This window comes from Yersinia proxima, assembly GCF_902170785.1.
GTDB lineage: Bacteria > Pseudomonadota > Gammaproteobacteria > Enterobacterales > Enterobacteriaceae > Yersinia > Yersinia proxima.
In genome coordinates this window covers 57,672-115,342 of the sequence record NZ_CABHYG010000013.1, presented here as the reverse complement: position 1 = coordinate 115,342, position 57,671 = coordinate 57,672, and the positions used below count along the sequence as shown (strand labels likewise).

Genomic DNA, 57,671 nt, shown 5'->3' with positions numbered 1-57,671 from the left:
TCAAGCAGATGCAAGCTGATGGTCTGACATTGATGGTGGTGGAACACGACATGACATTCGTGCGGCAGATTGCCTCGCAGGTCACCGTCCTCCACGGCGGGCAAGTTTTTGCCGACGGCAATGCCGCCGAGGTGCTGGCGCGTGAGGATGTAGCAGATATCTATTTGGGGAAAGCAGTATGAATAACGTGGTTTTACAAATAGAGGGGCTAACCGGTGGGTATGGCGGTGGACAGGTGCTTAATGGCGTCACTCTGCAACTGCACGCGGCGGAAGTATTGGGGTTAATTGGCCGCAATGGGGTGGGGAAAACCACCTTAATGCGAACCTTGATTGGCGCAGTTCCGGCGAAACAAGGCCACATTTTATTGGGCGAAATTGATATCACCCAAGCCTCCCCGCAGCGCCGCGCACGACTGGGGATTGGTTACGTCCCGCAAGGACGAGAGGTATTCGCGGGCCTAACGGTGGCGGAGAACCTGCAAGTTGGGATGCAATTTGTTCGTGAACACCGCGAGTTTGCTAAAGACTTACTTGAACGGGTACTGGATTACTTCCCGATCTTGCGCCAAAGGCTCAAACAAAAAGCCGGCACCATGAGTGGTGGCGAACAACAACAGTTGGCTATCGCCAGAGCCTTGGTTGGCTCGCCAAAAGTATTACTACTGGATGAACCTTCTGAAGGTGTTCAGCCCTCCATCGTCAATATTATTGCCGATACCCTGGTGCGCATTGCCCGCGAGCTTCATGTCGCGGTGATTCTGGTTGAACAGGATATCGCCATGATCCAGCGAGCTGCACAACGTTGTGCGGTGATGGATAAAGGCCAGGTAGTAGAAATCCTTTCACAACAACAACTTTCTGATGATCTTTTAATGCGCCGTCATCTGGCTTTGTAACCGGATGCCCTTATAACGTGGAGAATTGCTAATGAAATGGCTGGAAGAATCAATCATGGTCAAACGCGGTGTCGGTGCAGGACGTAAACCGGTGACCCATCACTTGACGGAAGAGATGCAAAAAGAGTTTCACTACACCATTGGCCCCTACTCGACACCAGTATTGACCATTGAACCGGGCGACCGGGTGATTGTGGATACACGAGATGCTTTTGAAGGCGCGATTAGCTCGGAGCAAGATATTCCGAGCCAACTGCTCAAAATGCCTTTTCTCAACCCACAGAATGGCCCGATCATGGTCAATGGTGCCGAGAAAGGTGATGTGATTGCGGTCTATATCGAATCCATGTTGCCGCGTGGTGTGAATCCGCACGGTATTTGCGCCATGATCCCGCATTTTGGTGGGCTGACCGGCACAGACTTGACCGCCATGCTCAATGATCCGCTGCCAGAAAAAGTGCGCATGATTAAGCTCGACAGCGAAAAAGTCTACTGGAGCGAGCGCCATACCCTGCCCTATAAGCCACATATCGGCACCCTAAGTGTGTCGCCTGAAATTGACTCAATCAATTCTCTGACGCCGGATAATCACGGCGGAAATATGGATGTACCGGATATCGGGCCAGGCAGCATTACCTATCTGCCAGTTCGTGCCCCCGGCGGCCGGCTGTTTATTGGTGATGCTCATGCCTGCCAGGGGGATGGCGAGATTTGCGGTACAGCAGTGGAGTTTGCCTCAATCACCACCATCAAAGTGGATCTGATTAAAAACTGGCAGCTCTCCTGGCCGCGCATGGAAAATGCAGAAACTATCATGAGTATCGGCAGCGCCCGCCCATTAGAAGATGCCACCCGTATTGCTTATCGTGACTTAATTTACTGGTTGGTGGCCGATTTTGGCTTTGAACAATGGGATGCCTACATGCTGCTGAGTCAATGCGGCAAAGTGCGGCTGGGTAATATGGTTGACCCGAAATACACCGTCGGCGCGATGCTGAACAAAGAGTTGTTAGCGCAATAATCCCTTCCCCCGGTATACGCCGGGGTGTTATGCGCATTCGCACAATCATCCTTTTAATAGTGTAAGCAGGTGCATATGGGTTCAGATACCCCGGTCAATATTGGCTTACTGTACTCCTTCACGGGTGTAACAGCGGCTCAAGAGCTGTCGCAATGGCGCGGGGCAACTCAAGCAATTGCTGAAATTAACCAAAATGGCGGCATCAACGGCCGGCCACTCAATGCGATTCATTTTGACCCGCAATCTGACGATACACAGTTCCGAGCGCTAGCCGAGCAATTGATCGTCGAGCATGAGGTTAATGTGATTTTTGGCGGCTACACCTCGAGTAGCCGTAAAGCCATGTCGCCAGTAGTAGAAAAATATCGGCGGTTGCTGTTCTATTCGCAACTGTATGAAGGTTTTGAGTTTTCTGACAATATTTTCTATGGTGGTGCCGCACCTAATCAAAACTGCGTGCAATTGGCAGACTATCTGACCGGCCAGTTTGGCGCGCGCGTCTATTTGATTGGTTCACGTTATATCTATCCCTACGAATGTAACCGCAATATGCAGGAGTTGATTCTGCAACGCCATGATGGTGCGGTGATTGGCGAGCGCTACCTTGATCTGAATGCACCTTATGAGGCTTTCCTGCCTATCATTGAAGAGATAACCAAAAAACAGCCGGATTTCATCTTCAGTACCGTCGTCGGGCAGACGGTCCCTTTCTTGTATCAAGCCTATCAGGCCGCCGGGCTGGATCCGGGCCGTATGCCTATTGGCAGCCTGAATACATCAGAAACTGAGATTGCCATTATGGGGGCTGAAGTGGCACAGGGGCATTTCAGCTCAGCCCCCTACTTCCAAAGCATCGACACCAAAGCCAATCAAGCGGCGCTCAAACAATTTCATCAACAATTCGGGCCGGAACTCACCACCGACATGAATTGGGAAGCCACTTACAGCCAGGTGCATCTGTTTGCCAAAGCAATGGCCGAATGTGGCAGTGACCATATTTACCCGCTTTCTGCGGCACTGCGCGGCAGCCAATTCGATGCACCGCAAGGCCGCATTCGTATTGACCCACTGAATCAACATACCGGGTTGTATCCGCGTATTGGTATGGCCAATGAAAGTGGGCAATTTACTATCGTGCAGGAATCTCGCCGCATCGTCGAACCCGACCCCTATATGACTAACCAGATTCAGGGCGATTGGGTCACGAAGCTCACGACAGTGGGGTATCCACATGCGACCTAGCGACAGCAGAATCAGTGCAACAGCCCTATTACTTAGCCGCGGGGTCCGCTGTGTGGTGCTACATCCCGATGACGAAGATGGCGAAACACTCACCAATCACCTGCGCCGAATGGGGTTTAAGGTGCAGGCCTTCTGGCCGATCCCCGAGCAATTTCCTGCCGATACCGATCTTATTTTCTATGCATTACAGTCAGATAACCCAGAGCCAGATGTGTCATGGCTCGATCATAACAAACACGCCCTGATTGCGGTTATCGCCTATGAAAACCCGACGTTTATTGACCAGGCACTCAACATGGGCGCTGGCAGCACGATAACTACTCCGATTCGTGCCTCTGGTTTGCTATCGGCCATGGTGTTTGCACTACACCATGCCCAGCAGCAGCGGCAGATGAGTGATCGCATCGAGCGGTTGGAAAAAAAAGTGCTGGGCATTCGCCAGGTCAGTGAAGCCAAAGCCATCCTAATGCGGATGCACAGTATTGGTGAAGAACAGGCCTACGAGATCCTGCGCCATCAAGCCATGGACAAGCGCATTACGGTTGAAGAGATCTCATGTGCGCTGATTCAGGCCAATGATATTTTCTCCTGGACCACCCCAGGAGCCACCAATAGCCGCAAGAACTGAGTATTAATTACCCGGAGTTCCCCGAACATAGTATTCATTATTTATGAGGATAATCATGTCGATAGCCCCTTATCTTGCCGCTGCTATTCAGTTTGAGCCTTTAATGTTTGCCAAAGAAGCGAATCTACGTCAGTTACTGGTGTTAGTAGAACAGGCGGCACAGAAAGGTGCGCGTCTGATTACCACGCCAGAAATGGCCACCACTGGCTACTGCTGGTTTGACCGGCAAGAAATTGCGCCGATGGTCGAAACGGTTCCCGGCGAAAGCACCGCTCGTTTCACTGAATTAGCTCAGCGTTATCAATGTTATATTGTATTAGGCATGCCCGAAGTAGACCCGCAAACAGCGCTGTATTACAACAGTGCGGTATTAATCGGGCCGCAGGGGGTGATTGGCTGTCATCGCAAAAGTCACCCTTATATTTCAGAACCCAAATGGGCGGCGGCAGGGGATGTCGGGCATCAAGTGTTTGATACTCCGCTGGGGCGTATTGGCATGCTGGTATGTATGGATATTCATTTCCCCGAAACCGCCCGTTTGCTGGCGCTGGATGGCGTTGACATGATTTGTCATATTAGCAACTGGCTGGCGGAGCGCACTCCGGCCCCATACTGGATCAGCCGGGCGATGGAAAATGGCTGTTATTTACTGGAGAGCAACCGCTGGGGATTAGAGCGCGGTGTCCAATTTAGCGGTGGCAGTTGCATCATTGAGCCCGATGGCAACATCGCTGCGGTGGTAGATAACGGCGACGGGATTGCTTATGCCGAAATTGATATCAACCGCAGCCGCCAGCGCCGGGTGTTGGGCGAATTAGTGTTTGATCAACGCCGACCTGACTATTATCACTCGCTATTAAGTGACAGTTTTTTATGGAACCCACAGGATTTCTTTGGTCTTTATGGGCGACAGCCTTTGCCGCCAGGCAAACAGAGCCGTATCACGGTGGCGCAATTCTGCTCAACTGCACAGATAGAGGACAATCTGGCGACGATAATCGCCATGACAGAGGAAGCTGTTTTACAACAAGGCAGTGAGCTTATTGTGTTCCCGGAGTTAGCCCTGACCGGTTATCTCGCCGGTACGGTGAATGCTCAAACCCAAGATGACCTCGCCGTGCAGGCTCTGGCCCGCCTTGCTATGACATTACGGGTCTATCTGGTGGTGGGAATGGCGGAAAAACGGCAGGATAAATATTACAACACGCAGATGCTATTCGGCCCGGAGGGGATCATCGGCACTTACCGGCAAATACATCTTTCTCAGGCACAGCAACAATGGGCCAGCGCGGGAGAGCACTGGCGTGTATTTGATACGGCGCTCGGTAGAATCGGATTGTTGCTGGGCCATGATGCATTATTGCCTGAATCAGCACGCATTTTAGCCCTAATGGGATGCGATATTATCGCCTGTTCCGCCGCCCTTCCCGCCGGTTTTACTGCCGCGCATCAGGGCAGCACTGTGGTGCAAAACTACCCTATCCCAACCGGAGCTGATCCGTTGCACTGGCACTTATTCAGAACTCGCGCCGGGGAAAATAACCTTTATTTGGCCTTTGCCAATGCGATAGATGATAGCAACGAACGTGGGGGATATAGCGGCATATTCGGGCCGGAAACCTTTACTTTCCCACGCCATGAACGGCTACTTTGGCAAGAAACACAAACCATCACCCAAACCATTGATACCCGCTCTCTCGCGGGCAGCCCTTATCCAACCAATGTGGTACGCCGTAAAGATTTGGTCGCCATGCGCCAGCCCCATCACTACAAACCTTTGCTGAATTAACTCCCTTCGCTGACAACTCTCGACTCAATACAGTCGGGAGTTGTTCGGTTACACAGCCCATTTGCACATATGTGCAAAAGCCACCACATCACGCAAAATAAAAATGTGATCAGAATCCAAAATTTGTCCGGAATAAAGTAAACGAACACAAAAACCACTTTTCTATTTAATTAATATAAATCAAAACATTAAAGATATTTGCACACTTGTGCGATATCAGAAATTAATTTCATCGATACTATTAGGGAATTATTGTGCAATTTCAGGGAGGGTCGTTATTTTGTGCTTTTGACTTAAAAAATAGAAAGTGATTATATCAGGTCATAGATAAATTAATGACATTTGCACAAATGTGCAAGAGGCTGAAATGGAAAAGAGCGATGACCTACGCCTGATGGTGAAAATTGCACAAATGTATTACGAGCAAAATTTCACGCAAGCTGAGATAGCGCGGGCGCTGGGGATTTATCGCACCAGTATCAGCCGCATGTTGAAGAAAGTACGCGAACAAGGCATTGTCACTATTTCAATCAACTACAACTATAACGAAAACCTGTTATTGGAACAGCAGTTGAAGTCGCGCTTTAAATTACGCGAAGCAATCGTCGTTTCTTGCGAGCAAGACCAGTCACCAGAACAACAACTTATTCTGATGGCAAAACAGTGCAGCGCACTGCTAAACCGAATTATTGAAAATGGCGATATTCTGGGCTTCTCCTGGGGCAGTGCTATTGCCACGCTGGTTGAGCAAATGGATACCTCGTCGGTATCGCGCCAATTAACCTGCATCCCAATGGTCGGCGGCCCTTCAGGTAAATTGGAAAGCCGCTTTCATGTGAATACGCTGGTCTACAGCGCCGCGATGAAATTAAAAGGTGAGTCATTGCTGATCGATTTCCCGGCAATTTTGGAAGAGAGTGTTATTCGCGATGGAATCGTGCAATCTCAGCACTATCAGGCTATTGCAGATTATTGGCAGCGGCTGGATATCGCCATATTTGGTATTGGTTCACCTAATATTTCTGGCAATTCTACCTGGCGTGCCTTTTATGGCAGCGATGTGATTGACCACTTTAATGACCGGCAGGTTGCCGGTGATATCTGCTCACGCTTTTATGATTTACAAGGTAATCCGGTAGAAACTTATATCTCGGATAAAACCATTACTATCCAGTTAGACAAAATTAAAAAAGCGCGTTATTCCATTGGGATTGCGCACTCCCATGAAAAAATCAGCGGGATCATTGGTGCGATTAAAGGCAAATATATTAACAGTCTGGTGACCACCAAAGAAACTGCCGAGGAGATCCTGGCACTCACAGTATAAATTATAAATATGGGGAAGCATTTCCCCAAATAGCTCACCACAACATTATAAATGACGCGATTGCGTGTGTGGCTGAGTATTGTCCAAATTCAGGCTAACAGGAGGCATAATGGTTAACGTCATTTTTTGTGCTCACGGTGACTTAGCGGTTTCAATGCTCAATTCCGTCAATATGGTGTATGGCGAAACACAGAATATTACCCCGCTGCTGTTTAACCGGGGTGAGAATGCCGAAAATTTAGTGAAAAAAATGCAGGATGTCATAGCAAAGAATCAACATGACTCCTGGCTAATTGCCGTCGATTTACAAGGTGGCAGCCCTTATAACGCCGCCGCGCGTCTGGCATTCAGTGATAGTCGTATTCAGGTTATCAGTGGATTATCTCTACCATTAGCACTGGAAATTGCCGATAACCAGCAAGTGATGGCGGCAGAAGAGCTGACAGACTATTTGCTCGACATTGGCACACAGTGCGTGCAGTCATTCCGTCACCAACAAAATAACGAAGAAGAAGAAGAGGCCGACTTTATATGAAAATCAATCTGGCAAGAATTGACGACCGGCTGATTCATGGTCAGGTCACCACGGTTTGGGCCAAAGAAGCTAAAGCCGGGCGTATTATTATTTGTAGCGACGACGTTTATAACGATGAAATTCGGAAAACATTATTAAAACAGGCAGCACCGCCGGGGATAAAAGTGAATGTCGTTAATATTGAAAAGGCAGTAGCCGTTTATCACAACCCGAATTATATCAATGATACTGTTTTCTATTTATTTACCAATCCAACAGATGTTTTACGATTGGTGGATCAGGGCGTAAAAATTGGTGTTATTAATATTGGCGGCATGGCCTTTAAACATGGGAAAACACAATTAACCAAAGCGGTATCAGTTGATCAAAATGACATTAACGCTTTTTATGCATTAGCAGAGCGTGGCGTTCATTTAGATTTACGGGTAGTCACCTCCGATCCCGATGTGGATGTGATTAAAAAATTACGCGAGCTGGAGTCTAAATAACGAAACTTCACTTGAAATATAAGTAATAACCCAGGTTTTATTAAATATTTAAATCCGATTACTTAATCTGGGCAATACAACTATTTAGTTACAACCCACGACTATCGCTGTCATGGGAAGGCGTTGTATTGTCTAAAGGGGCCCACCATGGAAATAAGTTTACTACAAATAATCTTAATATTTATTTTCTCATGCATTGCCGGTATCGGCAGCGTGCTGGATGAATTCCAAACTCACCGGCCATTAATTGCCTGCACTATTACCGGGCTGATTCTGGGTGATATGACCACCGGCGTTATCCTCGGCGGTACGCTGGAGTTAATTGCCCTTGGTTGGATGAATGTCGGTGCAGCCCAGTCTCCTGACTCCGCGCTCGCCAGTATTATCTCGACCATTCTGGTCATTGTCGGCCATCAAAATATTGCCACCGGGATTGCTATTGCTCTGCCAGTAGCCGCAGCAGGTCAGGTACTGACGGTCTTTGCCCGTACCATCACCGTGGCGTTCCAACACGCCGCCGATCGGGCTGCTGAAAAAGCCAATTTCGCTATGATTGATTTTATGCATGTGTCGGCATTGCTGGTTCAGGCCATGCGGGTCGCCATTCCGGTATTAATCGTCTCCATCTTTGTGAGTGCCGATACCGTTAGCCATATGCTTAACGCGATTCCAACTGTGGTGACTCATGGGTTGCAAATTGCCGGCGGGTTTATCGTCGTCGTCGGTTACGCCATGGTGCTCAACATGATGGGCGTGAAATATCTTATGCCCTTCTTCTTCCTCGGTTTTATTGTCGGCGGTTACCTCGGGTTCAGCCTGCTCGCCTTCGGCGGTATCGGTCTAATCATTGCCTTGCTGTATATCCAGTTAAACCCGCTTTATCAGAAACCGGCAGCGCCTGTAGCGCAAGCCAACCAAGCCAAACTTGATGAATTAGAAGATTAGGAGACGCCGACATGACCACATTAAACAAACGATTAACCCGGTCTGATCTGTTTAAAATGTTTTTACGCAGCAACTTGCAACAGGCCTCTTTTAACTATGAACGTATTCACGGCCTGGGTTTCTGCTATGACATGGTGCCCGCAATCAAGCGCTTATATCCGCTGAAAGAAGACCAAATTGCCGCATTGAAACGCCATTTAGTGTTCTTCAACACCACACCGGCGGTCTGCGGGCCAGTTATCGGTGTCACCGCCGCCATGGAAGAAGCACGAGCCAACGGCGCGGACATTGATGAGGGGGCGATCAATAGCTTGAAAGTTGGGCTGATGGGGCCGCTGGCCGGGGTTGGTGACCCACTGATTTGGGGCACTTTGCGCCCCATCACAGCCGCCTTGGGAGCCTCGCTGGCACTGAACGGTAATGTGCTAGGGCCAATTCTCTTCTTCTTGTCCTTCAACTCAGTGCGCCTGGCCCTGAAATGGTTCGGCCTGCAATACGGTTTCACCAAGGGTATCAATATCGTCAAAGATCTTGGCGGAAATGTACTGCAAAAACTGACCGAGGGTGCCTCGATTCTGGGCTTGTTTATCATGGGGGTATTGGTCACCAAATGGACCAGTATCAATGTGCCGCTGGTGATATCAAAAACACCGGGTCATGACGGCACGACGGTAACCATGACCGTACAAAACATTCTCGATCAGTTGTGCCCTGGTTTATTAGCTTTGGGTCTTACTCTATTAATGATGCGTTTGCTTAAACGCAAAATTAACCCTATCTGGCTCATCTTCTCCCTGTTTGGCCTCGGAATTGTAGGCTCATGGCTTGGCATTCTTTCCTAATTAATGCCGGGGAGTTTTTTTATTCGATCTGTTGTTTTTATATTTAAAAGATAATTGAGGTGGTTCCACATGAAAACTAAAGCACTGCGTTTATATGGTAAAAATGACCTGCGTCTGGAAAGTTTTGATTTACCAGAAATAGGCGACGATGAAATTCTGGCAACAGTGGTAACCGACAGTATTTGCCTCTCTTCGTGGAAAGAAGCCAATTTGGGCGCTGACCATAAAAAAGTACCGGATAACGTGGCAGAAAATCCCATTATTATTGGTCATGAATTTTGCGGCGATATTCTACAAGTTGGTAAGAAATGGCAGCACAAATTCAAACCCGGTAGCCGTTATGTAATTCAGGCTAATTTACAATTACCCGACCGCCCAGATTGCCCCGGATATTCTTTCCCCTATGTTGGCGGTGAAGCCACCCATGTGGTTATTCCCAACGAAGTGATGGAACAAGATTGCTTGCTGCCGTATGAAGGTGAAAGTTATTTTGAAGGTTCATTGGTAGAGCCACTTTCTTGCGTTATCGGTGCATTTAATGCCAATTACCATCTGGTTCCCGGCACTTATCAGCATAAAATGGGAATCAAATCTGGCGGTAATGTGTTGATTCTTGGCGGTACCGGCCCAATGGGATTATTAGCCATTGATTACGCACTGCACGGGCCAATTAATCCGCAATTATTGGTTGTTACAGACCGCCACCAGCAAAAGCTGGATTATGCAGCCCGCTTGTATCCGAGTGAACCACAGACACAAGTGCATTATCTCAATACCAAACAAACTGATGATCAGTTTGAACGTTTAATGGCCCTGACCGAGGGGAAAGGTTATGACGATATCTTTGTGTTCGTCCCTTCCGCTGAATTGGTCACACTAGCTTCAAGCCTATTAGCACCCGATGGCTGCTTTAATTTCTTTGCCGGCCCACAGGATAAGAATTTTATGGCATCGGTTAATTTCTACGATATCCATTACTCCTTTACCCATTATGTTGGTACCTCGGGTGGCAATACTGACGACATGAGAGAAGCCGTGAAGTTAATTGAAGCGAAGAAAGTGAATGCCGGAAAAGTGGTATCTCATATTCTTGGTCTAAATGACGCCGCAGATACTACATTGAATTTACCGCAAATTATCGGTGGCAAGAAGTTGGTTTACACCGGCAAAAATATGCCGCTGACGTCATTAAGTGAACTAATGAGTCACGAGCAAGATTCACCGTTATTACAAGAGCTACAGGCTATTTTGCGTAAAACTGACGGGTTGTGGTCAAAAGCAGCTGAAGATTTTGTTTTAGCTCACGCCCAAGAGATTTAATTATTATCTCTAAGAGCACCAAGGATGGTGCAATTAATTTATATCTTTAAATCATGATATAAAAGGGTATTTAATTCACATTAATACTTTCAAGCCATGTTTTTGTACCACATTCAGCAATTTCAGTGATAAACCGCTAGGGCGTTTTACCCCCGACTCCCACTTCTGAACCGTTGAAACACTGGTATTGAGGTAGCGCGCGAAAACCGGTTGGCTAATATTAAGCCTTTCACGTAGTTTTTTAATTTCAAGCGGTTGTAGGTTATTTACACTTTCAATACAGGCTTTATCAAAATTACGCATGGTTTCCTGTGGGATTGCATCAACATTGAACAATCCAGAAGCTGCACTATGAATAGCTTCAAATGCAGGACTCTTGAATTTATTTTTTGCAGTCATGACAAATCTCCACAAGTTCTTTATGTTGAATTAGCGCCATAATTTTTACATCTGCAAGGCCAGCATAATGCTTGGCTAATTCGCGGAATCCAGCCAGCTCACGCTCATCAATGTTCGCCATGTCCTGTTTGGCATAAAGGAAGGTATAGAACCAATGATTCCCACCTTTTGCCAAAATAATTGCGCGATCACGATTCAGATTAAGGCGTTTCTTATAAACCCCACCACCAAGATCATCTACTTTTCCTTGTAAAACACCCTCAATAACCCGGCATAACTCGCTATCTTTTATTGCATGAGATTTAGCTGTCTTGGCAAACCACTTAGTTTTAAATACACGCATCAGGCCACATCCTGTTACCTTAGCTATAGCACCTAGTGCTACATTACTCTCTTTTTTTACCGATTCAAAGCTCTTGCTGGCAACTCCGCACTCACTCCCCCGGCAGATGTTTTGCCGTTGACTCATCAGTGGTCGCATCATTCTCGACGGCACTTAGTAGCACATCCAACAAGCCGGGGAAGCGGGCATCAATATCATCACGTCGCAGTGATAACAAACTCTCACGCCCGCATGGTCGTTGCCAGATAACACCACTTTCGCGCAGTACTCGCCAATGATGGGTTAAGGTCGATTTAGATAGCCCGTGCACCAAAGTGCCACATGCATGTTCGCCCCCTGCTGCCAGTCGGCGTACCACAGCCAACCGCAGCGGATTACCTAAAGCCGTCAGCACATTTTCCAAACGGATCTGCTCACGCTCAGGGTGATTTGCAATCATAGTGTTCCTATTAATAAGTGACAGTCAGCAGGGAAATCCCCCGCTAAACCATCAGGTTCGGCCAAATCAAACGGCCCTTAGCGGGCGGCAATATAGCCTATACTCCATTTTGACCCTACTAATAATTCTAACGCAGTGATGGAAGCCCCATCAGTCATCGCTCCTCGCTATTATTGCATAGTTTCAGAACAAATAATTAAATTGTACGTGTATATTCGAACAATGGGACTATACTAGTGGCGATCATGTGATCATTAGCAGCAATGCTGAACTTAAACCAACAACTTCCCGGTAGGGCATCAAACCGCCCACCCCGAAATTGCCATTATCATTTAAGGACTTAATATGGCACGTAAAACTCCTATCGAGCGCTATCGCAACATCGGTATATCCGCCCACATCGACGCTGGTAAAACGACCACTACCGAGCGCATTTTGTTCTACACCGGCGTCAGTCATAAGCTGGGTGAAGTGCATGATGGTGGCGCGACAACTGACTGGATGGCACAGGAGCAGGAACGTGGCATTACCATTACATCAGCTGCCGTGACCTGCTTTTGGAAAGGTATGGACAGAACCTTACCCGAGCACCGTATCAATATTATCGACACCCCCGGGCACGTGGATTTCACCATTGAGGTGGAACGTTCTATGCGGGTGCTTGATGGTGCGGTCATGGTGTATGACGCGGTCGGTGGTGTGCAGCCACAATCCGAAACCGTCTGGCGGCAGGCCAATAAATACCGGGTTCCACGTCTGGCATTCGTTAATAAAATGGATCGCCCCGGCGCTGATTTTTTCCGCGTACGTCAGATGATGATTGATCGTCTGAAAGCTAATCCAGTGCCCATTGTGATTCCGATCGGCAGTGAAGAACACTTTACTGGTGTGGTGGATTTACGACTTATGCGTGCCATTATCTGGGATGAAGAGTCTCAAGGCATGACATTTAGCTATGAGCCAATTCCAGAAAACTTGCTGGCGACAGCCAATGAGTGGCGCGAGAAAATGGTCTCCGAGGCGGCTGAAGCCTCTGAAGCGCTGATGACAGAATATCTGGAAACCGGTGACCTGACGGTGGATGAAATCACCCAAGGCCTGCGTATTCGGACCATTGCTGGTGAAATCCAGCCCATGCTGTGCGGCAGCGCCTTTAAGAACAAAGGTGTGCAGCGCATGTTGGATGCGGTGGTTGAATTGATGCCATCACCCGTGGATATACCGCCGGTCAGTGGCACCGATGAAGACGGAAATGAAGTCAGCCGTAAAGCCGATGATAATGAAAAATTCTCGGCGCTGGCGTTCAAATTAATGACCGACCCGTATGTTGGCCAGCTGACTTTCGTGCGCGTCTATTCCGGCGTACTGAGCAAAGGTGACAGTGTTTACAACCCAATTCGCGGTAAGAAAGAGCGCATTGGCCGTATTGTTCAGATGCATGCCAATAATCGGATTGAAGTGGATGAGATCCGTGCTGGTGATATCGCGGCTTGTGTGGGGTTGAAGGATGTGACCACCGGGGAAACCCTGTGCGACCCGGATGCAGTGATTACGTTGGTGCGCATGGAGTTCCCTGAGCCGGTTATTTCGCAAGCCATTGAACCGAAGACCAAGGCGGATCAGGAGAAAATGGGTATCGCACTGCAACGGCTGGCATCAGAGGATCCGTCATTCCGTATCCGTACTGATGAAGAGTCTGGCCAGACTATTATCTCCGGTATGGGTGAGCTGCATCTGGAAATCATTGTTGACCGCATGAAACGTGAGTTCGGTGTGGAAGCCAATATCGGCAAACCGCAGGTGACTTACCGCGAAACAGTACGTAAGACAGTGACCGATGTAGACGGTAAATTTGTCCGTCAGTCTGGTGGTAAAGGGCAATATGGCCACGTGGTCTTTACCCTCGAACCCCAGGAGCCGGGTAGCGGTGTTGCTTTTGTCGATGCCACTAAAGGCGGTGTGGTGCCGCGTGAGTTTATCGGAGCGGTCGAAAAAGGTGTGCTCGAAGCCACCAATACCGGGGTTTTGGCCGGTTATCCGGTGGTGGATGTGAAGGTCACTCTGACGTTCGGTTCCTATCACGAAGTCGATTCATCAGAATTGGCGTTTAAAATGGCCGCCATCTTTGGTTTCAAAGAAGCCGCCAAACGCGCCTCACCGGTGATTCTGGAGCCAGTGATGAGTGTCGAGGTCGAAACACCGGAAGAGTATGCCGGTAATGTGATGGGCGACCTTTCCTCTCGTCGTGGCCTGGTGCAAGGGATGGAAGAGATGATCGGTGGCGGGAAGATTATCCGCGCCGAAGTGCCGTTATCCGAAATGTTCGGCTACTCCACAGTATTGCGTTCCATGTCACAAGGCCGCGCGACTTATACCATGGAATTCAAGCATTACGCTGAAGCACCACGTAATGTTGCCGATGCCATTATTGCGGCGCGGGGTAATAGAAGCTAGCCACCGCTATGAAGTTCAGACCAAGCCGCCATTGGAGTTTTCCCAGTGGCGGTTTTTTAATGACCAGAAAACAGCCAACACACCTGCAACATGAAAGATGACATCCATATACCATTCTCCTATAGCTTTCGTGGTGCAGGCAGGCGGCAAATAAGAGCATCCCGATGAGCTGACTCAAGTCAGTGATTCGGGGGTTCGAATGCAGCCAACACACCTGCAACATGAAAGATGACGGAGAATTAAAAGGTCACCGGGGTATTCACCCACAGCACCTTAGCTACTGATTCACCAATATTGCGATAACCGTGGGGCACATTACTGGGGAAATAAAAGGAATCACCTGCGCTGAGAGTATAAGTCTCCTCACCTAAATACAGGGCAATTTCCCCTTCCAGCACGTATCCCATCTCCTCACCGTGGTGTTCTATCTGCCCATCACTGGCGACACCTGGCTCAATGATATGAATGTTTCCCTGCAACAACCCACCTTTGTGGTGATGCGTCAGATTTTCCAGCGCAATGCCACCTTTCTTGTTGCGGTGCACAAACCGTTTACGAATGCGTTGTTCCGGTTTCAACACCGGTGAGTCTGCCACCCAACTTTCGGCCATCAAATCCGAAATATTGGTTTCCAAAGCGCTGGCGAGCCGATGCAACATAGCCAGCGAGGGCGACGCTACCTCATTTTCCAGTTTCGACAATAAACTCTCTGAGCATCCCACTTTGAGCGCTAGCTGCTTTAACGTAATGTCCTGCGCCACACGGGCATGACGTAAACGCATCCCTAAATCAGATAAAACAAAACCGCCGTTATCGCCGTTTTTTTTCATAAGTTGATATCTGCTGCTCAAAGAAACTCAAACACCCGGCGTATCCTTGCCGGGCAACGTTATCAATACAGAACGCAATGTACCCTTATTCAGCGACGCTAAAATGCACATCCTGTGGGTTACAGCCATTGATTGGCACAATGTCTTGCGGGCAAGCAGACATCACAACAATGCATTCCAGTTCGGCACGGATTTCAACATAATCGCCCGCTTTGCTCACCGTCGGTAACCAGGAAATGGTGTAATCCGGATTGACGGGCGTGTTCATCCACAGGTTCAAGGGTTGTGGCACTTCACGCGCGCGCAGCCCGATCGCATTCAACGCTAAGCGCATATTATCAGCACAACTGTCATGGTATTCAGTGATCCCCATGTTGCTATAGCGATAAAGGTCACAAGCCGCAATCAACGTGTCATGCACACCGGGTGAGGTATCCGTCAACAATGTGCCGATGATGCGACGCTGATTGGTGACCAGTGCATCTCCCGGCTGAGGAATGATTTTATCAATAAATGCGCGAGTGTGTTCCATTGATGAGAACTCACTCAGGTCGGCGCTATTAAATAACCAGGTGTCACACACCTGACTGCCGGGAGTGTTGATAATGCGGATAACCTGCCCTTTTTTTAAGCGCACCGCCCGGCCACAGCGAGCAGGAACGGTATACACTTCGCCAATCACCGGCGTCCCATCAACAGAAATGGGTGAGGATAACGTGGCATTAGTGCCCAGCGCGCTACCGTTGTCTTTTTCACAGCAAGCAGGATAAGTGTGGGTGCTCATGGGTAACTCCTATGGGTTGATTTGCCAGTTCTGTCAGGCAACAGGCTAAAGCCTTCGCGCCGAGGTACAGATACTGAGGGTCTGTATATTCAGCCGGGTTATGACTGATGCCGTTATGGCTGGGAACGAAAAACATACTGGTCGGGCAATGACTGGCCAGATGCATCGCATCGTGAAATGCACCGGAAGTCAGCGTCGCGGTTTCTATCTCTAATGTCTGGGTGCAAGCATATTGTTGTGCCAATAGCTGTGTATTGAAGGCCACCGGTGCATGACTGAATACGCACTCGACTACCACGTTATCTGCAGCTATCTGCTGCATCCAATCATCGAACTGCGCTAATACCGCAGGACTGGCATGGCGGAAATCGAGGGTGAAGGTGGCACGACCGGCAATGGTATTAATGGCATTTGGCTCAATCTCCCAGCGGCCAAAAGTCAGACGTAATTCATCTGCTGGCAGTGCGGTAGCTCGTTGTTCCAGTTGCTGAACTGTCTGGCGAGCCAATGACATTGCATCCTGGCGATCCGCCATCGGCGTGGTGCCAGCATGGGCCGATTGCCCCAGACAGGTGACCTGATACCAACGCACGCCCTGGATACCTTGCACCAGTGCTAACGGCTGATTGGCTTGTTCCAGTACCGGCCCCTGCTCGATATGCAATTCGACAAAAGCCGCCAGGGGCAAGGTGGCACGACGTGGTAAATGTGGAAAACGCTGATGACAGCGTGTCAGCGCCTGCACTAAAGTCTCGCCCTGTGCATCCTGATTATTCAGATAATTTGCCAAACGCTGCGGTTGCACAAAGACACTCGATCCCATGGCTCCGGGAGAGAATCGGCTGCCCTCTTCGTTCATCCAAATCGCCACTTCAATCGGGCGCAAGGTGGTGACTCCGGCTTGAGCCAGAGCGCTCAAACACTCCATACCGGCAATGACGCCATAGCAGCCATCAAGATTGCCGCCGCAGGGTTGAGTATCAATATGGCTGCCCGTCACTACCGGCGGCAAATCTTCACGACCGGCACGGCGAATAAATAGGTTTGCGCAGTCATCAGTCATCACTTCGCAGCCTAATGTGTAGGCCCAGTCAATGAGCCAAGTGCGGGCATCTAGCTCTTCGACGGATAAAGCCTGTCGATTAACGCCGCCGTTCTCCAGCGCACCAAAGCGAGCTAATTGCGCCAATTTGTCCATTAGGCGCTGTTGGCTGATATGACCGGCCACCTGAACACCTATGCGATTAAGCATGTCCGGCCTCCGCTTCATCCAGTTGCAGTGGCCGTTTAAACCACGGCGCAAGAAATGATTTCAACCGGTCAGTTTGCGGTTGGCGGAATAAAGTCGCAGGCGCACCACTTTCAACAATTGAGCCGTCAGCCATAAACACCACGCGGGACGAAATTTTGGCGGCGAACGACATTTCATGTGTCACCATCACCATGGTCATGCCGTTGTTTGCCAATGCCTTAATCACATCCAGCACCTCTTCCACCCGCTCAGGGTCAAGGGCGGAGGTCGGCTCATCCAGCAGCAATAATTCCGGCTCCAGAGCCAATGCTCTGGCAATACCCACCCGCTGCTGCTGCCCACCAGATAATCGTGACGGGCGAGCTTGCGCCTTATCCGACATCCCGACCTGAGCCAATGCTGCGGCCGCTTTTTTGCGTGCTTCATCGCGTGGCAGTTTTTTCCCCAGAATCAAGGGTGCACAGACATTTTCCAGCACCGTCATGTGCGGCCACAAATTGAATTGCTGGAATACCATTGCCAGTGGGCGACGCACTTCAGCAATTAATGCCGCGCTATCACGGTGTTTTGCTTCACGCCCTGCACTGCTATAACCCAGTAATTGCCCCTTGATCAGGACTTCACCCTCGTCATAGGCTTCAAGGAAATTCATGCAACGCAGCGCGGTGGTTTTCCCTGAACCTGAGGGGCCGATTAAGGTGACAATTTCACCGGCATTGACCGTCAAATTAATTCCTGCCAACACCCGATTGGCCGCAAAGGATTTGCCTAACTGGCGTAATTCAATAATGGGTTCGTGACTCGTCATATTATCCCTCTATGGCCTGACGGCTGAGTAAGCGCACACCAACACTGACACCTTGCGCCAGCAGCCAATAACTGAGGATCAACAGGGTATAAGGCACAATATAGGTATAGGTATTGGCGACTATCTGCCCAGTGGTCATGGTCAACTCCGGCACCGTGATAATCGATGCCACGGCACTCTCTTTAATGGTCAAAATGAACTGATTACCCAGCAGCGGTAAGCTAAAGCGCAATGCCTGTGGCGTTTGGATATGCCAAAAACTTTTCCACGCTGAAATATCATGTACTTGTGCAGCTTCCAGTTGCCCGTGCCCGATGCTTTTCCACGCGGTGCGGAAGATTTCGCCAAAATAAGCAGAGCTGTAAATGGCCAGCGATATCACTGTGGCCTCAACCGCACTTAGCGTCACGCCAATGGCGGGTAAACCGAAATAGAACACCGCCAGTTGTGCCAGATAAGGGGTGCCTCGGATCAGCCACACATAAGTGCGCCATGGCCAAAACAACCAACGGCTATTACGGCACACTGCCTGCAATATAAACCCGGCAAAAGCCCCGATGATCGCCGCACTCATGCTGATCCCCAACGTGACACCCAATGCGCGAGCAAAGTCCGGCAGATAAAGGAAGAAATCGTTCATCGGCTCTCCTTATGCCAGCGCCGTTCAACATAGTTGCCTAACAGTGCCAGCAAGCTGGTCAGCACCAGATAAGACAACGCAATCGCGATATACACCTCTAATGGGCGGTAGGTCGCCGATGCCAATTGCTGCCCCACCCGCATCAAGTCAGTGATGGCAATAACCGACACCACTGCCGAGGCCTTAATCACATCAATTAACTCTGAAATCAGTGATGGCAGGGTCAGGCGCAACACTTGTGGAATTTGGATATGCCACAAGGTCTGGCGCGGGCTTAATCCACACATTGCCGCGGCTTCTAACTGCCCCGGCGGGATAGCATTAAAACCACTGCGTAAGATTTGTGATTGATAGGCTGCGGTATTGAGTGTGAGTGCCAACACCGCAGCCAGATAACCGGGAAGTGACAATCCCAACTCCCCCGGCAGGTAAAAACACAATAGAACCTGAGCCAGAACCGGCGTGCCGCGAAACAAACTGATATAGATACGGGCGAACCCTCTTCCCAATCGTGAGTGGCCGCTTTCCATCAGGTAAATCACCACACCGATAAAGAAACCGGCAACAATAGCCACGATGCACAGCGAGGCAGTGGTCACCGCACCGTCTATCAACATCGGCAGCCACGACCGCAGTAATTGGAAAAATTCCCCCATCATCAGTCCTCTTACAAACTTGGTGCTGGCATCTGATCAGCCGGAACATCCATCACGAAGCCGAACCATTTTTGCTGTAATGCTTTCATGGTGCCGTCGCGGTTAGCTTCACTGATGCCATCGCTGAACAGCTTCACCAAGGTTGCACTGTCATCACCTTTACGCCCAACCCAGCCGAAATAAGTGGTTGGCCCTAACATGGGTTTCAGGGTGGTAAAGACGCCCGGACGGGTTTTGATCAATGGGCCAAGGTTGGCGAGTGATTGAGCTACACCATCCAGGCGCTGGTTCGCCAGATCTGCATAGGCTTCGTCGAAAGAGACATACTGTTTAATTTCTTTGATGCCCGGCTTACCGCTGGCTTTCAGTTTTTTATCAAACTCTTGTAACACCTGGAGCTGACCCGAACCGGCTTGAGAGCCGACTACTTTGCCACTCAAGTCATCTAACGAATTGATAGAGCTATCGTTGTCACGCTTGAGTAGCGCTACAGTCGATTCGGCAATCGGAACAGTAAACGCGAAGTGATCCATGCGCTGTTTGTTCACCGTCACGGCGGTGACGACAAAATCGAATTTCTTGGCATCAAGGCCGGGCAAGATGCCCTGGAAAGGTAAATCAAGTTGCTTAACTTCGACACCCGGTAGACTTTTCTGCAAAATATGATTCATTAAATCAACGTCATACCCCACAATCTTGCCATTTTCTACCGACTCAAAAGGTGCATAACGCGCTTCAGTTGCAATGGTTATCGTCTTATCGGCTTTAATTTTGTCCAGCAAATCTGCGCTGTGAACCGCGCCAGAGAATACGCTGGCAGCACACAGCATTGCCCAGCACAGAGGTATCGCCTGTTTACGTCGTGTCATGATTGCCGCCTCATTTAAAGTAGTGTGAAGTGTATTCAAGTAACTTGAATGTAATGACATAAGCATGAAATGTGCCAGCGAGGGCGAAGGGATAAAATAAGTGAAAGGAGCTTTCAGTAACTGACTGTAGTTAAAGATATATTTTTTATACTTGAATAAATAACAGGAATTGTCAGAATAAAGAAAGGGCAGGAAAGTGATTCAGATAGTGCAGGCTAGCGCACAGAAAAAGTGCAAATTTGCGCTTTTTCTGTGCAGAGTAAGAAAATCAAAAATACATAAGCCTTGAATTCAGAAACTCAATTATTAGCGGGAGGATCAATGGGGTCGGGCTTAAGATCTGCAGGTCGAGGAGGCGCAGGGCTGACCTGGTCGGTAGTATTCCTTTTGACATCATCCTTGCCAAGTAAGTACCCGGCAATAGCACCAAACAAACCAAGAATTGGTGCCAATTGATTATTATCATATCCAGTCACACATAAATAGGCAGAAAAGGAAATGATTAAAACAATGGTGTACATCTTTAAAATATATCCTCCACGTAATTTACACTTAATCAAAATATAAGTAATCAAAACAAGAATAAATGCAGTGAATACTAATATTCCTGTAGACAATGACATAACGAGTTCAGGAGTCCACAGCGCTTTAGTACTACTTGCTGTTTGGCCAGACACACCAGTACTAAACGTTTTGTTCATCTCTTGCGAAGTTGAATTAAGAATATCAATCGTTGATGAATTAGCCATAATCATGACCCCATATTAATTTTTCTGTTTTAACTCAATATTTTCCATTCTTTTATTGAGTTCATTAATGACGCGAGTCTGGGCATCTATAGTTTTTTTCATACTATCTAACCTGATTAATATATTGGCCTGAATATTATTATCGTCTATATATAGAGGGGGAACTGGGACATGAACTAAAGTAGGTGCACTCAGAGGCTCAGCAGGTAACTCACAACCATTACATTTGACTACTCCGGAAGTTATACCTGAGTTTTTTATGGGTTCTTTTATATCAGGACTATCTTGCCCATATAGCAAAGGAGATGAAATAAAATACGTGACACCCAATAGTAATAATAGTGATTTACGCATATTCACTCCAATAATGTAGACATTAAAAATCGGGTCATTAAATATTTAACAATGTCACCTAATTCATTACCGTACTTTCTTCACCTATATCCACGTGAGATAGATATTATTAACTTATTTAAACCACATCAGTATCTTTGCAGCAAGTTTTATCAATTTAGCGGCTTTGTCGATAACAACTGCAACATCATTAATATTATCTATAGCTTCATTAACAGTTTTAGTTATATTTTGGGATGTTTTTTTAATGTCTGCCAGGATATCCATATCCCCCGGAGGTATTTTATCCAACTGAACAAGTGCGGTGCTGAGTTGGTTGTTTTGTGAAACAAGCGTCCAATATTTTTCTGGATTAATGACGACATTTTTATCATCAACTGGCCATTTGGTGATCAGTAGATTGTTTTTTCCCATTGCTAAAAGTAATGCATATTCTAACTCATCATGTTGGGACATGTTAGTTTCCTCAATCAGTTAGCCTCTAATGAACTATTGAATTTTTTATATTGATCAACATAAATCTTAATTTGCTCTATTAAAGTCATCAAATTCTCTTCTGAAAAATGATTATCATTAACTTTATCCGTTAACTTCTGGTGAGCCTCCTTAATATTATCTAAGTTTTTTATCAATCCCATTGTAAAGTTGCGCTCACTCTCCCCGCTAAGTGCAATTTGTTTTCTTTCAAACTCGTTGTATTTATCTTTACGTTGTTCAATCGAGGTATATTGTTTTGTTTTATTAAAATCATTAACTTCATTTTCAAAAGCCAGCCTTCTTGCCATATATACCCGACCAATAACACCTGGAGTTGCCAGGTTATTTACCAGAAAATAATGAATATTTATTATCATTACATTGGCATCATTGACGACTTGTTTTATTTTTATATTTCTATAGTAATCAACACTCGCCACAGCCGCAGTGTCAATTATGGAAGATATTGCAGCAATTTGCGCTGAGTCGATCACATCATTTTGACGTGCAAAGGTTGTTTTCAAACTGCTATTGAATTGTGTGAGCGAAGTACTAAAGTTAGTTGAGGCTTTATTAATGTCCTCCACACTTCCCGCAGCCGCTAATTTAACCAGTAAAACTGAATATAATAAAAGAGCTTTATTTACTGCAGTAAGTTGCTCTGCTTTTTCCGTGATTACTTTTTGAGTGACTTCCTCCTCAACAGGAATACTTAACTCAGGAATATATGGGCCAAACCCGTTGAGTTCTATGTTTAAATTAGGGTTAGCCTTTGCCAGATGAGAGAATTGCACTTCCTTTACAGAAGTTCTATATTCAGTAATTAATTGTTGGTTTATTTCCGCTGAAGAGTTAGTCGCTATAGCAAAGTCTTTGATTGTTCCACTGGTTTGACTTGCGCAAGCCGTTATCAGAAGTGACAATATAACAATAAGTGTTTTCATTTAATCCCTCTGACCTGTAGATTATATAAATCAAACAAACCATGTCACGTATCAGATACGATTTAACGGGAATGACATTAAAACTCTTTATGATTAGAGTTAAGTATATGGCTAAAAAATAGACAGCATAAACAAAGTATAAAAATAAAAATTAGCGATCTGACTTTATATTAGAAAGTAGGTTTTAATTCTTATTGAAAAAGAAAAATATGAATTAACAGCGGGGAGATTTCTACAATTCAGCATAAAATAGGTATGGGAGCATGAAAATGCTTTTTTAAGATCGTAAGCTGATGATAGCACTCAATATAAACTAGTATTATTAGCACTGTTACAAAATCGCGACAGCAGGCTGGCGCACAGAAAAAGTACAAATTCGCGCTTTTTCTGTGCAGTGTAAGAAAATCAAATTTTGGCCGTCGCCAGGTACTTATCCATCTCTTCAACCGGCACCATACCGCCGCCCGTCGCCCAGACCAGATGAGTCGCATTGCGCATTTTTTCGGCGCTAAAATGATTCCGTTTTAAATAGTTCGCACTGCTGCAGATTCGCGCCGGGCCTGACATACCCGCTAATGCTGACGGCTCCAGTCGAATACCCTCATGTCGATTAAGTAAACCGAGCAGATCATACATTTCGTCATCACTTAAGGTATAGAAACCGTCCAGTAAATGCTCCATCGCCCGACCGACAAAGCCGGATGCCCGTCCGACGGCCAAACCATCTGCGGCAGTAATGTTATCAATGCCAATGTCTTGTACAGCAATATCATCATGTAAACCGGTATAAACGCCTAATAACATGCACGGCGAATGAGTCGGTTCGGCAAAGATACAATGAACGTGGTCACCGAAGGCCAACTTTAATCCGAACGCCACCCCACCGGGGCCACCACCCACACCACAAGGGAGATAAACGAATAACGGATGATTTTCATCTACCACTATCCGCTGCTCAGAAAACTGTTGCTTCAATCGACCACCCGCCACCGAATACCCCAAGAATAAGGTGGGTGAATTCTCATCATCAATAAAGAAGCAATTTGGATCAGATTCCGCCTGTTTGCGTCCCTGCGCCACCGCCACACCATAGTCCTGCGCATACTCAACCACATTGACGCCATGTTCGCGCAGTTTGCGTTTTTTCCACCCGCGAGCATCAGCCGACATGTGCACACTGACACTAAATCCCAACCTGGCACTCATGATGCCAATCGACATCCCCAGATTACCGGTCGACCCCACCGCAATGCGGTATTGGCTAAAGAACTGGCGAAAATCATCGGAAAACAACTTGCTGTAGTCATCGGTTTCCTGCAATAAACCAGCCTGTAGCGCCAGTTTTTCCGCATGGGTTAATACTTCATAAATACCACCACGGGCTTTAATGGAGCCGGAAATCGGCAAGTGACTGTCTTTTTTTAGCAGTAAACGACCGGTTATCTCTACCCCATAGCGCTGCTGCAAGACATTCTGCATGGCAGGGATAGCCACAATGTCCGACTCGATAATGCCCTTTGTTGGCTGTGTTTCAGGAAATGCCTGGCACAAATAAGGGGCAAAACGTTGCAACCGGGCCTCGGCATCGACAACATCCTGCTGCGATAATCCGACATAAGGCAGCCCCTTTTCAAGGGGGGTCGCCTGCGCATTAAACCACGTCACTTCCTCCAGATTGATAAGATTTTTGACCAATGGATAGTCGGTAATTAATTTATCAATTTTAGTCTGTTTCATGGCATGTCCCTTTGCGGTTATAGGATGTAAAAAGTAGGGCCCCCAGTAAGGCCTGTTTGCCCTCATTACATACTTTAACGTCGCAGAACACTTTCAGCACCGTTTTAAATTACCAGCACTCCCTTGACGAAAGCGCCGGTGATATTATGACATTTCGGCGGCTTTCTGCGCCAAATCCCGGCTGTACTGACGACTGGCATCCACCAACATATGGGTATAAGCAGTTTTTTCACAATCGGTGGTTAAATCTGTAGTATTCAAGGTTTCTAGTATTCGGCCATGTTGCATCACCGCAACACGGTGACACAGGTGTGCAATAACCCCCAAATCGTGGGTCACCATCAGATAAGTTAGTTTCTCCCGCTGTTGTAACTCAGCCAGCAGATTCAGAATTTCTGCCTGTACCGATACATCCAGCGCCGAGGTGGGTTCATCTAATAGCAAAACACGCGGCTCGAGAATTAATGCTCGTGCGATAGCCACCCGTTGGCGCTGACCGCCGGAAAGCTGATGCGGATAGCGCTGGCGAAATAGTCGATTCAAACCTACTTTCTCTAAAATCGTGTCAATCCGCGCATCGCGATCCCCGATACCATGGATGATGAGCGGTTCAGAGAGGATGTATTCAATGGTATGGCGCGGATGCAGTGAACCATAAGGGTCTTGAAATACCATCTGGACATGGCGACAACGATCGCGCTCAATTCGATGCGCCAAAGGGATTTGGTTCAATGTTAACTGCCCTGTCCAGTGATTAAATAACCCGGCCAGACATTTCAACACCGTGGTTTTACCCGAACCCGATTCTCCCACCAGACCAAATATTTCGCCGTTATTAACTGCCAGATTCACATCAAATAGCACCTGATTTTGCTGACTACCCTCGCCAAAAATAAGGTTAAGGTTGTTGATTCCAATCATTGCATTTGCAGACATAACAAGCTCCTTAACCATTCATCCAGGCCGGATCACGTATCATAACGGGAAGACGATCACGGCGGTTACCGAGATCCGGTAATGCATTGAGCAGGCCACGGGTGTAGGGATGCTGCGCATTATCAAGATCGCAAGCCAAGATGGATTCCACAACCCGCCCCGCATACATCACTAATACCCGATCACAGAAGCTGCGCACCAGATTGATATCATGACTGATAAAAATCAGCCCCAGCCCGCGCTCTTGCACCAAATCATCCAGCATTGCCAACACCTGTAACCGTACCGAGACATCCAGTGCCGAGGTCGGTTCATCAGCGATGACCATTTCAGGCCCAGTGATCAGCATCATGGCAATCATGATCCTTTGTCCCTGGCCGCCAGAAACTTCATGCGGATACAAGTTATATACCCGCTGCGGTTGACGGATCCTCACCACTTCAAACATTGATAACACCCGTTCCCGCGCTTCCTGACGCGATACTTTATGATGTGCCAGATAAGCCTCCGCCACCTGATCACCCACACAGACCACTGGGTTTAATGAGTATTTCGGGTCTTGCATAATCATCGACATCCGCTTACCACGCACTTCACGCATTTTAGCTTCACTGGCATGCAATAAATCCACGTCAGCAAAACGCAATGTGTTGGCACGAATCTGGGCACTGGCCGGATGCAACTTGAGGAGTGCGCGCCCTACCGTGGATTTTCCCGAGCCGGATTCCCCTACAATCGCCAGTTTCTCTTTGCCAAGCGCAAATGAAACACCCCGTACCGCGTCGGTCACCTGTTTACCGTTGACGAAGCTGACCCGCAGGTCATCCACTTCCAGCAACGGCACTGATTTATTCTGTTCTGGGATCGAGAATGTCACGTAGGCCATCTCCTAAGAAGTTAAACGCCAGACTGTTGAGCAAAATCGCCAGACCAGGGATAGTCACTAACCACCAGCACTCCATCATGTAACGACGGCCACTGGAGATCATCGCGCCCCATTCTGGATCCGGTGGCTGAGCACCTAAACCCAGGAAGCCCAACCCTGCAGCGGTCAAAATAATCCCGGCCATATTCATGGTAATGCGGATAATCACCGACGGCAGACACAGCGGCACAATGTGGCGCAATAAAATACGCAGTGGCGATGCGCCCTGCAATTTCACGGCCGAAACAAAGTCTGCATTACGCAAAGAGAGAGTTTCAGCTCGCGCCAGACGTGCAATTGGCGGCCAGGCAGTTAAGGTGATAGCGATAACCACATGCTCCAGGCCGGGGCCTAAGGCGGCGACGAATGCCAGTGCCAGCACCAAACTGGGGAACGAGATAAAAATATCAGTAATACGCATCAGGATACTGTCGACCTTGCCACCAAAGTAACCTGCAACCACTCCAAGCAATAGTCCGATAGGCCCAACAGTCACCGATACCAACGCCACGATATACAAAGTGGTACGCGCACCATAAATCAGTCGGCTGTATTGGTCGCGGCCAAACTCATCAGTACCAAACCAATGTTGGCTACCGGGGGCTTGCAGTGCATTACCGAGATCTTGTGCTAAGGGATCATGTGTCGCCAGCCAAGGCGCAAAAAAAGCCACCACGAGCAATAAACCGATAATAGAGACGCCAATAGCCGTAAGCGGATTTCTCATTAAAGTGTGGAAGAAACTAACGACCCGCCGTAGACCGCGCTTCCAACCCTGAGTTTTCATCTCAGGACGCGCCACGACATTATCGGGTTCAGAGGAAAGCATCATTGATTCGTCCTCGGGTCAAAGATCTGATACAACATGTCAGACAGTAAATTCAGCGAAACAAAGATCAGGCCAACCAGTAAGACACAGCCCATCACCGCATTCATGTCACCAAGTAATAAGCTACCCGTGAGATAAGAGCCAAAACCGGGCCAGGAGAAGACAGTTTCAATCAATACGGCCCCCTCCAGTAAGGAGCCGTAAGCCAGTGCGACAACCGTCAGTAGTTGCACCAAAATATTGCGAAATGCGTGGCCCCACAGCACTTGAAACTCCGATAATCCTTTCACCTTGGCAGTAATAATGTATTCCTGCGATAACTGCGCCAGCATAAAGCTGCGGGTCATGCGGCTGATATAGGCCAATGAATGGAATCCCAGAATAGTGGCCGGTAATACCAGGTGATTAACTGCGCTGCGGAATACTTCCCACTCCCCCGCCAGCGCCGAATCAATTAGTAATAAGCCGGTACGACGATCGACTAAACCGTCATAGGCCATATCCACCCGCCCGGCCCCCCCCACCCAGTTTAGCCAGGCATAAAAGACCAGCAGCCCCATCATCCCAACCCAGAAAATTGGCGTTGAGTAGCCCGCCAGGCTGATAAAACGCACCACATAATCGGCGAACTTGCCACGACGTGCGGCTGCCATCACTCCTAACGGAATACCGAGACCAGCCCCCACCAAAATCGCCATGGTAGCCAGCTCAATAGTGGCCGGAAATACCCGAATAATGTCATCCACTACCGGACGTCCCGTCAGCAAAGCATTGCCGAGATCACCGTGAATCAGCGAATTAAAGTAAATAAAGAACTGTGTCCATAACGGTTTATCCAACCCCAGTTGCAGGTAAACCTGCTGATAAGTGCTTTGATCGGCGTCCTGGCCCACAATTGCCAACACCGGATCAATCGGCATCACCCGACCAATAATAAAAGTGAGAATCAATAAACCGAATAAGGTTACGGCCACCTGTAACAAGCGCTTTGATAAACGTCGCGCAATGCCATGCGGTACAAACCAGTCTGAAACCTTCATGCTATCCTCCCGAAACGGGCAAAGCCTACTGACGCCCTGCCCAGGGTTTAGGTTGCGTGCGGTGAATTATCGCTGCTTATACACCTGTAGCAGGCGGGTCGTGGTTGACGGATGTGGTACATAATCGACGATGTCTTTACGTACGACGACCGAATCAACCATTTGCGAAATCGGCAAAATAGCGGGGAACAGCGCGTCATAGCGCTCCTGAACTTCGACGTACATTTGCTTTTGCTTAACGGGATCTTTCTCGATTAACGCGTTATCAATCAAATCATTCAGTTGTTTATCGTAGAAAGAGGTGCGCCAGCCCTGGAAGTTGGTCAACTTGGCGGCATCACTGTTATCTGGGTTATAAGCAATTGAGCGCAGGCTAGAATGGGGATGCGGATCGACGCCACCACCACCACGGCCAACTAACATATCGAATTGACGATCACGCATTGCGCCATAGACCTGATTCCCCGTACCTGTCAGAATTTTGGCTTGAATCCCGGCTTGAGCCAGTGTGGATTGCACCGCAGTCGCGACATTAATAAAAGGCGGGTCAGATAATACCCGTAGAGTAGTGGTAAAACCGTCTGGATAACCCGCTTGTGCTAACAGTGCCTTAGCTTTTTCTACATCGAGCTTATAGCCAGGGTCAGGCAACGTAACATCCATTCCTTTTTGGATCGGGCGCTGATGGAAGATCCCATAGCCCGGCATAATAGTTTTATTAATCCCATCATAATCAATTAAATAACGTACAGCTTCGCGTACCTTTGGATTGGCAAAATGCGGTTCTTTTAAACTCATGGCAACATAATAAATGGTGCCACGCTGCACTTCATCCACTTGAATATCTGGATTACTTTTTAGTGCATTGATATCTGGCACCGACATACCACTGGCAATATCAATATCCCCTTTCTCAATCATTAACCGCAGCGCCTGTGACTCTGTCATATGGCGGAATATCACCCGTTTCATTTTGGCATCACCCTGCCAATAATTATCTACCCGACTGATACGTAACACATCTTTTGCCTGCCAGACATCTAACTTGAAGGGGCCAGAACCGGCCTCGTTAGTGGTCAGCCAACCATTGCCCCAATCACCATTTTTCTCATGTTGCATGACAGTGGCGCGATCAAGAATTGATCCACTGCCCAAAGTCGCCAGTGAGTAAATCACCAGTTTCGGGTCAGTCGGCTTAGGTAGCTCAATTTCCACCGTGAGAGGATCTTTGGCACGGATCAGTTGCTCCACGTTATCAGCAGTAAAACCGTAAGATTTCCAGGTCGTGGCTTGAGCCAGATTCAGATGCATCAGACGGTTCATTGACCAGGCAAAGTCCTGTGCAGTCACTGGGTTACCGGAATGGAACTTCATACCATCGCGCAGAGTAAAGGTAATTAACTTGCCATCATCACTGATTTTCCACGCGGTTGCCGCGCCCGGCAGAATGTTGCTGGGCGTGTGCGGATCAAGTTCTACCAGAGAGTCATACATATTAACAATGATTGAAACCGCATCATTCCCTGTCATCGCTGCAGGATCGAGTGACAGCAAGTTGTTCATATTCATACCAACAATTAGTTGGTCATCTGGCGTTTTTGCCATACTGACGCCAGATGACGTCAATATGATCAGTAGGGTAAGGAGGAGTGTTCGTACTGTTATTATCGCGTTCATGGACCATCTCCGGTAAGAAAAGGCTAGATCTGAATGCTTATTTTTATAGGTCTGACAATAGAGTTATACCCACAGTGATTAGAGTCGCAGTTAGGCGGCAAGCGAGCAAACCCCGATAAGCGTACCTAAGTAAGTGACTCGGGTGAGTGCGCGTGGCTAACACCGCTACGACTTCAAACACTAAGGGTATTGGCTTCGATATAGTCGAAATTGATATCCTCGCCGAGACCAGCTCGTGTCGGCAGCGAGACATAACCGTCGCTATCCATCGGATCAATAATGCTATTGAGATAAGCCGCTGGCTCATCGTAATCAAGGAATGGATGCAGCAATCCGCGCTCATACCAGCGGCAGTTACGGATAGCTCCGACCACCGCCAGATTAGGCGCACCATTACCGTGAATTTCACAATCCATACCAAAGGATTCCGCCAAATGAGCCACTTTCAGACAAGGAGTAATCCCCCCCACACCTTGAACGCCGGCACGTAAAATATCGCAAGCCCCGGCTTTCACCCAGTCGGCACGGCTAAAGTATTTGCCCGCCAGACTTTCTGGCCCGATGATATCTATCTGTAGGTTTTCCCGCAGCCAACAATAAGAAGCCATGCTCTGTTCTTCCATTGGCTCTTCAAACCAACTGAAATTCAGCTTTTGCAGTTCGCGACCAATATAGAGTGCGTCACTACGACTGTACCAATGGTAACCATCCAACATCAGGGCGATATCTGGCCCAACAGCTTCACGCACTGCGGCACAAGCACGAACATCCATTTGTGGACTTGGTGCAAAGGAAACCGGTGGCATCCAGGTATGCAACTTAATCCCTTTATAACCACGCGTAACTAACTGCTCGGCAAAGCGTGCATATTCATCTGGCGTAGATAATCCACCGGCTAACTCATCACCACACATAGTGCTACCGTAGGCCAATACTTTATCGCGATACCCGCCCAGCAGTTTATACACCGGCTGACCCAACTTACGCCCCAACAGATCCCAGATGGCCTGTTCGGCAATGGCTAACGCCCGGTCAGTTAATTGATTGGCACTGCCCCGCTGCCAATGAACCAGATCATTCCACAAGCGCTCACGATCAAATGGGTCCTGCCCAATCAATACTTTTTTAAAGAAGTTATTGATGATGTGTGGACGAATAACTTCCGGTGGTGCAAATGCATAACCACAATCCCCCTCGTCGGTGGTCAGCGTCAGCATGGCCATTTTTGCCAGTGATTCTTCACCGGGATGAGAATGCCCCGCACTATCGGAAACGCGCCGAGTTGGATAAGAAAAAATGGTTACGTCTACGGATATTATTTTCACCTGATTACCTACCTTTAGAGTTCATCTGGGTTCAGTCAGAACAGGAGTCATTTCACTGATATTTCCTGACTAAATGGCCGCCATCCCTGTGAGTGCAAAAGACTAATCCCTTATTTTTCATAATGAATTAGCCGCCTTAATTATTAGAACGGCAGATCTTTAAAAATGGAATGTTATTTCACACAAACAGTATTGGAGATAACAATAGATTAGTCATTAGGAAATTGGCTGCAAAAAAGGCTAAAAAAGCAGGGTTTTTTGGGCAAATGCATAAATTATTGTGAGCAACATCACGATGAAATTGGGCAGGAGTGTCAGACATCACAAAATCCAATAGCACAGCGCCAGTTGTGCCTGTTCCCAGTACCTCTGATTGTTCACACTCACGATTAATAGACAGAGGCTATCTCAATGATAGGCAGAGCTGCCCCAGTAGCTTGATAAAGGTCAACCATCACTCAGCACAGCCCAGAGATAATCCCATTGAATAAATAGGGTTATTAACAGGATAAAAACCATAAATGTGAAAGCGACCGACCGCTTTCCACACAACAAAGGAGTGCTGCTGTGATAAGAAAATGGCTAATTGGCGGAGGTATATTAATAGTTGCAGGTTATCTGGGCGTAGCAGGTTATATCTACATGACAGATAACGCCCGCAGTAACACATTAATCAACGAGGAAAAACCATTAACCAATGAGTCGTCCCCGTCTGTAAGCAATACAAAAATAACCGACCAACAAATCAGTCATCTGTTTTATCAAAAAGGCTGCGATTATTGCCATACCAGCAGTGCCTCACTGCCGTTTTATGCTGCTATTCCAGGTGTGAAACAGCTAATGGATTATGATATTCAACAAGGTAGCCAATATTTTTCTCTGGAACCAACCTTATTGGCTATTAAAGAGAATCGCGCCGTACCTGAAGCAGATTTAGCAAAAATAGAATCGGCCATTGCTCGCGAACAAATGCCACCACAGCGTTTTGCTGTTTTGCACTGGGCTTCGGGTATCAATGCTGAAGAAAGAAACCAAATTCTCGATTGGGTTAAATCACAACGGGCAGAACATTTCCCTTCTAGTAGCAGCAGTGACCTACAACATCTCACCTTGCAACCGCTGCCGGATGCATTGCCGGTCGACAGTAAAAAAGTGGCACTCGGTTCTCGCCTGTTCCACGATCCGCGGTTGTCCAGTGATAACACCGTCTCCTGCGCCAGCTGCCATCTGCTCACCAAAGGTGGAGTCGATAATCTGGCAACCTCAACCGGTGTTGATGGTCAGAAAGGCGGAATTAATGCGCCGACAGTCTTCAATGCCGTATTCAATGTGAATCAATTCTGGGATGGTCGCGCAGTTGATTTACAGCAACAAGCAGGTGGCCCGCCACTGAATCCGGTAGAAATGGCTTCGGCCTCGTGGGATGACATCATTGGAAAACTGCAACAAGATGCCCAGTTAACACAGGAATTTATTCAGGTTTATCCGCAGGGCTATTCCGAACACAATATTACTGATGCCATTGCAGAATTTGAGAAAACGCTGACCACACCAAATAGTCCTTTTGACCGTTATTTGAAAGGCGATGCCAATGCTCTTACCACCAGCCAGAAAAACGGTCTGGCATTATTCCAGAAAAATAAATGCGACACCTGCCATGTGGGTAAAAATATTGGCGGGCAGTCGTATGACCTAATGGGGCGAAAAGGAAATTACTTTGCTGACCGGCCAAAAGAACTGACGACGGATGATCATGGGCGTTTTAATGTCACCAAAGACCCGCGCGATATGCACCGTTTTAAAACACCGGGTCTGCGTAACATTGCTCTGACAGCCCCTTATTTCCACGACGCTCAAGCTGAGAATCTAAATCAAGCGGTTGAAATGATGTTGAAATATCAGGTAGGCACTAGTCTGCCACCACAAGATATTAACGATATTGTTGCTTTCCTTGAAAGCCTGACCGGAGAGTATATTCCTCACCAATAACGAAATTCATATACAAATATCCGCAGGCAATCTTTACTGCGGATATTTCCAACTCATAATTTGTAATAAACAAAACTAAATCATAAATACCTATATAAATCAAACACTCCAACCAAAATTGACCCAAATCAATTTTTAACTGTATTAGGATTTTTCCCACAAAGGTTAACTCGAGTTCCCATACTTAAACATAAGTTGATTTGTTAACATCCTCTCACTGATGTAAGACATAAAAACTCGTTAATTTTAATTAATAAAATCACTCCCAATAGTCATGATTATTTTTCGTTATGGCTCTACTCATTAAATTAATAAGTGCCCGCTAAATAATAACGTATCAATTGAGAATACGTAAAAACCAATAAATTGATAAAATAACCAGGAACCTTACTCTAATGACTACACATATAAAAAAAACCTATTTAAGCATTGCTATTTCATCCATTATTTACGCCTCAAGTCCTGTAAGCGCAAATGCAGCACCTTGTGGCGGTTATGTAGTAAATGATATTTGCGAGCAAACTAAATTCGGTGCAGGAGAATTTCACAGCATTTCTTTGGGAGACGGTGTAACAGCCGGTACTGAAGATAATCATTTTGTCTTTAATGGTGAAGGATATAAATTATATTATCCCCATAATTATTTCGCGTCATCCGTTGCCTTGGGCACTATCCGTTATACCGTAGTCAATGACAGCACTTTTACTATCACTGGCACCCATTATCAGGGTGGCCCCACTTATGAAGGTCGGGCAGAAAATACCACGTTAAATAACAGCCTGATGTGGGTCATGACTTCGGCAGACCAAACGATAGCCAAAGGTAATTCAGCAGTGATTGTCTCTACCCAGTTTGCTATGGATGGTTCAACTTATACGGAGACTAAGGAAGATGGCAGTATTCAATTCGACCCTTATATTACTAATAGCCGTTATCAAGATACCTCCTATGAAATGCTGTGGGGCATGAAGAGAGAAGATCGAAATTGGGATACCAAAGCCACATCATATGATTCTGAATTTGTGGATTCTAGCCGTCAAATTGTAGCTGCAAATGGTCATAGTATTGATACGAAATTTTATGACAAAGCCTACCAACGCATTGATGATAATGGATTTTCTAGTGCAGCAACATTTAACGGAACTTCATACCAAAATATATATTCGGGTGGTGAATCACAAGATACCACCCTATTTGATAGTGCTTATTCTTGGGTTCGGGCCGGAGGAAAACTAACCGGATTAACACAAGTTAATAATGCTGCGGCTATTTACCTTGATACTAATGAAACTAATGGTGCCTATGCGCAAAATGTAGTTCTTAACGGTGAAAATACCCGTTTAGTCGTACGATATAATGCCGCAAATAATGCCTCGGCAACTGTTGATGATTTGATTTTAAATGGCGGAGAGGTAGCCTTTCAATCAGGCACTGGCAGTCATTATACCTCATTAAATATTGGTACACTTTCCGGTGCAGGTTCTTTCCTGTTCAACACCTCGATTGCCGAAGGCAAAGGCAACTTTGTCACTATCGCGAATGCCAGTGGTTCGCACAAAGTAATGGTAAGTGATTCTGGCGACGAAATAACCACACCAGGCGAGACGACTTTAGACCTTATCCACGATCTCAGTGGCCAGGCACAATTCTCACTGGCTTCACTCTCTGGTGCCAACATCACGGAAATTGATGGTGGTACATATGTCTATAGTTTGAAAAAGAGCAACAACTTAGCACGAACTGGGGGAAACTTGTGGTATTTAGGAAGCACTCTGGATGCAGGTCTTGAATCAGTACAACCGGAAATACCAGAAGTGCCTGGAGTGCCTGGAGTGCCTACACCAGAAATACCAGAAGTACCTGGAGTGCCGACACCAGAAATAGAGATGAAAACCACACCATCCACAGACGCCGTATTAAGTATGGCCTCAGCTAATCAGTTTATTTTTGATGGTGAATTGCAGAATCTACGCTCACGTAAAGGCGATTTAAATAATAGTAAAGGCGAAAATGCCAGTGTTTGGGGGCGCTATTTGACCAATAATACGCGTATCAATGCTGCCCATGATGCTGCATATCGTTTACAGCAAGATGGTTTTGAAATAGGTGCCGATAAGATATTTGGTTTATCTTCAGGCCAGTTAGTCTTGGGTGGTTTTACTTCTTATAGTAATAACAGCGTGAAACATACTCGTGGCGGAAATAGTAAGGTTGATAGTTATAGTCTGGGTGCCTACGGCAGTTATTTCGATAACAGTGGCTATTATATTGATGCGGTTCTTAAGGCTAACCGCTTTAACAACTCACTGAATGCAAATATGACAAACGGTGGCTCAGTACAAAGCGATTACAATCAAAATGCGGCAGGTGGTTCACTTGAGGCAGGTTATCATTACAAACTGTCCGATAATTGGTTTGTTGAACCTTATGCTCGTGCCAGTTATTACACCGCACAAGCTAAAGATATTGCACTCAACAATGGCATGAAAGCGAACATTGATGATAATCGTTCAGCAAAAGGCGAATTAGGAACTCACGTTGGAACGAAGTTTGACCTGAAAAATGGTGCAATCATTCGCCCTTACGCCAAGGTCGCAATAGAACGAGAGTTTATTACATCCAATACAGTGACCATCAACCAAGAAAATGATTTTAATAATGATTTATCTGGTAATACGGCTAAATACGGGCTGGGCATGGATGTTAACCTGACTAAACAAACTTCGGTTTATGCTGAAGCCAATTATCGTAAGGGTACGCATGTTGAGTCACCAGTGATGGCCAATATTGGCTTCCGAATTAATTTCTAAGTAGAGACTGTTGATTGCCAGCTTATCGGGCTGGCAATCGCGTATCACTTTGATGACATTACCTTCCATAGCGATTTTTATGGCGATATCAAGCCGTCAACCCGCCATCTAACACCAAGGTCTGCCCGGTCATATAACGGCTGTCATTGCCGATCATAAAGGCGCTGACGCGAGCGACTTCTTGTGCATTCCCTAAACGGCGTAATGGTATCTGCTTACGTAATCCTTTTAAGGCATCAGCAGGCATGTCGCGGGTCATATCGCTGTCAATCACCCCTGGCAACAGGCAGTTAACGCGAATATTAAAACGCCCCATCTCAAGCGCCAGCGAGCGGCCCAGGCCAATCAGTGCCGCTTTACTGGCACCATAAGCACTCTGGCCGATATTGCCTTTAATCGCGGTCACCGAAGACATCAGCAATACTGCGCCCTCGCCCTGCATCATCATTTGCGGCAAGACATGCTTATTCCAGTAGAAAACCGCATTCAGATTGGTATCCAGCACACTGCGCCAGTTATCACCATTTTGCTGAATATGTAAGCTGTCGCCAGTAATGCCAGCATTATGAATTACCGCGCCCGGTGAGCCGTACTTTTCCAGCAATAGCGGTGCCAGCGCATCGACATCCGCTTCATTGCTGCCATCACAGCGATAGCCGGTCACTTGACCGGGTAGCCCTTCACAGCTTGCAATGACATCGCGGCTCTGCTGTTCACCGTTGCGCCAGGTAAAAACAACATCCCACTCTTTGGCCAGTTCTTCGACCAATGCGCGGCCAATGCCACGGCTGCCTCCGGTAATTAACACCCATTGCCTGCTCATAATATTATTTCTTCTGCTCGGCCAACTTCTGGCAAAGCTCTCCTAAGGTCATGTCCGGATTTTCCATAAACATCTCAGCATTCAGCGTGGCACTGAATTCACGCTTTGCCAGCACCATCAATTCGACATAATCCAGACTGTCGAGTTTTAACTGGTGCAGTGGCATCTCTGGTGACAGTGCCGACATTTCCAGATCTTTGGCGTCACACAACATTTCACATACGGTGTCATAAACTTGTTGATACTTTTCCATGGTCTTATCCTTTTTAATGCGCGGCTAACGGCCACGTTTTCAATGTTACTGCTGTGGTAATTAATGGCCCTAAGTCTGAGCGGGCCGCAATAGCCGCGCGCAATACCCAGCCATCGGTAGGGCTACCAACAATCAGTGTCGGTTCGATGGCATACTGCAGTGCACTGCGGACAAATACATTTGGATGATTGATGCGCAGCAAATCTGTACTGAAATGCACATCATGGTGAGTCTGGATAACCGGCACCGACTTGAAAACATCAATCAAGGTTTCAGCTTCAATCCCCGGTAACACCTGCCTGGCCGTTGCCAATGTTTGCGGCGCAGCGACCAACAGCTTGAACAGTAAGGCATCGAAAAAACCCCAGCATTCAGCTGGTTGCGATGCATCGCCCAGGAATTGCTGGCTGAACTGGAAAACCTTATCCGCAGATAAAGAAACCCATTCAGTGCCCGTTTGCACCAGTGCCGGCGCACTGCGCAGTTTGCCGGTAAAACAACTCTCACCGCTGCCAATATCCATCAGATTACCGCTCACCTGCCCTGCCACTGCGCTGAGTTGCAGTTGATACGAGGTATGACACTGTACCGGCTGACGTAAGCGGGCATTAAAACGCAGGAATTCAACCTCTGGAAAAAGTGGTAATAACGCCGTACTGAGCTGATATTTGATATCCAGCATGGCGCGCATACCGTGAACAGTCAGTTGCTCCTGCCCCAGATGCTGCGCATGTTGCAGGTCAAAATGGATCGGGTTGTAATCACCGGAAAATTCAGCCCAACGCTCGGCGTCGTTGAGGCTGTAGTGGTAGTTAAAAGTCGAGTTCATACTTAATCCAACCCGATAACCAATGCGGCATTCGCACCACCAAAACCGAAGCTCAGGTTCAGCGTATTGCGCAAGGTTTTTGGCCGATGCCCTTCACTGATGTAATCAAGGTCACACTGTGGGTCAGCATTTTTCAGATTACAGGTCGCGGGCATCATCTGATGTTCCAGCGCTTGCAGGCAGATAATGGATTCAAAGCTACCCGCCGCGGCAATCAAATGCCCAGAATAGGATTTGGTACTCGACAGTGGCGTGGTATAGGCCGCTGCACCAAAGGCTTGCTTAATAGCTTGGGTTTCATTCAGATCGTTAAGCTGAGTCGAGGTGCCGTGTAAGTTGACATAATCAATCTCATCGGCGCTCAAACCCGCTTGTTGCAAGGCGTGCTTAATGGTTTTCACCCGCGCCACTTTGTCTTCTGCCGGGGCAGTGAAATCAAACGCATCAGAATAGTTACCGTAGCCTTTAATTTCGCCGAGGATATTCGCGCCACGGGCAATCGCACCTTCACGTTCTTCCAGACACAGCACCGCCGCGCCTTCGGATAACACAAAACCGTTTCGGTCCAAACTGAATGGGCAACTGGCTTTGCTGGCATCTTCCTGTTCGCGCGCCAGGGCACCCAAAATATCGATATTCCATACTGCCGCATTACTGCGCAGAGACTCACCCGCCCCTGCCAGCATCATGGAGGCTCGCCCGCTGCGGATAATTTCAAATGCATCACCAATGGCTATGGTGCCGGTGGCGCAGGCGGCAATCGGTGAATTCTGATAACCGCGCAATCCCCAATACAAGCTACATGCTGCAGTACCCGCATTCGGCATCGATAAGAAACAGCCAAACGGGGTGCCCAAGCCGGTTTCCAGATAACCTTCATAGTTATCATGGGTTTCATCCTGCCCTGCCCAGCCGCTACCGATGATAGTGCCGCAATCGAGCAAATCGTAATAATCTGCGACAGATTTCTCAGCGAATGCCATCGTCATGGCCTCTCGTGCGGCGGCCAATGCCAGTCGGGCATAGCGCGGCAGGCGGCGACGTATTGCGGCAGGGACTGATTTCAAATTAGGTTCAGCCTCCAGCAGACCAAAAAAGCGCGACTTGATCCCCTGCGCGGATTTATCGTAATAACGATAACCCAATTTATAATCCATAATAGCTTCCCAGCTTTGCTGCGCAGTCATGCCCATCGGGGTCACACTGCCGTACCCGGTGACAACCACCCGGCGCTGTTTAACTGTATTCGTCATGATTTAATTCCTTTACTGTCCCTGCTGTTATCAACGCCGCCACCTAACGCCAACCACAATTTCATGGTGGCATTCAGATAGTTATATTGAAGTTCGAGCAAACTGGTTTCACTGGTCAGCAGGGCATCCTGCGCATCCAGTAAGGTCTGAAATGAAACGGCACCTGCCTGGTATTGGCTGTTAGTCAGCGTTAACCGCCGCTGACTAAGTTGTAGGTTCTGCCACTGATTCTGTTTTTGCTGCTGATAACTCAGCCGTGCCGTCATGGCGTCATCGACATCTTTAAGGGCGCTGTAAACCTTGCTGCGAAAATCCACGGCAGCCAATTTCACATCCAACTTTGACTGGTCAATGGTGAGTTGCACGGTGTTCCACTGTAAGAAAGGCAACGCACTGTTGGCACTGAGTGTCCGGCTCGGGTTGCTAAACCATTGTGAAAACACCGCACTACCGGCATCTAATGTCGCTCCCAGCGAAAGTGTCGGGTAGAAATTCAGTTTCGCTACATCGGAACCAGCCAATGCCGCACGCAAGCGCCACTCGGCCGCCTGCACATCTGGCCGCTGAGCAATAACCTGTAGTGGCACACTGTTCGCTATCGCGACTTGTTGTTTTAAATCCAATGACTGGCGTTCGGACTGGCGATAATCTGGGGCGCGGTTAAACAGTAATGCCATGGCATTACGCGCAGCTTCCCGTTGTTGCTCAAGGTTTTGATATTGATTTTGCCTATCCAACAGGGTTTGTTGCGCCTGCAATAACTCAATTTCACTGGCATCACCCGCCGCGAGCCGTGAACGCACGATGTTGAGCGTATCTTGCGAAATAGCTAACGCCGCCTGTTGGTAACTCAACTGCTGATTGAATTTAGCAATCTGCCAATAGAGATCCGCGGTGGTGCCAATGAGTGACAACGCAGTTTCCTGTCGATCCTGCTCGGTGGCATTCACCAGCCACGCAGATTGTTCACGGGCGCGGGCCAGTTTGCCCCACAAGTCCAGCTCGTAACTCAGCCCAAGCGAGGTGCTGTAGCTCTCACGCGGCTGAGTATTTTCATTCAACGAGCGAGTGTTGCTGCCTGCGCCAGTTAAGGTAACGTTCGGTGTCATGTTGGTATTGGTCAGCCCTGCCGTCAGGCGTGCCTGTTGCAACTTAAGACCTGCGGCGGCCAAATCGTTATTACTGACCAACATGCGACTGATGCTGTCCGACAGTTGAGGATCGTCAAAATTCTCCCACCAGTGCACACTATGGTGCAGGTAACCGCCCCCGGTATCTTTCACTCGCCACTCATCGGGAACTGACAACATCGGCCGCTGATATTCGCTTTTCAGTAGTGAGCCACAGCCCATAAGCAGCAGGCTTATCAGTAATATTGAAAATTTAATCATCAATCTGGTCATTCTCGTGCCAATGCCTCAGTTGGATGCAAGCGAGCGGCATTGCGCGCCGGGAAAAAGCCAAATCCCAACCCGATAAGCGCGGAGAAACTGCAAGCCAACACCAACGGCGGCCAGGTGAAAATCATGGTGAACTCTTGGGTAACCCACGAGAAAATCACCCCTGCCAGCGCCGAGCCAACGATCCCTATCAGGCCGCCAAGAGTACAAATCACCACCGCTTCAATCAGGAACTGGGTCATGATGTCGCCTGGACGAGCACCGACCGACAGACGAATACCGATCTCATGGGTGCGTTCAGTCACCGACACCAACATGATATTCATCACGCCAACTCCGCCCACCAGCAGCGAAATGGCGGCAATCGAGGTGATCAGTAATGTCATCGAGTCAGAGGTTTTTTGAATTGCCTTACTCATCTGGTCATTGCTCAGAATGAAAAAATCGCGCTGACCGTGGGCACTTTCCAGTAGTTTCTCAACATCGCGCTGCACATTATTCAGGTTGTAACCTTCGCGCACCCGCACAGCTATTGACTCCAGCGGAATGTCACCTGAAATACGCTCGGTGAGTGAGGTATAAGGCATCCACGCGGCCAGTAACCCACCAAAGGATGAGCCACCGCGCCTGGCGACACCGATCACACGCAAGGGAATACCATCGAGCTGAACAATTTCGCCTAGTGGATTTTGCCCGGCAGCAAACAGCGTATCGCTAAGTTCCGGTTGCAGGATGACGACCGGCTCGCGCGCATTGACGTGGCTCTGGGTAAAACCATCACCCACAGAAAAATTCAGCCCTTTTACCTGAAAGAATCCATGGCTCACGCCAGAAAGCGATACCATCACTTGTTTGTCGCCCCGCACCGCGGCGACCATTTTGCTCACCACTGGGGACAGGCTATCGACATAAGGTTGCTGGCTCAGTAGCTCAATATCGGCCTGCGAGAGTGCGCGCTCAAAATCCGGGCGCGGTTTATCCCAACCAAGCCCTGGGCGAATGTCCAGATTGCTGGTTCCCAATTGGCTAATTTCATTGAGAATTTCCTGACGGGCACCTTCTCCCACCGCCATAGAGGACACTACCGACGAAATGCCGATAATGATGCCCAGCATTGATAAAAAGGCGCGAATTCGATGTCCCAGCAGGGCACGCCAGGCCATTTTGATCGCTTCTCTAACACTCAGCCACCAATGCGGCCGGCCGGTGGCAATCGGAGCAGGTAATGCAGCCTGAATCGCGCTGGCCTCTATTGCCTCATTAGTTCGATCGGCAATAATTTCTCCATCGCTAATTTCGATAATGCGCTGCGCCTGATTGGCGATATTGCGGTCGTGGGTCACGATAATAATGGTGTGGCCGGACTGATGCAGACCATGCAAAATACTCATCAGTTCCTGACCACTGCTGCGGTCGAGCGCACCAGTAGGTTCATCGGCCAAAATAATACCGGCACCATTCATCAAGGCCCGGGCAATGCTCACTCTCTGCTGCTGCCCACCGGATAATTGTGCCGGTTTGTGCAGTAAATGCTGCCCCAGCCCCAGACGACGCAACAGATACACCGCACGCTCATGGCGTTCGCTGGCGGTCATGGCGGTATAAAGCGCAGGGATAACCACATTCTCAGTCGCAGTTAAATACGGCATCAAGTGATAGCGCTGAAAAATAAAACCGATGTACTGGCTGCGTAATTGCGCCAATTGTTCACTGCTGGCCTGCCGTGTCGGGATATGATGAATCGACATCTCGCCCTGTGTGGGCTTATCCAAACAGCCGATGATATTCATCAGTGTCGATTTACCAGAGCCAGAAGCACCAACAATTGCCACCATTTCGCCGTTGTGAATCGACAATGAGATATTCTTGAGCACCGCTACGGATTCTGCGCCGGAAGTAAAATGGCGATAGATCCCCTTGAGTTGAATCAATGGGTTATCGTGTGCACCAGTGGGATGAACGGCATTAATGTTCACTGCTGACTCCCGCTGGCGTTCCCAGCAACAGCACTTGGTCGCCCTGCGCCAGCCCTGCTTTCACCTCGGCATACTGCGCATTACGCAGGCCAACAGAGACCCAGCGCACTGACGTCTGTTTGCCGTTGATAATCTGCACCCGATAGCGCTTATCGGGTTGTTGTTCACCCAACGCAGACAGTGGCACTCGCAACACATTTTTTGCCTGCGCGGTGATAATGAATACCTGCGCAGTCATTGATGTGCGTAATAACCGCTCTTGGTTGGCAATGTTGAATATACCGTTGTAATAAACCGCAGAAGGTTGCTGGCTGTTTGCTGAGCCAGAACTGTCTTCGCGCAAACTTTCAGCCGACGCTTCCTGAATAGCATCCATCCGGCTGTCATAGCGACGCTCGGGGTCAGCGACCACATAGAACCACAAGGGTTGCCCTACACTGACTTTGAGAATATCGGTTTCTGAAATGCGCGTGTGTACCGTCATGGTATCGACATTCGCCAGCACCAAAATGGTCGGTGCAGTTTGAGAAGAAACAATAGTTTGCCCCTCTTTAGTGACAATACCCAGCACTTCACCGTCAATCGGAGCCATAATGCGGGTAAAGCCCAGATTGGCTTTTGCTGTTTCCATCGCCATTTGGCTTTGCACAATTTGCGCTTCATTTACATGCAATTGCGCTAGCTGGCTGTCATATTGCGCTTGTGCTTTTTCCAGCGCACTTTTCACGCCAGAACCTTCTTTTGCCAAGGTCTGTTGGCGGCGGAACTCGAGCAGGTACTGGCGTAACAAAGCCTGACTGGCCTGCTTCTGCGCCTGCGCACTCTGTAATTCAGCTTCCGATTTACGCAATTCGTTTTGCTGCAAAGTCGGATCTATCTCAGCCAACAACTGACCACGGGTAACGCGATCTCCCTGTTTGACATACAGTTTGGTGAGTTGCCCGTTCACCTGCGCGCCCACATTGACCTGCAATGAAGGTTTTAAACTGCCGGTTGCCATGACATTCCGTTCGATATCACCGCGCCCAATGGTTTCAGTTAACTGCGGTGCATCCTGCTGGTTATCCGAGATTGACAACGCAATGACGCTACCGATAATCAGCAACGAAACAATAAACAGCCCCAGTATGAGCTGATGTTTCTTATTTTTCAGATTGATACGCATCAGTTAACCGCCACTGGCGTCAGGTGACTTGAGGTCATCGGTTGAGCATGGCGTACCAATTGGCCGTCATTTAAGCGGAAAACACGGTCAAACAGCGGTAACACACTTTCACTGTGAGTTACGGTTATCAAAGTTTTCTGATATTCACGACAATGGGTAAGCAGAGTCTGCATCACCTGCTGAGCGGTTTCTTCGTCCAGGTTGGCCGTGGGTTCATCCAGTACCAATACCGGACAATCGCTGTACATAGCGCGAGCCAGCAATAAGCGCTGACGTTGCCCCAATGAAAGCGCAGCGTGACTTTCGCGCACCAGCGCGTTGAGGCCACCGGGTAATTTTTCGATGACTTGGGTTAATTGCAACCCTTGCAATGAGCGTTCGATACGTTGGCGCTTATCGGTATCCAGATGTCCATCAAACAAAGTGATGTTTTGTAATACCGACGCATTAAACAAAATGTCTTCCTGACTTTGCAGAAAGAACAGAGCATGTGCTTGTTGGAAATCAACAGCTTCGCCATCGACCAATACCTGCCCTTGCTGTGGTGGCATCAATCCTGCCATCACTTTTAGCAAAGTACTTTTCCCGGCACCGGACTCACCGATAATCGCCACACTTTGCCCGCGCGTCAGGGACAGCGATAAATCACGCAATACCGGCTGGCTGGCATCGTAGGCGAAGCGAATGTTCTGATAGACCAATTTCTGCGTAAATGTCGGTGGTGCAGTCGGAATGGATGAACGCTTTTCCGGTGGTGTAGACTGCCCGGCCGGAAACAGGTCGCGCGCGCGGATATCAATAACGTGCAACTGGTTTTTCTGCAAAATCGCATAGAAAATCTTGGTGATATAGGAGGTAAAAATCTCGCGCACAAAGCTATAGGCGAAGAACTCCCCCAGACTCAGTGTCCCTTGCTTCAACAGCGGCAAAGCCAGCAGCATAAAGAACACCATTTCCAGACTACCAATCAGCTGATACAGGCTATTTTTAACCTGATCGTAGATTTTCTTCTTCTGCAACGTCGTGAATAACGACAGCGCCAAACCCGCAAATACCCCTTGGCGCTGGCTGGATAAACCGGCCGATTTAATGGTGGAAAAACCCTGAATAGTTTCCAGAATAAAATCACTTTGCTCGGCACCTTTCACCTGCAACTGCTGGGTGTAGTAGCGGTCACGGTAGATGGCCCAAATACTGATAAGGCCCATCAACATGACACCAATAGCAGATACCATCGCCAGCAGCGGGCTCATATAGCACATTACTGCCAGTGCGATGGCACCAATTATCCAATCAGTACGCAGGCCATTATCCAGTTCGATTTTTTGCGTTGCCGCCATCTGCCAGTTCGAGAACCGGCTAAAGATGTCACCCGGCGCTCGTTTATCAAAAAAGTTAAGCGAGTGACTGAGTAAGCGAGAGAAACCCGCGACACTGTTAAGCACCACAAAGTGTTTGATATAACGCTCAGTGATATATCGCACGCAAAAAGCGAGTGACGTGGAGACCACAAAAGCCAGCAGAAAATAGAAATAGGGGAAATCTTTATCGCCCGCAGAAGAGAGCACATCATTGATGGCGCTGCTGACCATGGTCGGCATAATAAACAGTGTCAGCGAAATCAAAAACGCCAGCGTCATCAGCCAATAGATGCCGCGAATATTGGCCGTTTCTTTCAAGCTCATGCAATCGAGCGCACTGAGTCGCTTGCTGTGCTCAATCTTCTCCACCGCATCAGGTGAGGCAGGCGTTTCCGGATCCAGTACCAGCGCATAACCACTGATTTCTGCTTTCAGTGCATCCAGCGGCAGTAACTGCTGCCCGATAGCCGGGTTCATGACACAGACATAGTTACCTTTACGATACGCCAGCAGCACATAATGGTTGGCACCATAATGCAAGATGGCGGGCAATGGTAAGGCTGACAGTTCCTGATGTTCAAACACCACCGGATAAGCCGGTATTGCCAACTCAGATAGAATAGTGCAAAGCGTGGCCAGTGATGTGCCATGCCCAGAGGCAGGATAACGCTCACGTAAACTTTCCAGTGGTGCATTGATGCCCTGCGTCTGTGCCAGCATCGCAATACAGGCCAAACCACATTCATTAGTTTCGCTTTGAAAAACTAGCGTTGGGATTATCTTTTCCATTTTCTACTATTCTTCGTCAGTGACATTATTCGTTAATAAAAAATAACGAATGTGAGTGCCATAACAGCCAATCTTGTGGATGCTGCGTCAGAGATGTTTCAATCAATTCAGGCAATTTATTTTTCGCTTCCCGCGCACTAACTGCCGGATAAATATGTATTTTTATTTCTTTGTCGTAATACAGATAATAAAAAACCACCTGCGCTGACAATGCTCTGGCAAGGCGAATGATGCCGCTGTGTAAATTGGCTGGGCGGTTAAACAGTTGGCAGGCCATTTTTGCTGTTTCTGCTGGCTGATTATTAACGGTGTAGTCCGGCGTAATATCCGGAAAAATCATAATATTTCGCTTGTGCTCGGCCGCTTCCATGATGGCATCCATCAGGTTACCGGCGATGGCACGGCTATCAGCATGGATGGAACAATAGGAAATATTTACACCACCCATCTGCCGCGCCTGCTCTTCATAAGCCTCCGCGCTGGCAGAAACGACTACGGTCGCCTGACCCGGATAAACATTCGCACCCACCATGCCAGCCAGCACATCTGACACCATATGTAATGGTGCCAAAATCACCGGAGAACCAGCCTCATGCAGCGCACTAACCTGACGGTCTAACTGCTTGGTACAGGCTGCTAACTGGGCTAAAACTTGCCGGTTTTGGCCATAAGTTGCCGCCAGTTCCAACACCTGACGGCGCTGTGCAGTACCAATAAAATTCCGTGCTGATGGGCTATTGTGGTCATTGAGCAAACACTGGCTGTTGGCCGCAGCCACTTGCGCCAGATTCTTCTGGCGCCGTGAAGCCAAACCGAAAGCCCGGCGCAATGCACCGAGCATCAGCAAGAAACGATAATCACCGTGCCGTAACAGCCAGATTGCTATCTTGCCCTGCCCGCGAGCGAGCAAGCGCCCACCAAAAGCCAACTTATCGAGCTGGTTTCGCCAGGCAAAATAACCCCATACGGCTAACAGTCTCATTATTTCTCCAGCGCCTTATCGTGCTCGAGTAATGACAAGAGGTGGTCTGAGAATGCAGGGAATTCCCTGTCCTGCAACGCTATCCATTTTTTGCCAACAATAAAGGTCGGAGTCGCATCTATCTTGTAATGCGCAGTCACTGCCGTCATATAGGCGATTAACGCTTTAACTTCAGCTGATTGACTCACTTGCTGGTATAGCGCCACGTCTATATCGTTCGCTTTTAACCAGGTTTCGAGTTGCTGGCTATCAGTAAGATCAATGTTGTCTTCAAGTACCGCTTTGTAAGCGCTCTGGCGATGTTGCGGTTCAATACCCATAACGGATAAAGTGGCGAAAATAGGTGCGAAACGCCCTAAGCCAGTAGTTTTATCACTGCTGATATGCAGGCGGATAAAACGCGTTCCTTCTGGCATGCGGTTCTCTAATTGGGTGACATTCTCTTCATTGATGGCGCAGTAATGGCAGCCATAAGAGAAGATCTCGATAATGCTGTTATCGTCTTTGATTGGGCTGTTTTCAATGTCACTGCTGCTGACAGAGAATAAACTTTCTTGTGCATCCTGATTGAGGACGAAATAGTGGAAATAGGCCGTTGTTATCAATGAAGATATAAGGATAACCAACAGTGTGTAGCCTATAAAGAATCCCTTACTTCTAAACATATTTTTTTGGGTAGACATATATTCAGTCCTATACCCTAAATAATTCGAGTTGCAGGAAGGCGGCAAGCGAGAGAGTCCCGATGAGCTTACTGTAGTAAGTGATTCGGGTGATTGAACGCAGCCAACGCATATGCAGCTTGAAGTATGACGGGTATATTCACAATCAGAGTTAAGGTAAGACATAAACAAAATCAAACGACATTTATGCCCGCGAAATAATCTATCTAACATTCAGTTAATGCGAAAATTCTTGAATTTAGACATCAATAACACATTAAAAAAAACAAATCAGGCAAGTACAGTAATACCTCCCGCACTTACCTGGGATATGATTAAATATCGATTAAAATTAACGAATACTTAATTAACGGCAGTTAGCAATGCTGCTAGGCGCAGAAGTTTGGCTTAATACTTTACCGTGTTTATCAGTACAAGTAGTAACTGCCATGCAAGTTGCAGTTGTACCGCTAGTCTGCCACTGGAAAGTATCTTTACATATTTGACCAGTACCGCCAACGATTGTATTTGCAACTGCCATGTTCATCTTTTTCATGAGAAAAATCCTTAAAATAAAAATAAAAAATTATAGCCTATTTATTTAATAGCCCATTGAAGTATGCGTTTTACTTTTAGGTAAAAAACAGCACCCAATTAATATAACGCAAGAGATTTATACTATATAAGCACAATGAATTACAACCAAAAATAGAATTTATTTTATTTTAAATAATACAATAAATAAACCCCACGAGTAACCCCTGCTATATATTATATAACAGTATAAAACTCAACTTATGAAAATAAAAACGACTAACTTTAACCGTTATTTAATATTCATAATAATCATGCACTCAGATAATGAATGCATATAACTTTGTATTTAGAGGTAAGACATAATAACAACTCCACTTCCGCTAAATGTTCCTGCGTCCGGCAATGCGAGCGCATGAAGTGTCGATTCAATTGGGAAAGAGGTATTACCGATGTTTGCAGTTACCGTGACACCATTGGATAAGTCTTGCCCTGATACTTTTAACGTGGACGTCAGATTGCCATTTTGTCCCATGTTGATGTTCTGTCCTCCCACCAAAGTTAACTTCACGGATGTTCTGACAGTACAGTTGATGGTCAGCGGTTCACTTTTTATTGCACCATCAACACTTTGCTGATTAAGTGAGCCATAGTTAATATAAACATCACCGGTAATATCGCAGGTTTCCGGAGTCGGAGGAACTGCACCACAATAGGAGCCAGGGATCAGATTGCCACTAAAGTTTAAATCCCCCACCCCTTGCCAATATAAAATGCCAAAACAGGTATTTGAAGAACTCAAAACCGGGGTCGTTGTGCTCCAACTTCCAGAAATACCGTTGCGACTGACAAACGCATCTCGCATGGTTTGCGCTGTTGCCCCTTGAGAAACAACCACTCGCGTTGATGCCGCACTTGGGTTAAGGCACCGCTCAGCTTCAAGGCTGGAGTAGTGACAGATAGCCACAGAGCAAGATGAGGATGTACAAAGTACGTTGGTCAATTCCTCACTCGGCCAAGAGAATGTTCCGGTATATTGGCCGCCTATTCGAGTTTGAGTCGAAACCCAGGCACTTGCCTGGCTATAAAGCGGGAATAAGAACAGCACGCAAGCGATTAGCCAGCAATATTTATAACTTAATTGCATATTAGGCTGTGTCATTCGTTTAGGTTCCATTGTCTCTATCTGCCTATCTGCATATTCACACTTAAGCGGCTGATAATAAATTTCAGTGTTGACATATGCGTATTTAAATAAATTAGTGAGTTACTCTCATTAATAATATTGCAGGTTAAATGTTGCAACTGCACTAAACTCACCACGCTTAATGGTACGTTGAGTTATCGCTTCCGGTTCACCCCGGACATAAGCCTTCAAAGTAATAATGTTATTACCCGTATCAAGTGCAATATCGTCACTCGATTGGTTTAGATACAACGGTTTTCCTGCCAAGGTTTCAAGACCAATGGCTATTCCCATATCACTACTGTCAACTGCCAACAATCCGGGTAAATTAACACTATCATTACCAGTAAAAATAATATTGGCGGTTGTACCTAAGCTGATATCACAATCTACCAAATGTATTTGGAACTGTTTTCCTAACGTCCGCTGATTTGAATACAAATATTTATCAACGACAGTGCCAAAATTTAAACTAATAGCGTCATCACCAGGGCGAATCGTACAAGGCTCAGCGACTAATGCGCCATGAAAACGCATATTGTCAGCAGCTAATACAGGTATAGTCCCAAAAAAACTCAAAATAATTATGCTTAAAATAGTGTGTCCACAACGCATCAGCAGATTTAAATTATTCATCATTTAGTCCTATTGATAATCCACTAATAATGTAGCGGTTGCTTCAAAGCGTCCTTCACTTAATGTTGCGCCAGCAGCCTTAACCGGCACGGCTTTAAGTACCGGTGGGTTATTTTTGTCATAAGCCACTCGAGTATTAAGCGCAAAAGGAATACCATTCTTCAGTATACGCACGCCCAGATCCTGAACATCGGTTTGTATCGCTGCGGGATCAAATGTCGTCACGGCAGCACTGACAATCGTTATACCTAATTCCAAGCTGCTACTGACTGTTTCGCACGTCATGCTATAAGGCACAGTCTGGGTATAATTGATGCCATCAATCTTGTTAACACCCAAATTTTCCCCGAAAGGCACATCTATTATGCTGCCGCCATTAATCACGCATGGGGCGGGGTTGATTAGTGTGCCCATGAACAGCATGTCATCCGCATATGCCAGTGAACTACTCAGTACCAGTACCGCTACAATGAAACAATGCGAAATCAGTGATCTGTTTTTCATTACTGATACTCCACAACCATGGTCGCTGTACCGTAAAAATTCCCTGCACTCAATGTTGCGCCAGTTTGTTTAACCGGTACTGCCTTCAACACAGGAACTGTCGGATAGGAAAAAGTGAACTCCGTATTCAGTGGCAATGTTTGTTCGTCGCGTATCAGTTTGATCCCCAGAGCTGAATTATTCGTGCTCAAAACACTGGTATCAAAATTGGCTCCGTTGCCTTTGATAGTCATTTTCAGTGCATTAGAAACTGCCGCAGTACAATTCAATGCATAAGTCACTGACTGCATATACTGAACACCATCAACCCGCGAAGTCAGAATATCGTTACCAAAATTGACAATGATTGTTCCGCTGTTGTTAATCACACAAGGTGGCGGATTAATTAATGTGCCGGAGAACAGCATGTTGTCTGCATAGGCAAACGTACTACCGAGAGCCAGTACCACCGCAACGGAACAGCGTGAAATCAGTGAATTAATTTTCATTTACTGGTACTCCACAACCAGGGTCGCTGTGCCGGAAAAATAGCCCGTACTCAACGTTGCATTTGTTTGCTTAATCGGCACTGCCTGCAATACCGGAACATTCGGATAGGTAAAGTTGGATGCTGTATTCAGTGGAAATGCCAGCCCATTACGTATCAACTTTATTCCCAGAGCAGAATGACTCGTTTTCAGGAGACTGGTATCAAAATTTGCCCCATTACCTATGATGCTTAATTTCAACGCATTAGAGGCGGCCGAAGTACAGTCCAACGTATAATTCACCGGCTGCATGTAGTTGGTGCCATTGATATCTGATGTCAGGACGGTATCGCCAAAATTGACGTTGATAGTGTTATTACCGTTAATCACACAAGGCGGTGCGGCAAAAATAGTGACCGAAACATTGACCGTCGCGGTCTTATTTAATGCCCATGCCGGGCTACTTAATAATGTTGCCGTCCCTACGATGGCGGTCATCCCAATCATGGCCAGCCGGGTCACTATTCCCTTACAATTAACAGCCATCCCATCTTCCTTCTTCATCATTCAGCCAGACATCCGCCCAGTCTTATTCTTATGCGTCGTAGCGGAATACGCTGTTACTTGATACTTTCCACCACAGAACACGTGCTACCCGTGCAGCCAAAGATCAATTTAGGGCGACCGCCGAAATCGTTGACATAGGTCAGCACTGGCTTGCTGCCTAATGCTGCAGCACTCACATCCAACATGCCCTGCGCTTTTGGTGCGATCATCAGCGGCTTGAAACCTGCTGCTGTTTTGCCGGTTTTGCTCTCACTGGCATCGACCAGCGTGATGTAATACGGCGTCGGGTTATTCACCTGATAGCGATCACCCTGACGAGTCAGCTGTAGCTTCTCCTGCCAGGGAGTCGACATATCGGCCTTTTGTGGCACGATCCCGGTTGGGCGATAGAAAAGTTTGATGCGCGTTTGTAAGGCAATCTGCAAAGTATTGGGCTTGTCCGAACGTGGTGGGATTTCACGCAGATTAAAATAGAACAAGGTTTCCCGGTCTTGCGCCAACTGATTTACCGCAGGCAAACTTTGTATTTTTAACTGGCTCATTGCGCCAGGTTCTACTCGCTGAACCGGTGGAACAACCGTCAACGGTGAATTGATTTTGTTACCCTGCTCATCTTCAATCCATCCCTGCGCCAGATAAGGTAGCTCCTTATTCTGGTTACTGATGTTCAAGCTCATCGACTTATCGCCACCATTGAGAATGGCCCGGGTTCTGTCCAGTGCAATCGCTGCTGTTGCTTGCTGAGTCATCAGTGCCGTCACCAAAATGGTGGTGATACGCAATTTGTTATTCAATTTCATTACTTTTTCCTTCGAATTAATGACTTTTTCTTTCGAATTAATGTTGTCAGAACCTGGTGTTACCAACGTTTTCGCTGATCTGAACGGGCAGTTACCTGCAGGTTCGTTACTAAATCTTTCTACTGTGATACCGGCGGTTTATCCCCCGCGGCTATTGGCTGGCAAGGCAACAGTAGATTCGCCAGTATTGCTGGAGAAAGAGCCTTCGGTAAGGTGATGCTGCATTGCGCCTGACCATTCCAGTTTACTAGCATAGTTTCACCGGCTTTGATCCCACTGAGATAAGTAGAACCATCATCGTTAACAATGCCGGTCTCTTGCTGATTTTCATTTAACACGGTGGCTCCAAATGGTGGAGATGTGCCGTCTGCCATCCGTATCATTGCCATCGCTTTTTCGCCGGAAATCACATTAAAGCGGCGATAACCAATAGCCCCTTCGGTCAGTGTGACCTGTGCTACGGTTCCTCTGGCTTCAACATCATCAGCCAGGTTATCAATATCTATACTGGCCCGATTGCGGTAGTAGCTATTCACATCACCGACCACCGCTTTACCAAACTGGTTAGTGCGTATCGATGAGCCATACCCCTGAACCGGAACACCAGATACACCTTGGGTATCCAGTAACAATCGGGTGCCGCCGAGGGTATTCACCCGATGTAGAGCACCGCCTTCAGCCGTGATAGTTGCGCCGCCCTGAATACCTAAACCAACGGAAGAGTATTGCCCCTCCTGATAACTGGCATTGGCGTTAATATCCGCACTATTCCCTATGTGGTTATAGTTACCACTGACTAACACGCCGCTACGTGCTACCCCGGTATTGATCTGGTAGTTGTTGTGAGCATCCAGACGATCGGTATAGCCCACTCGCTGACTATGCTCACGGCCACTCACCGTCGCGCTATAACTGATAGTTGCACTGTTACCAAATGGCATCGACATGGACAAATACACGCCATCGTCGTTACTTTCGTTATAGCGGTTACGGTAAGCCGAGAAGGTCAAACTGACATTCTTCACTTTACCGATATCAAAATAACGCGAGAGTGACAGGTTATAGCGGTCATTCGCTGAGCGATCCCAATACGTCTGATGGCTATAGTTCAGATATGCGCTCAGCCCCAAATCCTGAAATTGCTGATTGAAGCTAACGGTGTACATCTCTTTATTGCCACCCACGTCATTGTTGCGATAACGCGCGTCGAGATATTCACTCATGCTCATAAAGTTACGTTCAGAGAAGCGATAACCCGCAAACGTCACCTGACTACCTGTTTCCTGAAAGTTTTTCGAATAGTTGACTCGATAAGAACCGCCACTCAAAGTGCCTTGCTCGGGTAAAGTGGCCCATGATTGGGTCATATCAACCGACACCGCACCAAATTCCATCAAGTCACGGCCAATCCCCATAGATGCCGCTTGATATTCGTTTTCACCACTCATCGCGCCACCAAACAGTGACCAGCCACTGTTGATCCCCCAGGAGAATTCCCCGGTGCCAAACACTGGCCCTTCCGCCCGATGCCCGATATCCGAAGGCTTGCCGGCAGCGATACGGTAACGGACCATACCAGGGCGGGTCAGGTAAGGAATACTGGCAGTATTTACTTGAAATTGTTGAACTTGCCCATCAAGTTCCTCTACCCGCACATCCAGCGTACCAGAGACAAAACTGTTCAAGTTCTGAATGCGGAAAGGGCCGGCAGCAACCAGCGTTTCACTCAACACACGCCCTTGCTGGCTCACAATGACGCGTGCGTTAGTACGGGCAACGCCCGTAATTTCAGGAGCATAGCCACGTAAATTCGGCGGTAACATATTGTCATCCGTCGCCAGACTCGCGCCGTTAAAACGGAAGCTATCAAAGATGGACGAGTTCAGAAAATCTTCACCCAGCGTCAACTTGGCTCCCAGGCTCGGGATAGCACGATAAGCGTAATAACGACTCCAATCCCATTGACGCTCCGTCGATGAATCCGATGATTGGTCGACACTCATTTGCCAGTCAGCCCGGAATCGCCAGGCACCCAGGTTAGCGCCGGTGGTCCCGTTCCCGCTTAACGTATTGTTATTGGTATTGTTCGTTTCCTGACGGTTCAATTGCCCTAACAAATTGTAATCAAACAGCACACCGGGAATACCTTCCTCCCAGCGAGAAGGAGGATCCCAATCCGGTTCGCTGTATTCCAGCCAGGCTTGCGGCACACTCAAGTACAGCGATGACTTCGCCAAATCACCTTCCACGGTCAGGCCGGGTAAACTGCTAATATCCAGACACTCCCCATCACGCGACCAGGTCAGCTTTTTGAAGCTATCCTCTTTCAATGCCAACAACTCGATTAACTGGGGTGTTAAACACGCCTCACTTTTTTTTGCATCTTTTTCTGAGACGTAAAACACAATCGGCTGTTCGCTAAGCTCCTGTTTGTTCATGCTAACCAACAAGTTATAATTCCCAGGCATGATGTAGCCGCGTTGGGAGAACTGGCTCAGGTCAAAATTAGCGCGATCCTTGGTATCCAGCACATCGGTATTAAACTGAATGTCATCGTTGGCCAATACACCATAAGCACTGCCACTTAATGCAATCACAATCAAAATTCGCAATAAATCACGACGGGCAAAACCGGAGGTAATGGAACGAGCGGATACCATGAGATATGTCACCTTACTCATTGAAATCAGTAATAATCCAATTTGAAACGAACACTAGAATGATAAGTTCCAGCACGCAGCGTCTTGCCATTGCCCACTAGTCGCAGGGCATAATTGAGTTTCATCTCAGCAGGGATAATATTGATCTCCGGTGATACCACTCCAGGAGTCGAAATATTGCCTTTATCATCAATGATTTGCATTGCCACTCCCTCGGCTTCGCCATTAACCGCAAAATTATTACCGTCCGCAGTACCGTCAAATGTCACAACAAAATGCTGCTGGTTCGACTTATCTGGATCTGGGTGAACTATCGTGCAATCGAGCAAGCGGATCGCGAACGGATGTTCATCCCCGACTCCGTTCTGAACTAACTGACCGATAGGCAAAATCGCCATATCAATCGTCTGTTCCAAACTACCGGGGTCTATCGCACAAGCAGTATCAGTAATACTTCCTTCCATACTCACGCGGCCCCAATCTGTCTTTATGGGGTCTGCCATTACCGAGAAACTCAGCAATGACGCCATCAGTAAGGAAGGAGGCACTATTAAAAAAAATGACCTGGACATAAATCACCTAGCTCATCCAATACGTTTCTTTCTCAAGAGAAAAAGACATGCGGAAAAATCCGCATGTCCAATTAGAAAAGGTGACTTATTGGTAAGCCAGGGTGAAGTCAGCAACGCTTGAGAAGCTGCCTGGTTTGATAGCGTCAGATGCAGTGCTACCCTGCAGATAAGCAGAGAATGCCAGAGTGTTGTTACCAGTAACCAGAGTCTGCTGCTCAGTCGCAGTACCCAGAGTAACAACAGAACCAGTACCATCAACGATTGCAATACCAGCACCTTCAGCTACACCGGTGATACCCAGCAGGCCAGGTACTGCCGCTGATTCTGCACCGCCGAAAGTGGTGGTTACAGTTTTCAGAGTTGTGGTGTCACAGTTTTCCAATTTGATTTTGAAATCATGTGCAGATGATTTGCCGCCATTTTGCAGTGCCACGTTAGAGATCTGGCCCATTTCAACAGTCTGTGCATCTGAACCGGCTGCGATTGAGCAAGGTGCATCAATGATTGAACCGTTGAAAGTCACAGTACCTTGGCCTTGATCAGCCGCGTTAGCCATAGAAGCAAAACCTAATACCAGACCAGCAGCCAAGATAGTTTTATTCAGTTTCATTACGTGATTCCTTTATACACAATTAAAATTTTGCCCGCTGAATTACCTTAATAAAATCAAGGTAAATACCGCTTCGAAGTGGTTTGAAAAATATAAATTCATGCGATTTCTTATCGATTAAATACGAAGAAATAAACCGCCAACTGCCTAGAGCCATAAAGTTAAAATGGCGACATTGAAAAATGTCCACATCTTAATAAAACATTTAAATAACGATAGAGCCCTTTTTGTTCGACGCAGATAATACAAATATAACGTCGTAGTTCATAGTTATTTAATTCAAACAGTCAAAATTCAGAGTGTTTATCTTAATTGGCTAATTTAAAACAATAATATCGATAACTTTGATCGATAAACATTGCACCCTCGACATATAGCACTGTCAAAAAGAGCAAATCGACACATTAGATCGCTAAAAGTCGCTTTTTCGAAATTAATGATTGCTTATTCCATAAGTCAAATTATAATCGATATTAAATCCTTATCACTTTAACGCCAAAAGCAGAAAAAACTTAATAATATTACATTCAAACCTTTCTAACTCCTTGAGATACTCAAATGTTAGTCGGGTTTTTAGCATGTGAAAAATAAACTAACATATTGAAATTAATGAGATTTTATATTTAAATTCAAATAGTTGTTTGAAACATAATGCAATAGATTTTATTGTCCGCCGTGATTAAATAGAGTAATTGTTAGACTGGGTTTTTTCTTCTAATCGTTAAATTTACATTGACTCCTTTTAGCGAAAAAAATAAGAATTATAAAAACCATATAAAATAAATAAGATAAAAGATTATTGTTTGTATGAATAGTCTTTTTGTTTGTAGGAAATATCCCATTAATATGTGGGAAATATAAACCAAGAAATAAGAATGTAAGAAATTAAAAATAAGACATTCTTAAAATTTAAATCACATAAGGAATTATTCAATGAAACCTAATGATCAACGCAAAGAAGAAGTCATGGGTATATTGGAAGAAAAGTGTAATGCTCTGAAGGAACAGTTTATTGAATCACCTCCTCCTGTAATCAATTGGCCAAAAACAAGAGAGCTTGCAGATAAGGCACAGTTGGATATTTATACAGCAAGATTGGTATTAATGAAGTTGGTTGATGAAAATAGAGCCAAAATGTCAGATACCAAGGTGATGAACTCATTACGTTGGTTTATTGCTCATCCAGCTGAAAAATAAAGATAATTATTATTATTGAGTATTTATGGCTCAAGATACCGAATAGCTCGCTAACGAACGAACCGGTAAGGTCATATCATAAAGACAGCAACCAATTGAAAAAAATGAAATTATTATTTTCACCCTTAATAAAAATGACGCTTT

At 47.2% G+C, this 57,671-nt stretch carries 58 protein-coding genes (2 of these 58 cut by a window edge); 17 read left to right on the top strand and 41 right to left on the bottom strand.

From position 1 onward, the window contains the following. From FTB31_RS11530 to FTB31_RS11475, 12 genes are all read left to right on the top strand, one after another. On the top strand, window positions 1-182 hold the 3' end of the coding sequence (locus tag FTB31_RS11530; protein WP_077293240.1) for an ABC transporter ATP-binding protein. Its footprint begins 553 nt before the window's first position; only the last 182 of its 735 coding nucleotides appear in the window; its start codon lies beyond the left edge, outside the window; the stop codon is at window positions 180-182. Further along, window positions 179-898 (top strand): ABC transporter ATP-binding protein, encoded by a 720-nt coding sequence (locus FTB31_RS11525; RefSeq protein WP_077174168.1) that lies wholly within the window; start codon window positions 179-181, stop codon window positions 896-898. Before FTB31_RS11530 ends, FTB31_RS11525 begins: the two co-directional genes overlap by 4 nt. A 31-nt stretch (window positions 899-929) precedes the next feature. Continuing rightward, window positions 930-1,919, top strand: coding sequence for an acetamidase/formamidase family protein (locus FTB31_RS11520; RefSeq protein ID WP_004389165.1), 990 nt, complete (start codon window positions 930-932; stop codon window positions 1,917-1,919). Between the two features lie 75 nt (window positions 1,920-1,994). Further along, a complete protein-coding gene (locus FTB31_RS11515) occupies window positions 1,995-3,161 on the top strand; it encodes a transporter substrate-binding domain-containing protein (protein ID WP_227726322.1) in 1,167 nt (388 codons plus the stop codon). Next, entirely contained in the window at window positions 3,151-3,789 is a 639-nt protein-coding gene (locus FTB31_RS11510; protein ID WP_050076051.1) for an ANTAR domain-containing response regulator, read from the top strand. The genes FTB31_RS11515 and FTB31_RS11510 overlap by 11 nt, the downstream gene beginning before the upstream one ends. A gap of 55 nt (window positions 3,790-3,844) precedes the next feature. Further along, on the top strand, window positions 3,845-5,578 hold the full coding sequence (locus FTB31_RS11505; protein ID WP_227731393.1) for a nitrilase-related carbon-nitrogen hydrolase: 1,734 nt from the start codon (window positions 3,845-3,847) through the stop codon (window positions 5,576-5,578). 367 nt (window positions 5,579-5,945) lie between these two features. Next, entirely contained in the window at window positions 5,946-6,905 is a 960-nt protein-coding gene (locus FTB31_RS11500; RefSeq protein ID WP_227726328.1) for a sugar-binding transcriptional regulator, read from the top strand. Window positions 6,906-7,014: 109 nt separating this feature from the next. Further along, complete coding sequence (locus FTB31_RS11495; RefSeq protein ID WP_077293246.1) at window positions 7,015-7,440, top strand: PTS sugar transporter subunit IIA; 426 nt, start codon at window positions 7,015-7,017, stop codon at window positions 7,438-7,440. Then, entirely contained in the window at window positions 7,437-7,928 is a 492-nt protein-coding gene (locus tag FTB31_RS11490; RefSeq protein ID WP_050076045.1) for a mannose/fructose/sorbose PTS transporter subunit IIB, read from the top strand. Before FTB31_RS11495 ends, FTB31_RS11490 begins: the two co-directional genes overlap by 4 nt. Before the next feature lie 147 nt (window positions 7,929-8,075). Next, window positions 8,076-8,873, top strand: coding sequence for a PTS mannose/fructose/sorbose transporter subunit IIC (locus FTB31_RS11485; protein WP_050076043.1), 798 nt, complete (start codon window positions 8,076-8,078; stop codon window positions 8,871-8,873). An 11-nt stretch (window positions 8,874-8,884) separates the two neighbouring features. Further along, a complete protein-coding gene (locus tag FTB31_RS11480; protein WP_011815634.1) occupies window positions 8,885-9,715 on the top strand; it encodes a PTS system mannose/fructose/sorbose family transporter subunit IID in 831 nt (276 codons plus the stop codon). 69 nt (window positions 9,716-9,784) lie between these two features. Next, window positions 9,785-11,035 carry a zinc-binding dehydrogenase gene (locus FTB31_RS11475; RefSeq protein WP_227728765.1) on the top strand — a complete coding sequence of 417 codons (1,251 nt, stop codon included), beginning with the start codon at window positions 9,785-9,787 and terminating at the stop codon, window positions 11,033-11,035. 75 nt (window positions 11,036-11,110) lie between these two features. Here the strand turns inward: FTB31_RS11475 and FTB31_RS11470 are convergent, their stop codons facing one another. The 3 genes from FTB31_RS11470 to FTB31_RS11460 form a co-directional block, all read right to left on the bottom strand. Continuing rightward, window positions 11,111-11,434, bottom strand: coding sequence for a helix-turn-helix domain-containing protein (locus tag FTB31_RS11470; protein WP_227728766.1), 324 nt, complete (start codon window positions 11,432-11,434; stop codon window positions 11,111-11,113). Further along, a complete protein-coding gene (locus FTB31_RS11465; protein WP_227728776.1) occupies window positions 11,418-11,777 on the bottom strand; it encodes a type II toxin-antitoxin system RelE/ParE family toxin in 360 nt (119 codons plus the stop codon). The genes FTB31_RS11470 and FTB31_RS11465 overlap by 17 nt, the downstream gene beginning before the upstream one ends. 91 nt (window positions 11,778-11,868) lie before the next feature. Beyond that, window positions 11,869-12,216 carry an ArsR/SmtB family transcription factor gene (locus tag FTB31_RS11460; protein WP_005167372.1) on the bottom strand — a complete coding sequence of 116 codons (348 nt, stop codon included), beginning with the start codon at window positions 12,214-12,216 and terminating at the stop codon, window positions 11,869-11,871. Window positions 12,217-12,561: 345 nt separating this feature from the next. On the opposite strand from FTB31_RS11460, the gene fusA reads away from it, so the two are divergent. Continuing rightward, window positions 12,562-14,670, top strand: coding sequence for an elongation factor G (gene fusA / locus FTB31_RS11455; protein ID WP_050076037.1), 2,109 nt, complete (start codon window positions 12,562-12,564; stop codon window positions 14,668-14,670). A 239-nt stretch (window positions 14,671-14,909) separates the two neighbouring features. Here the strand turns inward: fusA and FTB31_RS11450 are convergent, their stop codons facing one another. The 18 genes from FTB31_RS11450 to FTB31_RS11365 form a co-directional block, all read right to left on the bottom strand. After that, entirely contained in the window at window positions 14,910-15,500 is a 591-nt protein-coding gene (locus tag FTB31_RS11450; RefSeq protein WP_077174171.1) for a cupin domain-containing protein, read from the bottom strand. Window positions 15,501-15,585: 85 nt separating this feature from the next. Continuing rightward, the gene (locus tag FTB31_RS11445; protein WP_050076034.1) at window positions 15,586-16,284 is read right to left on the bottom strand and encodes a DUF1989 domain-containing protein; all 699 of its coding nucleotides are present in this window, start codon (window positions 16,282-16,284) and stop codon (window positions 15,586-15,588) included. Then, complete coding sequence (locus FTB31_RS11440; RefSeq protein WP_050076032.1) at window positions 16,253-17,536, bottom strand: M20 family metallo-hydrolase; 1,284 nt, start codon at window positions 17,534-17,536, stop codon at window positions 16,253-16,255. Before FTB31_RS11440 ends, FTB31_RS11445 begins: the two co-directional genes overlap by 32 nt. Further along, window positions 17,529-18,344 (bottom strand): amino acid ABC transporter ATP-binding protein, encoded by an 816-nt coding sequence (locus tag FTB31_RS11435; RefSeq protein ID WP_050076030.1) that lies wholly within the window; start codon window positions 18,342-18,344, stop codon window positions 17,529-17,531. The genes FTB31_RS11440 and FTB31_RS11435 overlap by 8 nt, the downstream gene beginning before the upstream one ends. A gap of 1 nt (window position 18,345) precedes the next feature. Beyond that, on the bottom strand, window positions 18,346-18,984 hold the full coding sequence (locus FTB31_RS11430; protein ID WP_019083905.1) for an amino acid ABC transporter permease: 639 nt from the start codon (window positions 18,982-18,984) through the stop codon (window positions 18,346-18,348). After that, complete coding sequence (locus tag FTB31_RS11425; protein ID WP_050076026.1) at window positions 18,981-19,643, bottom strand: amino acid ABC transporter permease; 663 nt, start codon at window positions 19,641-19,643, stop codon at window positions 18,981-18,983. The genes FTB31_RS11430 and FTB31_RS11425 overlap by 4 nt, the downstream gene beginning before the upstream one ends. Window positions 19,644-19,651: 8 nt before the next feature. Then, window positions 19,652-20,509: a transporter substrate-binding domain-containing protein gene (locus FTB31_RS11420; RefSeq protein WP_019080411.1), complete on the bottom strand. Its 858-nt coding sequence runs from the start codon at window positions 20,507-20,509 to the stop codon at window positions 19,652-19,654. 299 nt (window positions 20,510-20,808) lie between these two features. Next, window positions 20,809-21,258, bottom strand: a complete 450-nt coding sequence (locus FTB31_RS11415; RefSeq protein ID WP_050076023.1) for a hypothetical protein — start codon at window positions 21,256-21,258, stop codon at window positions 20,809-20,811. A gap of 15 nt (window positions 21,259-21,273) precedes the next feature. Continuing rightward, window positions 21,274-21,612, bottom strand: coding sequence for a hypothetical protein (locus FTB31_RS11410; RefSeq protein WP_050076022.1), 339 nt, complete (start codon window positions 21,610-21,612; stop codon window positions 21,274-21,276). A 114-nt stretch (window positions 21,613-21,726) separates the two neighbouring features. After that, window positions 21,727-22,068, bottom strand: a complete 342-nt coding sequence (locus FTB31_RS11405; RefSeq protein ID WP_050076020.1) for a hypothetical protein — start codon at window positions 22,066-22,068, stop codon at window positions 21,727-21,729. Window positions 22,069-22,082: 14 nt separating this feature from the next. After that, entirely contained in the window at window positions 22,083-23,033 is a 951-nt protein-coding gene (locus FTB31_RS11400) for a hypothetical protein (protein ID WP_077174175.1), read from the bottom strand. Between the two features lie 405 nt (window positions 23,034-23,438). Further along, window positions 23,439-24,770, bottom strand: coding sequence for a D-serine ammonia-lyase (locus FTB31_RS11395; RefSeq protein ID WP_227731392.1), 1,332 nt, complete (start codon window positions 24,768-24,770; stop codon window positions 23,439-23,441). 144 nt (window positions 24,771-24,914) lie between these two features. After that, a complete protein-coding gene (locus FTB31_RS11390; protein ID WP_050076144.1) occupies window positions 24,915-25,691 on the bottom strand; it encodes an ABC transporter ATP-binding protein in 777 nt (258 codons plus the stop codon). Window positions 25,692-25,716: 25 nt separating this feature from the next. Beyond that, window positions 25,717-26,592 carry an ABC transporter ATP-binding protein gene (locus tag FTB31_RS11385; RefSeq protein ID WP_072081680.1) on the bottom strand — a complete coding sequence of 292 codons (876 nt, stop codon included), beginning with the start codon at window positions 26,590-26,592 and terminating at the stop codon, window positions 25,717-25,719. Then, window positions 26,555-27,418 (bottom strand): ABC transporter permease, encoded by an 864-nt coding sequence (locus FTB31_RS11380; protein WP_077174325.1) that lies wholly within the window; start codon window positions 27,416-27,418, stop codon window positions 26,555-26,557. Before FTB31_RS11380 ends, FTB31_RS11385 begins: the two co-directional genes overlap by 38 nt. Window positions 27,419-27,459: 41 nt before the next feature. Further along, on the bottom strand, window positions 27,460-28,500 hold the full coding sequence (locus tag FTB31_RS11375) for an ABC transporter permease (RefSeq protein WP_050076014.1): 1,041 nt from the start codon (window positions 28,498-28,500) through the stop codon (window positions 27,460-27,462). 66 nt (window positions 28,501-28,566) lie between these two features. Beyond that, window positions 28,567-30,105: an ABC transporter substrate-binding protein gene (locus FTB31_RS11370; protein ID WP_139343655.1), complete on the bottom strand. Its 1,539-nt coding sequence runs from the start codon at window positions 30,103-30,105 to the stop codon at window positions 28,567-28,569. Window positions 30,106-30,350: 245 nt separating this feature from the next. Further along, window positions 30,351-31,502, bottom strand: a complete 1,152-nt coding sequence (locus tag FTB31_RS11365) for a mandelate racemase family protein (RefSeq protein WP_227731391.1) — start codon at window positions 31,500-31,502, stop codon at window positions 30,351-30,353. Between the two features lie 567 nt (window positions 31,503-32,069). Between FTB31_RS11365 and FTB31_RS11360 the strand changes: the two genes are divergently transcribed. Together FTB31_RS11360 and FTB31_RS11355 are read left to right on the top strand one after the other, a co-directional pair. After that, window positions 32,070-33,491 (top strand): cytochrome c peroxidase, encoded by a 1,422-nt coding sequence (locus tag FTB31_RS11360; protein WP_227731390.1) that lies wholly within the window; start codon window positions 32,070-32,072, stop codon window positions 33,489-33,491. Between the two features lie 395 nt (window positions 33,492-33,886). Beyond that, complete coding sequence (locus tag FTB31_RS11355) at window positions 33,887-36,301, top strand: autotransporter outer membrane beta-barrel domain-containing protein (protein WP_227728770.1); 2,415 nt, start codon at window positions 33,887-33,889, stop codon at window positions 36,299-36,301. 88 nt (window positions 36,302-36,389) lie between these two features. Here the strand turns inward: FTB31_RS11355 and FTB31_RS11350 are convergent, their stop codons facing one another. From FTB31_RS11350 to FTB31_RS11255, 20 genes are all read right to left on the bottom strand, one after another. Beyond that, complete coding sequence (locus FTB31_RS11350) at window positions 36,390-37,124, bottom strand: SDR family NAD(P)-dependent oxidoreductase (RefSeq protein ID WP_227731389.1); 735 nt, start codon at window positions 37,122-37,124, stop codon at window positions 36,390-36,392. Between the two features lie 4 nt (window positions 37,125-37,128). Further along, entirely contained in the window at window positions 37,129-37,377 is a 249-nt protein-coding gene (locus FTB31_RS11345) for an acyl carrier protein (protein WP_005163225.1), read from the bottom strand. A gap of 13 nt (window positions 37,378-37,390) precedes the next feature. Continuing rightward, the gene (locus FTB31_RS11340) at window positions 37,391-38,206 is read right to left on the bottom strand and encodes a hotdog family protein (RefSeq protein ID WP_227731388.1); all 816 of its coding nucleotides are present in this window, start codon (window positions 38,204-38,206) and stop codon (window positions 37,391-37,393) included. Window positions 38,207-38,208: 2 nt separating this feature from the next. Then, entirely contained in the window at window positions 38,209-39,459 is a 1,251-nt protein-coding gene (locus FTB31_RS11335; RefSeq protein ID WP_077293264.1) for a beta-ketoacyl-[acyl-carrier-protein] synthase family protein, read from the bottom strand. Then, window positions 39,456-40,862, bottom strand: coding sequence for an efflux transporter outer membrane subunit (locus FTB31_RS11330; protein ID WP_077174181.1), 1,407 nt, complete (start codon window positions 40,860-40,862; stop codon window positions 39,456-39,458). Before FTB31_RS11330 ends, FTB31_RS11335 begins: the two co-directional genes overlap by 4 nt. Further along, entirely contained in the window at window positions 40,859-42,835 is a 1,977-nt protein-coding gene (locus tag FTB31_RS11325; RefSeq protein WP_227731387.1) for an ABC transporter permease, read from the bottom strand. Before FTB31_RS11325 ends, FTB31_RS11330 begins: the two co-directional genes overlap by 4 nt. Beyond that, window positions 42,825-44,000: an efflux RND transporter periplasmic adaptor subunit gene (locus FTB31_RS11320; RefSeq protein WP_077293268.1), complete on the bottom strand. Its 1,176-nt coding sequence runs from the start codon at window positions 43,998-44,000 to the stop codon at window positions 42,825-42,827. The genes FTB31_RS11325 and FTB31_RS11320 overlap by 11 nt, the downstream gene beginning before the upstream one ends. After that, entirely contained in the window at window positions 44,000-46,150 is a 2,151-nt protein-coding gene (locus tag FTB31_RS11315; protein ID WP_227731386.1) for a peptidase domain-containing ABC transporter, read from the bottom strand. The genes FTB31_RS11320 and FTB31_RS11315 overlap by 1 nt, the downstream gene beginning before the upstream one ends. A 25-nt stretch (window positions 46,151-46,175) precedes the next feature. Continuing rightward, window positions 46,176-47,132: a lysophospholipid acyltransferase family protein gene (locus tag FTB31_RS11310; protein WP_227719497.1), complete on the bottom strand. Its 957-nt coding sequence runs from the start codon at window positions 47,130-47,132 to the stop codon at window positions 46,176-46,178. Continuing rightward, entirely contained in the window at window positions 47,132-47,758 is a 627-nt protein-coding gene (locus FTB31_RS11305; protein ID WP_077174326.1) for a DsbA family protein, read from the bottom strand. Before FTB31_RS11305 ends, FTB31_RS11310 begins: the two co-directional genes overlap by 1 nt. A 403-nt stretch (window positions 47,759-48,161) precedes the next feature. Beyond that, entirely contained in the window at window positions 48,162-48,350 is a 189-nt protein-coding gene (locus FTB31_RS11300) for a DUF4762 family protein (RefSeq protein WP_227731385.1), read from the bottom strand. A 327-nt stretch (window positions 48,351-48,677) separates the two neighbouring features. Continuing rightward, entirely contained in the window at window positions 48,678-49,490 is an 813-nt protein-coding gene (locus FTB31_RS11295) for an MrpH family fimbial adhesin (RefSeq protein ID WP_175628012.1), read from the bottom strand. Between the two features lie 114 nt (window positions 49,491-49,604). Next, window positions 49,605-50,150 (bottom strand): fimbrial protein, encoded by a 546-nt coding sequence (locus FTB31_RS11290; protein WP_227719789.1) that lies wholly within the window; start codon window positions 50,148-50,150, stop codon window positions 49,605-49,607. 9 nt (window positions 50,151-50,159) lie between these two features. Further along, window positions 50,160-50,654, bottom strand: coding sequence for a fimbrial protein (locus FTB31_RS11285; RefSeq protein ID WP_077174189.1), 495 nt, complete (start codon window positions 50,652-50,654; stop codon window positions 50,160-50,162). Further along, complete coding sequence (locus FTB31_RS11280) at window positions 50,654-51,142, bottom strand: fimbrial protein (RefSeq protein ID WP_077174190.1); 489 nt, start codon at window positions 51,140-51,142, stop codon at window positions 50,654-50,656. Before FTB31_RS11280 ends, FTB31_RS11285 begins: the two co-directional genes overlap by 1 nt. Continuing rightward, on the bottom strand, window positions 51,143-51,667 hold the full coding sequence (locus tag FTB31_RS11275) for a fimbrial protein (protein WP_175628013.1): 525 nt from the start codon (window positions 51,665-51,667) through the stop codon (window positions 51,143-51,145). A gap of 74 nt (window positions 51,668-51,741) precedes the next feature. Continuing rightward, window positions 51,742-52,488 (bottom strand): fimbria/pilus periplasmic chaperone, encoded by a 747-nt coding sequence (locus tag FTB31_RS11270; protein WP_175628014.1) that lies wholly within the window; start codon window positions 52,486-52,488, stop codon window positions 51,742-51,744. Window positions 52,489-52,607: 119 nt separating this feature from the next. Beyond that, entirely contained in the window at window positions 52,608-55,148 is a 2,541-nt protein-coding gene (locus FTB31_RS11265) for an outer membrane usher protein (protein ID WP_175628015.1), read from the bottom strand. A gap of 26 nt (window positions 55,149-55,174) precedes the next feature. After that, window positions 55,175-55,678, bottom strand: coding sequence for a fimbrial protein (locus FTB31_RS11260; RefSeq protein WP_175628027.1), 504 nt, complete (start codon window positions 55,676-55,678; stop codon window positions 55,175-55,177). Between the two features lie 127 nt (window positions 55,679-55,805). After that, window positions 55,806-56,330, bottom strand: a complete 525-nt coding sequence (locus FTB31_RS11255) for a fimbrial protein (protein ID WP_077174194.1) — start codon at window positions 56,328-56,330, stop codon at window positions 55,806-55,808. 933 nt (window positions 56,331-57,263) lie between these two features. Between FTB31_RS11255 and FTB31_RS11250 the strand changes: the two genes are divergently transcribed. Further along, window positions 57,264-57,527: a faeA-like family protein gene (locus tag FTB31_RS11250; protein WP_077174195.1), complete on the top strand. Its 264-nt coding sequence runs from the start codon at window positions 57,264-57,266 to the stop codon at window positions 57,525-57,527. Between the two features lie 104 nt (window positions 57,528-57,631). After that, a protein-coding gene (gene waaL-xs, locus FTB31_RS11245) for an O-antigen ligase-like protein WaaL-xs (protein ID WP_227720423.1) crosses the window boundary here: on the top strand, window positions 57,632-57,671 show its beginning. 1,625 nt of this gene lie beyond the right edge of the window; only the first 40 of its 1,665 coding nucleotides appear in the window; the start codon lies at window positions 57,632-57,634; its stop codon lies off the right edge, out of view.

Excerpts from the sequence above, each read along its gene's own strand:
- FTB31_RS11270 (WP_175628014.1), bottom strand. The coding sequence starts at position 52,488 with ATGAAATTGAATAACAAATTGCGTATCACCACCATTTTGGTGACGGCA.
- fusA (WP_050076037.1), top strand. The coding sequence starts at position 12,562 with ATGGCACGTAAAACTCCTATCGAGCGCTATCGCAACATCGGTATATCC.
- FTB31_RS11370 (WP_139343655.1), bottom strand. The coding sequence starts at position 30,105 with ATGGCAAAAACGCCAGATGACCAACTAATTGTTGGTATGAATATGAAC.
- FTB31_RS11520 (WP_004389165.1), top strand. The coding sequence starts at position 930 with ATGAAATGGCTGGAAGAATCAATCATGGTCAAACGCGGTGTCGGTGCA.
- FTB31_RS11505 (WP_227731393.1), top strand. The coding sequence starts at position 3,845 with ATGTCGATAGCCCCTTATCTTGCCGCTGCTATTCAGTTTGAGCCTTTA.
- FTB31_RS11395 (WP_227731392.1), bottom strand. The coding sequence starts at position 24,770 with ATGAAACAGACTAAAATTGATAAATTAATTACCGACTATCCATTGGTC.
- FTB31_RS11500 (WP_227726328.1), top strand. The coding sequence starts at position 5,946 with ATGGAAAAGAGCGATGACCTACGCCTGATGGTGAAAATTGCACAAATG.
- FTB31_RS11400 (WP_077174175.1), bottom strand. The coding sequence starts at position 23,033 with ATGAAAACACTTATTGTTATATTGTCACTTCTGATAACGGCTTGCGCA.
- FTB31_RS11375 (WP_050076014.1), bottom strand. The coding sequence starts at position 28,500 with ATGAAGGTTTCAGACTGGTTTGTACCGCATGGCATTGCGCGACGTTTA.
- FTB31_RS11485 (WP_050076043.1), top strand. The coding sequence starts at position 8,076 with ATGGAAATAAGTTTACTACAAATAATCTTAATATTTATTTTCTCATGC.
- FTB31_RS11470 (WP_227728766.1), bottom strand. The coding sequence starts at position 11,434 with ATGACTGCAAAAAATAAATTCAAGAGTCCTGCATTTGAAGCTATTCAT.
- FTB31_RS11310 (WP_227719497.1), bottom strand. The coding sequence starts at position 47,132 with ATGAGACTGTTAGCCGTATGGGGTTATTTTGCCTGGCGAAACCAGCTC.
- FTB31_RS11460 (WP_005167372.1), bottom strand. The coding sequence starts at position 12,216 with ATGATTGCAAATCACCCTGAGCGTGAGCAGATCCGTTTGGAAAATGTG.
- FTB31_RS11510 (WP_050076051.1), top strand. The coding sequence starts at position 3,151 with ATGCGACCTAGCGACAGCAGAATCAGTGCAACAGCCCTATTACTTAGC.
- FTB31_RS11345 (WP_005163225.1), bottom strand. The coding sequence starts at position 37,377 with ATGGAAAAGTATCAACAAGTTTATGACACCGTATGTGAAATGTTGTGT.
- FTB31_RS11340 (WP_227731388.1), bottom strand. The coding sequence starts at position 38,206 with ATGAACTCGACTTTTAACTACCACTACAGCCTCAACGACGCCGAGCGT.
- FTB31_RS11465 (WP_227728776.1), bottom strand. The coding sequence starts at position 11,777 with ATGCGTGTATTTAAAACTAAGTGGTTTGCCAAGACAGCTAAATCTCAT.
- FTB31_RS11515 (WP_227726322.1), top strand. The coding sequence starts at position 1,995 with ATGGGTTCAGATACCCCGGTCAATATTGGCTTACTGTACTCCTTCACG.
- FTB31_RS11390 (WP_050076144.1), bottom strand. The coding sequence starts at position 25,691 with ATGATTGGAATCAACAACCTTAACCTTATTTTTGGCGAGGGTAGTCAG.
- FTB31_RS11260 (WP_175628027.1), bottom strand. The coding sequence starts at position 55,678 with ATGGCGTCATTGCTGAGTTTCTCGGTAATGGCAGACCCCATAAAGACA.
- FTB31_RS11250 (WP_077174195.1), top strand. The coding sequence starts at position 57,264 with ATGAAACCTAATGATCAACGCAAAGAAGAAGTCATGGGTATATTGGAA.
- FTB31_RS11405 (WP_050076020.1), bottom strand. The coding sequence starts at position 22,068 with ATGTCCCAACATGATGAGTTAGAATATGCATTACTTTTAGCAATGGGA.
- FTB31_RS11435 (WP_050076030.1), bottom strand. The coding sequence starts at position 18,344 with ATGACGAGTCACGAACCCATTATTGAATTACGCCAGTTAGGCAAATCC.
- FTB31_RS11450 (WP_077174171.1), bottom strand. The coding sequence starts at position 15,500 with ATGAAAAAAAACGGCGATAACGGCGGTTTTGTTTTATCTGATTTAGGG.
- FTB31_RS11290 (WP_227719789.1), bottom strand. The coding sequence starts at position 50,150 with ATGAATAATTTAAATCTGCTGATGCGTTGTGGACACACTATTTTAAGC.
- FTB31_RS11265 (WP_175628015.1), bottom strand. The coding sequence starts at position 55,148 with ATGGTATCCGCTCGTTCCATTACCTCCGGTTTTGCCCGTCGTGATTTA.
- FTB31_RS11300 (WP_227731385.1), bottom strand. The coding sequence starts at position 48,350 with ATGAAAAAGATGAACATGGCAGTTGCAAATACAATCGTTGGCGGTACT.
- FTB31_RS11385 (WP_072081680.1), bottom strand. The coding sequence starts at position 26,592 with ATGGCCTACGTGACATTCTCGATCCCAGAACAGAATAAATCAGTGCCG.
- FTB31_RS11415 (WP_050076023.1), bottom strand. The coding sequence starts at position 21,258 with ATGGCTAATTCATCAACGATTGATATTCTTAATTCAACTTCGCAAGAG.
- FTB31_RS11275 (WP_175628013.1), bottom strand. The coding sequence starts at position 51,667 with ATGGCTGTTAATTGTAAGGGAATAGTGACCCGGCTGGCCATGATTGGG.
- FTB31_RS11335 (WP_077293264.1), bottom strand. The coding sequence starts at position 39,459 with ATGACGAATACAGTTAAACAGCGCCGGGTGGTTGTCACCGGGTACGGC.
- FTB31_RS11350 (WP_227731389.1), bottom strand. The coding sequence starts at position 37,124 with ATGAGCAGGCAATGGGTGTTAATTACCGGAGGCAGCCGTGGCATTGGC.
- FTB31_RS11430 (WP_019083905.1), bottom strand. The coding sequence starts at position 18,984 with ATGAACGATTTCTTCCTTTATCTGCCGGACTTTGCTCGCGCATTGGGT.
- FTB31_RS11320 (WP_077293268.1), bottom strand. The coding sequence starts at position 44,000 with ATGCGTATCAATCTGAAAAATAAGAAACATCAGCTCATACTGGGGCTG.
- FTB31_RS11315 (WP_227731386.1), bottom strand. The coding sequence starts at position 46,150 with ATGGAAAAGATAATCCCAACGCTAGTTTTTCAAAGCGAAACTAATGAA.
- FTB31_RS11480 (WP_011815634.1), top strand. The coding sequence starts at position 8,885 with ATGACCACATTAAACAAACGATTAACCCGGTCTGATCTGTTTAAAATG.
- FTB31_RS11420 (WP_019080411.1), bottom strand. The coding sequence starts at position 20,509 with ATGACACGACGTAAACAGGCGATACCTCTGTGCTGGGCAATGCTGTGT.
- FTB31_RS11440 (WP_050076032.1), bottom strand. The coding sequence starts at position 17,536 with ATGCTTAATCGCATAGGTGTTCAGGTGGCCGGTCATATCAGCCAACAG.
- FTB31_RS11330 (WP_077174181.1), bottom strand. The coding sequence starts at position 40,862 with ATGACCAGATTGATGATTAAATTTTCAATATTACTGATAAGCCTGCTG.
- FTB31_RS11490 (WP_050076045.1), top strand. The coding sequence starts at position 7,437 with ATGAAAATCAATCTGGCAAGAATTGACGACCGGCTGATTCATGGTCAG.
- FTB31_RS11445 (WP_050076034.1), bottom strand. The coding sequence starts at position 16,284 with ATGAGCACCCACACTTATCCTGCTTGCTGTGAAAAAGACAACGGTAGC.
- FTB31_RS11295 (WP_175628012.1), bottom strand. The coding sequence starts at position 49,490 with ATGACACAGCCTAATATGCAATTAAGTTATAAATATTGCTGGCTAATC.
- FTB31_RS11425 (WP_050076026.1), bottom strand. The coding sequence starts at position 19,643 with ATGATGGGGGAATTTTTCCAATTACTGCGGTCGTGGCTGCCGATGTTG.
- FTB31_RS11410 (WP_050076022.1), bottom strand. The coding sequence starts at position 21,612 with ATGCGTAAATCACTATTATTACTATTGGGTGTCACGTATTTTATTTCA.
- FTB31_RS11255 (WP_077174194.1), bottom strand. The coding sequence starts at position 56,330 with ATGAAACTGAATAAAACTATCTTGGCTGCTGGTCTGGTATTAGGTTTT.
- FTB31_RS11285 (WP_077174189.1), bottom strand. The coding sequence starts at position 50,654 with ATGAAAAACAGATCACTGATTTCGCATTGTTTCATTGTAGCGGTACTG.
- FTB31_RS11525 (WP_077174168.1), top strand. The coding sequence starts at position 179 with ATGAATAACGTGGTTTTACAAATAGAGGGGCTAACCGGTGGGTATGGC.
- FTB31_RS11355 (WP_227728770.1), top strand. The coding sequence starts at position 33,887 with ATGACTACACATATAAAAAAAACCTATTTAAGCATTGCTATTTCATCC.
- FTB31_RS11495 (WP_077293246.1), top strand. The coding sequence starts at position 7,015 with ATGGTTAACGTCATTTTTTGTGCTCACGGTGACTTAGCGGTTTCAATG.
- FTB31_RS11280 (WP_077174190.1), bottom strand. The coding sequence starts at position 51,142 with ATGAAAATTAATTCACTGATTTCACGCTGTTCCGTTGCGGTGGTACTG.
- FTB31_RS11475 (WP_227728765.1), top strand. The coding sequence starts at position 9,785 with ATGAAAACTAAAGCACTGCGTTTATATGGTAAAAATGACCTGCGTCTG.
- FTB31_RS11380 (WP_077174325.1), bottom strand. The coding sequence starts at position 27,418 with ATGAAAACTCAGGGTTGGAAGCGCGGTCTACGGCGGGTCGTTAGTTTC.